This window comes from Mucilaginibacter sp. A5337 (genome assembly GCF_059690695.1).
Genome location: NZ_JCAWEC010000002.1, coordinates 1,038,086 through 1,095,756, shown reverse-complemented (window position 1 = coordinate 1,095,756; position 57,671 = coordinate 1,038,086). Strand labels below are relative to the sequence as shown.

At 42.0% G+C, this 57,671-nt stretch carries 33 protein-coding genes (2 of these 33 running past the window's edge); 26 read left to right on the top strand and 7 right to left on the bottom strand.

Annotated elements, in window-relative coordinates; genetic code table 11:
- The 3 genes from AC59JO_RS09285 to AC59JO_RS09275 form a co-directional block, all read right to left on the bottom strand.
- Positions 1-731: the 5' portion of a YeiH family protein gene (locus tag AC59JO_RS09285; protein WP_413667752.1), read on the bottom strand. It extends 244 nt beyond the left edge of the window; only the first 731 of its 975 coding nucleotides appear in the window; its start codon is at positions 729-731; its stop codon lies off the left edge, out of view.
- A 98-nt stretch (positions 732-829) separates the two neighbouring features.
- A complete protein-coding gene (locus AC59JO_RS09280) occupies positions 830-1,684 on the bottom strand; it encodes a pirin family protein (protein WP_413667753.1) in 855 nt (284 codons plus the stop codon).
- Positions 1,685-1,759: 75 nt separating this feature from the next.
- Complete coding sequence (locus AC59JO_RS09275) at positions 1,760-2,449, bottom strand: class I SAM-dependent methyltransferase (protein WP_413667754.1); 690 nt, start codon at positions 2,447-2,449, stop codon at positions 1,760-1,762.
- A 59-nt stretch (positions 2,450-2,508) separates the two neighbouring features.
- Here AC59JO_RS09275 and AC59JO_RS09270 point away from each other — a divergent pair, with 59 nt between their 5' ends.
- Together AC59JO_RS09270 and AC59JO_RS09265 are read left to right on the top strand one after the other, a co-directional pair.
- Entirely contained in the window at positions 2,509-3,216 is a 708-nt protein-coding gene (locus AC59JO_RS09270) for a DUF92 domain-containing protein (protein WP_413667755.1), read from the top strand.
- A gap of 16 nt (positions 3,217-3,232) precedes the next feature.
- Positions 3,233-4,015 carry a M90 family metallopeptidase gene (locus AC59JO_RS09265; RefSeq protein WP_413667756.1) on the top strand — a complete coding sequence of 261 codons (783 nt, stop codon included), beginning with the start codon at positions 3,233-3,235 and terminating at the stop codon, positions 4,013-4,015.
- Here AC59JO_RS09265 and AC59JO_RS09260 read toward each other — a convergent pair whose 3' ends face one another.
- Complete coding sequence (locus tag AC59JO_RS09260; RefSeq protein WP_413667757.1) at positions 4,016-4,825, bottom strand: MBL fold metallo-hydrolase; 810 nt, start codon at positions 4,823-4,825, stop codon at positions 4,016-4,018.
- Positions 4,826-4,937: 112 nt separating this feature from the next.
- Here AC59JO_RS09260 and AC59JO_RS09255 point away from each other — a divergent pair, with 112 nt between their 5' ends.
- Together AC59JO_RS09255 and AC59JO_RS09250 are read left to right on the top strand one after the other, a co-directional pair.
- Positions 4,938-5,597, top strand: a complete 660-nt coding sequence (locus AC59JO_RS09255) for a YceH family protein (RefSeq protein ID WP_091221770.1) — start codon at positions 4,938-4,940, stop codon at positions 5,595-5,597.
- Between the two features lie 5 nt (positions 5,598-5,602).
- A complete protein-coding gene (locus tag AC59JO_RS09250) occupies positions 5,603-6,016 on the top strand; it encodes a hypothetical protein (protein ID WP_497304874.1) in 414 nt (137 codons plus the stop codon).
- Between the two features lie 17 nt (positions 6,017-6,033).
- Here the strand turns inward: AC59JO_RS09250 and AC59JO_RS09245 are convergent, their stop codons facing one another.
- The 3 genes from AC59JO_RS09245 to AC59JO_RS09235 form a co-directional block, all read right to left on the bottom strand.
- Entirely contained in the window at positions 6,034-6,564 is a 531-nt protein-coding gene (locus AC59JO_RS09245) for an NADPH-dependent FMN reductase (protein ID WP_497304872.1), read from the bottom strand.
- Between the two features lie 107 nt (positions 6,565-6,671).
- Positions 6,672-8,018 carry a sensor histidine kinase gene (locus AC59JO_RS09240; protein WP_091205878.1) on the bottom strand — a complete coding sequence of 449 codons (1,347 nt, stop codon included), beginning with the start codon at positions 8,016-8,018 and terminating at the stop codon, positions 6,672-6,674.
- Positions 8,008-9,366 (bottom strand): sigma-54-dependent transcriptional regulator, encoded by a 1,359-nt coding sequence (locus AC59JO_RS09235; RefSeq protein WP_497304870.1) that lies wholly within the window; start codon positions 9,364-9,366, stop codon positions 8,008-8,010. Before AC59JO_RS09235 ends, AC59JO_RS09240 begins: the two co-directional genes overlap by 11 nt.
- 481 nt (positions 9,367-9,847) lie before the next feature.
- Between AC59JO_RS09235 and AC59JO_RS09230 the strand changes: the two genes are divergently transcribed.
- The 22 genes from AC59JO_RS09230 to AC59JO_RS09125 form a co-directional block, all read left to right on the top strand.
- A complete protein-coding gene (locus tag AC59JO_RS09230) occupies positions 9,848-11,104 on the top strand; it encodes an efflux RND transporter periplasmic adaptor subunit (protein WP_497304869.1) in 1,257 nt (418 codons plus the stop codon).
- A 130-nt stretch (positions 11,105-11,234) separates the two neighbouring features.
- Entirely contained in the window at positions 11,235-11,912 is a 678-nt protein-coding gene (locus tag AC59JO_RS09225; protein WP_090525339.1) for an ABC transporter ATP-binding protein, read from the top strand.
- Between the two features lie 298 nt (positions 11,913-12,210).
- Entirely contained in the window at positions 12,211-14,577 is a 2,367-nt protein-coding gene (locus tag AC59JO_RS09220) for an ABC transporter permease (RefSeq protein WP_497304866.1), read from the top strand.
- 81 nt (positions 14,578-14,658) lie between these two features.
- Positions 14,659-17,043, top strand: coding sequence for an ABC transporter permease (locus AC59JO_RS09215; protein WP_497304864.1), 2,385 nt, complete (start codon positions 14,659-14,661; stop codon positions 17,041-17,043).
- A 227-nt stretch (positions 17,044-17,270) separates the two neighbouring features.
- Positions 17,271-19,661: an ABC transporter permease gene (locus AC59JO_RS09210; RefSeq protein WP_497304862.1), complete on the top strand. Its 2,391-nt coding sequence runs from the start codon at positions 17,271-17,273 to the stop codon at positions 19,659-19,661.
- Between the two features lie 73 nt (positions 19,662-19,734).
- Positions 19,735-22,155, top strand: a complete 2,421-nt coding sequence (locus tag AC59JO_RS09205; protein WP_497304860.1) for an ABC transporter permease — start codon at positions 19,735-19,737, stop codon at positions 22,153-22,155.
- A 71-nt stretch (positions 22,156-22,226) separates the two neighbouring features.
- Complete coding sequence (locus AC59JO_RS09200) at positions 22,227-24,650, top strand: ABC transporter permease (protein ID WP_497304858.1); 2,424 nt, start codon at positions 22,227-22,229, stop codon at positions 24,648-24,650.
- 114 nt (positions 24,651-24,764) lie between these two features.
- Entirely contained in the window at positions 24,765-27,140 is a 2,376-nt protein-coding gene (locus AC59JO_RS09195; protein WP_497304856.1) for an ABC transporter permease, read from the top strand.
- A 173-nt stretch (positions 27,141-27,313) separates the two neighbouring features.
- Positions 27,314-28,348 carry a DUF4097 family beta strand repeat-containing protein gene (locus AC59JO_RS09190; protein WP_497304854.1) on the top strand — a complete coding sequence of 345 codons (1,035 nt, stop codon included), beginning with the start codon at positions 27,314-27,316 and terminating at the stop codon, positions 28,346-28,348.
- 203 nt (positions 28,349-28,551) lie between these two features.
- The gene (locus tag AC59JO_RS09185; RefSeq protein ID WP_497304852.1) at positions 28,552-30,972 is read left to right on the top strand and encodes an ABC transporter permease; all 2,421 of its coding nucleotides are present in this window, start codon (positions 28,552-28,554) and stop codon (positions 30,970-30,972) included.
- A 128-nt stretch (positions 30,973-31,100) separates the two neighbouring features.
- The gene (locus tag AC59JO_RS09180; RefSeq protein WP_497304850.1) at positions 31,101-33,518 is read left to right on the top strand and encodes an ABC transporter permease; all 2,418 of its coding nucleotides are present in this window, start codon (positions 31,101-31,103) and stop codon (positions 33,516-33,518) included.
- Positions 33,519-33,643: 125 nt separating this feature from the next.
- Entirely contained in the window at positions 33,644-36,112 is a 2,469-nt protein-coding gene (locus tag AC59JO_RS09175; RefSeq protein WP_497304848.1) for an ABC transporter permease, read from the top strand.
- A 104-nt stretch (positions 36,113-36,216) separates the two neighbouring features.
- Positions 36,217-38,613 (top strand): ABC transporter permease, encoded by a 2,397-nt coding sequence (locus AC59JO_RS09170; RefSeq protein WP_497304846.1) that lies wholly within the window; start codon positions 36,217-36,219, stop codon positions 38,611-38,613.
- Between the two features lie 387 nt (positions 38,614-39,000).
- Positions 39,001-41,454, top strand: coding sequence for an ABC transporter permease (locus AC59JO_RS09165; protein ID WP_497304844.1), 2,454 nt, complete (start codon positions 39,001-39,003; stop codon positions 41,452-41,454).
- Between the two features lie 83 nt (positions 41,455-41,537).
- A complete protein-coding gene (locus AC59JO_RS09160) occupies positions 41,538-43,898 on the top strand; it encodes an ABC transporter permease (protein WP_497304842.1) in 2,361 nt (786 codons plus the stop codon).
- A 124-nt stretch (positions 43,899-44,022) separates the two neighbouring features.
- Positions 44,023-46,410 carry an ABC transporter permease gene (locus AC59JO_RS09155; protein ID WP_413667775.1) on the top strand — a complete coding sequence of 796 codons (2,388 nt, stop codon included), beginning with the start codon at positions 44,023-44,025 and terminating at the stop codon, positions 46,408-46,410.
- A 119-nt stretch (positions 46,411-46,529) separates the two neighbouring features.
- On the top strand, positions 46,530-48,908 hold the full coding sequence (locus AC59JO_RS09150; RefSeq protein ID WP_413667776.1) for an ABC transporter permease: 2,379 nt from the start codon (positions 46,530-46,532) through the stop codon (positions 48,906-48,908).
- Positions 48,909-49,007: 99 nt separating this feature from the next.
- Entirely contained in the window at positions 49,008-51,377 is a 2,370-nt protein-coding gene (locus tag AC59JO_RS09145; RefSeq protein ID WP_497304839.1) for an ABC transporter permease, read from the top strand.
- 100 nt (positions 51,378-51,477) lie between these two features.
- Positions 51,478-53,874, top strand: a complete 2,397-nt coding sequence (locus tag AC59JO_RS09140) for an ABC transporter permease (RefSeq protein WP_497304837.1) — start codon at positions 51,478-51,480, stop codon at positions 53,872-53,874.
- Between the two features lie 136 nt (positions 53,875-54,010).
- Positions 54,011-56,413, top strand: a complete 2,403-nt coding sequence (locus AC59JO_RS09135; RefSeq protein ID WP_497304835.1) for an ABC transporter permease — start codon at positions 54,011-54,013, stop codon at positions 56,411-56,413.
- A 404-nt stretch (positions 56,414-56,817) separates the two neighbouring features.
- Entirely contained in the window at positions 56,818-57,495 is a 678-nt protein-coding gene (locus AC59JO_RS09130; protein ID WP_112569202.1) for an ABC transporter ATP-binding protein, read from the top strand.
- Positions 57,496-57,508: 13 nt separating this feature from the next.
- Positions 57,509-57,671, top strand: the beginning of a protein-coding gene (locus AC59JO_RS09125; RefSeq protein ID WP_413667780.1) for a TolC family protein. 1,163 nt of this gene lie beyond the right edge of the window; only the first 163 of its 1,326 coding nucleotides appear in the window; it begins with the start codon at positions 57,509-57,511; the stop codon falls past the right edge of the window.

Below are 57,671 nucleotides of genomic sequence, written 5' to 3'. Positions count from 1 at the left end.
GGGATGCTTACTTTTTTTGACTTGTTCTTGAACAAAAAGGTAGAAAAGAAAGCCACCGGGATGATCCATAAAGCCCGTGCCAGTTTCACAGTAGTTGCTACCTCAAGCGCATGGGCTCCGTATTTGCTCGCTGCGCCTACTACTGAACTGGTGTCATGTATGGCAATGGCGCACCATAATCCAAACTGTGTTTGCGATAAATTTAAATAATGACCAATTAGCGGGAAAATAAACAGTGCTATTGAGTTGAGGATAAATACACAGCCTAATGCAACTGAAATTTGCTTTTCTTCGGCTTTTATAACTGGTGATATGGCTGCTATCGCGCTTCCTCCGCAAATGGCTGTACCTGATGAAATCAGAAAAGAGGTTTTCTTTTCAATATTTAACCATCTGCCCATTAAAGTGCCAAATAATAGTGTTCCGGTTATGGAAGCGATGGTAAACAGGATGCCTTCTTTGCCGGCCTGCAACGCGCTATGCACGTTCATGCCGAACCCCAGGCCAACTACTGATACCTGTAATAAAATATGGGTAGCCTTATGGTTGAGGTGCAAATAAGGGTGACCGGAACATTGTGCTACAACTAAGCCCAATAATAAAGCCACTGCCGGACTCATAAAAGGCATCAGGCACAGTACTATACAAATTGCGAATATAACCTTGCGGGCATTTTCATTGATGTTTAATAACAGGCCGCCGGTGTTGTTTAACTGATGTGGGGTATTCATTTTTCCTTTGTTTTATATGACACAAAGGTGTATGAAATTAGCGGCGGTTTATCATCATAAAACGCAATCTGTGATAATCAAAAGTTATGGAGTTGTGCTTAGTAGTTCAACGTGCCGAATATGCCGTTTTGATAATCGTATATTGCCTGTTCTATTTCTTCAGGGGTGTTCATTACAAAGTTATCTTTGGCTGATACCGGTTCATCTATAGGTTCGGCTGAGAGGAATAATACCTGTGAATCTTCCTCTGCCAGTACAACAATGTCTTCGTTATCTTTTTCAAACACAATGAGGTTGTATTGGCTGATGGATTGCCCGTTTACATTGATGGTGCCATTTATAATATAAAGTAATGCCCAATAGCCGGGTATTGCTTTAAAATTTGCTTCTTTACTTGCAGCAATTTTACCAACAATTGAAATAACCGGAGTGAAGTTTTGGATAGGTCCGGTTTTACCCTCGTAGTCCCCACTTGCCAGATTAAAATCAAGCCCTTCATTTATAAGTACTTTGGGTAATTCCGCAGCTTTGGCTGATTGATAAAAGGGCTCATCCCACTTTTTACTTTTGGGAGCATTGATCCAAAGTTGAATAAGTTCCTGAACGCCGCCTTTTTGCAGTAATTCGGCGGTAGGGCCTTCACTGTGCATAATACCTTTGCCCGCAAACATCCATTGCACATCGCCTGCCTTAATAATCTCATCGTTACCTGCATTATCTTTATGATAGCCTTCGCCCTGCAGCATTATAGTATACGGACTAAAGCCACGATGTGGGTGAGGATGGATCCGTAAAGTTTGACCGGGTTGTATTATCTCCGGCCCCATGTGGTGTAAAACAATAAAAGGGTTTGCGAACCGAAAATCCTTGTGGGGCAGGGGCTGACGAACGGTTTCTTCGGCGGTAATTTTCTTTTCGCGACCGGCAAGAATATGGATGATAGCTTTTTTCATTGGGTGATGTTGAGGAAATAAAAATAGCTTATTCTGCACGGAATGCAGAACGGCAATCAGAAAATTACCATCGTTTTACTTGTTCAGCGTTAATCGCACCAAATACTGTTTAAACTCATCCTCCAACAAAACTTCCATATCAAAGCCGGCTCCTGTAACAATGGGTTCCAATGTTTTTTCATCGATATATAACCAATGGAACCAGTCAGTTTTTTGGCGGTTGTATTGATATTGATAAAGCAGTTCGCCGTAATAGCCTTTTTTGGGCAGGCCATCTTCATATAAATAAGCAATATCGGATGAGTCGAACAGGATTTGGCCTCCCGGATTAAGCAGCAGTTTAATATGTTGTAAAAATACTTTAAGGTTTTCAAGTGTTCCGGCAAGGCCAATACCGTTCATGAGCAGGAGCAGGGTATCGTATTTTTGCTCATTGTAAGCAAAAATATCACCTTTAACTACATTGTTTACGCCGCGCTCTTTCATCACCTCGCATGCTAAGGGTGATATATCAAGCGCAACGCAATCAAAACCACGTTCCTGTAATACCAATGCATGGCTTCCTGCGCCAGCGCCAATATCCAATACTGTTCCGCGACATTCGTTCATGGCCAACCATTCAATATCGGGCATGTCATCCTCATCCCTGAAATAAATATCAATTGGCATTTCCTCCTTCGGGCCATACTGATTATTGATCCAGAGTTTGTGATTGGCTAATTTATGGTAATGATCATGTATGGCCTGGCCCAGTATATCTTTCATGTGCCCAAAAGTATGAATTGAAAGTTTAATTTAGCGGCAATAAATCCCGTTGGTTAGCTATGTGGTTAAGTTATGGTTTGTTGACGCTCATTTTGGTAGCAGGTGTGGTGTATAGCATATCAGCCCGAAAACTGACCGTTATAGCTGCTTTAACAGGAGCAGCTGTTGCTATTTTAGTATTCGCCGGGGCAGGGTTTACAGGTTTAGCCATGATGACCACTTTTTTTATTTTGGGTTCGGCAGCTACCTCGGTGCAAGGAGAGACAAAGAAGGATTTAAACGCAGATCAAAAAGGAGGGCGTACTACCGGGCAGGTTTTAGCTAATGCAGGCACTGCTGCCTTATGCGGGGTTTTAATCCTTGCGCTGCCGGCACACGCCAATATTTTACAATTGATGATGGCTGCAAGTTTTGCTTCGGCCACAGCGGATACCCTTTCATCGGAGTTGGGGATGGTTTATGGCAAACGTTTTTTTAATATCATAACCCTAAAGCCGGAGGTGCGTGGACTGGACGGCGTAATTAGCGTTGAGGGCACTTTAATTGGTGTAATTGGTTCTGTTATAATAGCTATTGTTTGTGCAATAGGAATGGGTTGGACGACAAACTTTATCTGTATTATAGTTGCAGGTACACTTGGTAATTTAACTGATTCAGTTTTGGGTGCTGTATTCGAAAGAAAAGGTTTAATAAATAACAATTCAGTGAACTTTTTAAATACGCTGATAGCCGCTTTGTTTATGTTGTTGTTTTACATCGTTTTATAATTAAATCTATATACAAATGTTTCCCGTTATCGTCCTGATCGTAATTGCATTTGCTGTTTTCTTTTTCCTTAACAAAAAGAAAGTAATGAATGAAGTACCCGTAGCTGCGGTTAATTATAAGCTGCTTTTGGAACAGCACATACCTTATTATCAACACCTCGATAATGATCAAAAAAAGCTTTTTGAACAAAAAGTGGAGGAGTTTTTGGCAGATATTAGGATAGAGGGTGTTGGCACAACAGTGAGCGACGTGGATAAAACGATGATAGCCACAAGCGCCGTGATCCCGATATTTGGCTTTAGCGACTGGAAATACCGTAACCTCACTAACGTGATCCTGTATCCGGATACCTTCGACAATGAGTTTCAGTTTGAAGGCGAAAACCGGAGCATCTTAGGGATGGTAGGCTCAGGATATATGAACGGGCAAATGATCCTTTCAAGAGCGGCGTTGACCAAAGGTTTCAGCAAGTCGGCGGGTAAAGAGAACACTGCTATTCATGAGTTTGTACATCTGCTTGATAAATCGGACGGGGCCACAGATGGTGTGCCCGAAAATCTGCTGGCTCACGAATATGTAATGCCATGGCTTAAGATGATCCACCAGGAAATTCTCAAAATAGAAGCCGGGCGTTCCGATATTAATCCTTATGCTATCACAAATGAGGCGGAATTTTTAGCAGTCGTTTCCGAATACTTTTTTCAGAAGCCTACCGAACTAAAACACAAACATCCGGAGCTTTATGAGATGCTGAGCACCATTTTCTCGCAGGATCTGGCCGATAACGACGTTGCCTGATTAAAAGCCCAGACCAAGCTGCCCTAAAGGTTCGTGCTGAACAACAGTGTTGCTGATATAATAAACGGGTGTCTCCTCATGCCTTGAAGCTACAATAATATTGATGCCGTCGGCACAATTGGTAAATAAGTCCTCTACCAGTTTAGGATCATTGTTGTTTTTAGATAAATGTGAAAGCAACAAGTGGGTCATGTGCGGTGGGCGGTGCGTTGTAAATAAACCCAAAGCCTGCTTGTTTGACAAATGCCCTTTACCACCGCGGATCCGTTGTTTTAGATAATAAGGGTAACCGCCTTTATCCAGCATTTCGTCATCATAATTGGCCTCTAAAAAAGCCGCGTGGCATTGGCTGAAGTACCGGATCAATTGGTCGCAAACTATGCCCAGATCGGTAAAAACGCCAACTTTTACATCGTGGCAGCTTACCATAAAGCTATGCGGCTCGGATGCATCATGTATTTTGGGGAAAGAGGTTACCTCCAGGTCGCCAATGAGTACGGTTTGAAATGCACTCAAATGGTGAACTTTAAAATGATCTACGCCGCTAAGATGCATTAATGTTCCGGGTGTAATATAAACCGGCAATTGGTATTTTTTCGCTAACACAGGGATGCCACGGATATGATCTGAATGTTCATGTGATACAAAAATGGCCTTTACCTTCTGCATGGAAAGCCCGAGCCGGGCCATACGTTTTTCAGTTTCGCGGCATGAAATGCCTACATCAACCAATATAGCCTCCTGATCGTTCCCCACGTAATAGCAATTGCCATTACTTCCCGAATTTAATGATGTAATGAATAAAGACATTGAATTGCAAAGTAAACCATTTTGGTGCTATTATTTTAATCCTAACGATTTTAGCATTCAGAAAATTAGCAATTTTTTTTGACGCTATAAAAACCTGCTTATATTTAGCCCTATGGATTCACCGCAAACTTTACCCGTACTTGATGCAGAAGAACTACGCGTACTTGGTACTTTAATGGAAAAGGCCAAAACCACACCCGATTATTATCCCATGACCCTTAACGGCCTGGTGGCTGCCTGTAACCAGAAAACATCGCGCAAGCCGGTTGTTAATTATGATGATGACACAGTTATCAATGCCCTAAACTCCTTGAAAAGGCGCGGGTTGATGTCAACTGCTACCGGAGGTTCTATTCGTAACATTAAATACAAACACAATTTTGCGATAGTATTCCCGGTGATACCGTCGGAAGTGGCGCTGATTTGTCTGCTGATCCTCCGCGGGCCTCAAACGCCTGGTGAGTTAAATACCAACAGCGGTCGTATGTACGAATTTGATTCGATAGAGGAAGTACAGGAGATCCTGGATAAATTGGCTGGCGGCGAAATGCCTTATATTGTACAGCTCCCTAAACGTCCGGGCCAAAAAGAAGTTAGATATGCCCATTTATTAGGCGGTACCCCTGAATTTAATGATGATGATTTTGCTGATGAACCAACTGGCCGTTCGTCTTCGTCGGCACTGGAAGCTCGTTTGGTTAAAGCCGAACAGGAGATTGCTGAATTGAAGGAAACGGTGGGTAGGTTGATGAAGGAATTAGGAGTGGAATAGGTTGTATGATCCAATCAAAATCAAATCTGCGCATTCTTGACGAAACTGACGATTTGTTGCTTGCTTATGAGTATGAAGATGTTCTTCTGGTAGATAAAAAGAAAAGTGAAAGTTTGTATATCGGTTATCTTCCCGGTGACCCTTCTTTTGGATTGATAAGCAAGGCTGGAGATTGGTGTTTAGCAGGAGGAATCTGGTGCGTTTTATGGAAAAAGGATACTGGGGCACTTGAAATAAATGGGCCCGAACTGTGTTGGGTGGAGAAAGTTAGACAGGTGTCCGATACCAAGGTGGAGCTTTTGATCGATCCTTGGTCAGAGAGCGGAGCTGTTTGGCAATTGGATATCGATACCTTAAAAAAACAGAAGCTTAGAGATTATAGATTGGATGGTGAATATACTGAGGCCTATAAGTGGTAGTTTATTGTCGTGAGTTCCTATACTTTTCTCAAAAACACATCTATCACATCCCGTAATGCCATTTCAGTTTCGTGATCTGTAATATTCCCATTTCCATCAATTTTACTCCTGATGAATGGAATTAGTAAGGTTGCTCCGTCAATTACTTTTGCAGAGAGCGCTCCGAGTGTCAGAAGTAATGCAGCATGCGCATGACTGCCAACTGACGACGCGGTAACCAAAGCCACCGGCTTATCAACCAGCGAACCGCTCGAAACCATCCAATCCAGCATGTTTTTGAGCTGACCGGGAACTCCAAACGCATACTCAGGTGTGCAAATGATAATGCCTGATACATCTTTCATCAATTCGCGCAATTCCAAAACTGCTGTTGGCGGGTGTTCATGATCCAGCCCCGGATCGAATGGAGGGATATCTGCTAATCTTTCGTATATGGTATAGTGAACCTCAGATGAAACTAATCCACCTAAAAACCTCAAAATATTATGGTTAGATGAGCCTGTTCTTAAACTGCCGGAAATGGCGAGGATGTTGCCTTTATAGTTCATGAAATAGATGTTGCTGAACCAAACTTACGAAGTTTCCAAAACTTCGTAAGTTTTTGTAAAGTCATAAAAGACAGCATGCTCGGCCGCCCCCTTCAAGGGGCCGGGGGCTAAACGAAAGAGAGGATAAACGCCGAACCTTTACCTTCGGTTGATTGTACCTGGATATTGCCCTTGTGCAGCAGCATGATCTGTTTACATAAGCTTAAGCCAATACCACTGCCGGTTTTTCGGGTACTGAAGAAAGGGATAAAGATTTTATCAAGCAGTTCAGGCGGCATGCCCAAGCCATTATCAATAACTTTTACGAAAGTTTTGCCACCCTGAATTTCAGCTGTGAGCGTAATACGCGGTTCCTCGCGGTCTTTCACCGCTTCAATGGCGTTAACCAGCAAGTTGATCATCACTTGTTCAATGAGGTTGATGTCCGCTTCGATAGAAAGTGTCGGATCGCGAAGGATGATCTCCAGTTCGATCTTCTTTTTCTCAAGGGTAGGCGTCATCAAGCTGTTGAGGTTTTCAAATATATTGCGCACCATGATCTTGTTCAGATCAAGTTTGGTGATTTTATTAAGGCTACGGTAGCTTTCGGTAAACTTAAGCAAGCCTTCGCTACGGCGTTTGATGGTATCGATACCAAGCTCAATATCTTCCAGATCGCTGTGTGGGAGGCTTTCCGCAATATCGGGGCTTTGCAGACGGTTTTTGAGCGTATCGGCGAGGGAGGAAATAGGCGCGACAGAATTCATGATCTCGTGCGTCATTACATTAAGCAGTTTTGACCATGCTTTTGATTCCGTTTCGTCAAGCGCTTCGTTTACGTTTTGAAAAGCGATGAGTTTGTATAATTTATCATCGCTACGCATCAGGCTGGCATTTACCAGGATCTTAACCTGCTGCTGGTTACGGGTAACAGTAATGATCTTACTATCACCAGGCTTAAGTTTTATAAGCTCTGCATATAATAATGGTTCGCGTTTTTCAAGCGAATGAATTGTTTTTAAGTAAGGTACACCTATGATGCTTTTAAAAGCCTCGTTGATCCAGCCGGTTTCGCCGGTTTCTTCTTCGTAGGATAAAATGCCGGTATCAACCAGTTCGAGGATCTTTTGAAGGTAATGATATTGGGTTTCGCGTTCGCGGCTGATGAGTTTAAATGTGGTATTGATGTCGTTAAAACCTTTACGCAGGGGCTTAAGTTCGTTAGGTGCTTTACGTACATCAAAATGACGGGAAAAGTCGCGGTAATGGATCGACTCAACGAATTGGTTTACTTCATCCTGCGCTTTTTTCTGAAAACGGATCATATCCACAACCGAATAGGCAACCAATGGCAACAGGATCACAAGATACAAAAGCTGACCAAGGCTTACGATAACAAAAGCCGTCACGATAAGTACAAGCAGCAATAAAAATACACGCAGCAGCAGCCGCCATTCGTAACGGTTAAATATCATATTTGCTCAATCTTCGGTATAAGGCGGTTCGGGTAAGGCCAAGCTCTTTTGCGGCACGGGTAATATTGCCGTTGTGCTTTTCAATAACCCTCAGAATCGCGTTTTTCTCCAGGGCGCTTAACGGTATATTATCGGCATCAGCCACGCTTTCTGTTGACGTTTCCAGTATTGAAAAGATCAGGTCGTCAGGCCTCAACGTACTATCATCGGCCATGATCACGGCACGCTCAATGGTATATTGTAATTCACGCACATTGCCCGGGAAATTGTATGATTTAAGCTTATTAATAGCTGCCGTATCAAAGTCCATAGATGGTTTAAGGTATTTGCTTGCGTAAAGTTTGGCGAAATGGCGCGCCAGGATCACAATATCTTCATTACGACGACGAAGCGGCGGCATATTAATCTCAACGGTATTGATACGATAGATCAAATCCTTACGGAATTTGTTTTCATTAGCCAGCTCGCTCAAAGGCACGTTGGTAGCGCAAATTAGCCTGATATCCACATCAACAGGTTTGTTGGTTCCTAAACGGGTTACCTGGCGGTTTTGTAAAATGGTAAGTAATTTGGCCTGCTGTTGTAGACTGATGTTGCCAATCTCATCCAAAAACAAAGTGCCACCCTGGGCTTCCTCAAAACGCCCCATACGGTCTTCCCGTGCATCTGTAAAAGCTCCTTTTTTATGACCAAAGAGCTCGCTTTCAAACAAAGTATCGGTCAAAGCGCCCACATCTACTTTAACAAAAGGCTTATCCGCACGTAGCGAACGCTCATGGATAGCTTTCGCCATAAGGTCTTTACCGGTACCGTTTTCACCAAGTATCAGGATATTGGCATCGGTAGGGGCTATCTTATTAACTTTATAAAAAATATCCTGCATCACATCCGATTCGCCGAGTATCGAGGTATCGCCCGCAGTGCTTTTAACCGGTGTTTTGGTGGTTTTTGCTCCGCCTTCTTTTTTGTCGAGCAAGTCCTTTATGGTGTTTATTAGCTTTTCATTGTGCCATGGTTTTACCACGAAGTCGTTAGCCCCTTCTTTAAGTGACCGCACGGCAAGGTCAATATCGCCATATGCTGTTATCATGATCACGCAAACGTCTGGTTTCCACTCTTTTACTTTGCGCAGCCAGTACAAGCCTTCGTTGCCGGTATTTATTGCGCTGTTAAAGTTCATATCAAGCAAAATCAAGTCAACCTCGTTGCGCTGCAGCAGCCAGTTCAGGTTTTCCGGGTTCTTTTCGGTAATGATTTCCCGGGCTTCGGGTTTTAGCAAAAGTTTAACCGCGGTAAGTACGTCCGGATCGTCGTCAACAATTAAAACGGTAGCTTTTTTAAGTATCATTTATTTGGGGTTAATAGTTCGTAGATGTTTGTTTATAGTACCTCAAAATAATAACGTATGATTATTAAGGTTGTCAATTTAATAAAAGTTATAAATTTAAATTAAATTGTATCTCATTATCGAAGCTACCTAAATAAACTTTTAGCATTGTTGCCATGAACCATAAACTATGCGCTAATAAACCATCTAACATGAACAATAAATTAAAGACTCGCTAATAGTATCATCTGTTACAATTTTTATGCTAAATACCCGCATTTTATGCAGTAAATCATATAAATGCTTCACAATGAAGTGCTAACCTGCATTTGTATATAACAGGCTATTTATATGTGAAAAAACACTGTATCAATACCGTACACCTGATGTAACAGAAGCGTACGCTTAAATACTATGTTTTGTGTTTAAATGATTGAAAAACAGTAATTTAATTTGTGGCATATCTTTTTGTTATAACATTTCAAAATATTATAAAAATACAGTGGACAGAAAAATTGAGAAAAAGACCTGGAACAACAAGAAGATACTTACCATTGCAGGTATTACAGGCATTATTTTACTAATTGGCGGCAGTATTTATCTTACATCGGGTAAAAGTAAGCTTGATGTTGATACTGAACGCTTAACTATAAGTACTATTACTAAAGGCCCTTTCCAGGAGTTTATACCGGTTAACGGCGTAGTTATGCCGCTGACTACCATATTTCTTGATGCATCTGAAGGTGGTGTTGTTGAAGAAAAATACGTAGAGGACGGCGCTAATCTTAAAAAAGGCGACCGGATCCTGAGAATGTCTAATACCGATCTTGAGCTTACCTTGGCTAACCAGGAAACTGCGGTTTATGCCGAACAAACTCAAATGCAGATTTCGCACAATAACGCGCAGCAAAATACCATCAGCAAGCTAAACACGATGGCCGATGTGGAGAATGCTTTTAAAGAAGCCGAAAGGATCTACAAACTGGATAAACATCTTTACGATCAAAAAGCTATTGGTCAACAGGAATATCAATCAGCAAAAAACACTTATGATTACCAGTTGAACCGTTATAAACTGGCCAAGCAAATTCTTTCGCAGGATACGGCATTGGTTAAGCAACAGGCTTCACAATCGCAGGAGCAATATGCCCACATGAAAACCACACTTGAGCTTATGCGTAAAAAAGTGGCCGGTTTAGTATTGGTAGCACCTACCGATGGTCAGCTAACTTCAATGGATGCTGAAGTTGGCCAGAGCAAAAATAAAGGTGAGCACCTGGGCCAGATAGACGTACAATCGGGCTTTAAAGTTAGGGTTGATATTGATGAGCACTACCTGTCACGTATTTATACCGGCCTGAAAGGTGATTTCCAATTTGCCGATCAAACATATAACCTGGTTATTAAAAAGGTTTATACCCAGGTAAAAACTACAGGTAGTTTCCAGGTTGATATGCAATTTGTAGGCGAAGTACCAACTGGCATCCGTAAGGGGCAAACGCTGCAGGTGAGGCTGGCATTGAGTGATCAGATGCAGGCTGTATTGGTTCCTAAAGGTGGTTTCTTCCAGCAAACAGGCGGTAACTGGATTTTTAAGGTAAGTGAAGACGGCACAAAGGCCTATAAAGTAAATATCCAGCTTGGACGCCAGAGCCCCGATTATTTCGTGGTAACAGAGGGTTTAAATCCCGGCGATAAGGTTATTACCTCAAGTTATGAAACCTATGGTGATATTCAGGAACTTGTGCTGAAAAAATAACTTAACCCGGCTGCAACGCCGGGCTCTGTTCAAGCGTCATTATAATATAAACCGAACTAATTAATAAATTAAGATAAACAAAAAATAAGATCATGCCGCCATACAGGCGGCATGAATAACGGAGGCACCAATGATAAAAATTTCCAATCTTGAGAAATTCTACCGTACCGAAGAGGTAGAGACCATCGCGTTAAACAAGCTATCGATGGAAGTAGCAACAGGCGAGTTTGTGGCCATCATGGGCCCGTCGGGCTGTGGCAAATCAACTTTGCTAAATATCCTGGGTATGCTTGACGATCCGGATGCGGGCAGCTATGTTTTCAACGAAATTGAAGTAGCTCACTTTAACGAGCGTAAACGTGCCGATCTGCGTAAGCACAACATCGGTTTCGTGTTCCAGAGCTTTAACCTTATTGATGAGCTTACTGTGTTTGAAAATGTTGAGTTGCCATTGATTTACACTGGTGTAGCCGCTTCAGAACGTGTTAAAAGGGTAGAAGAGGTGTTAGACAAAATGCAGATCATGCACCGTCGCAACCACTATCCGCAACAGCTATCAGGTGGTCAGCAACAGCGTGTGGCTATTGCCCGTGCGGTTGTTAACAAGCCAAAACTGATCCTTGCGGATGAGCCTACTGGTAACCTTGACAGCAGCAACGGTAACGATGTAATGGAACTGCTTACCGATTTGAACGAACAGGGAACTACCATTATCATGGTTACCCACTCTGAGCATGACGCCCGTTACAGTCACCGTATTATACGCCTGCTCGACGGACAAACCGTTATGGAAAACATCATGGTGTAGTTTGTTGAGTTAATAGTTGATGGTTTATAGTTCATAGTAAGAAAGGGCTTTTGGCTTAAAACTAACGACTCCAGACTTAGACCAACGCCCCCGAAATCAGTTTATAATAAGTTAATAATTGCCTCTGTTGCCCTTCTCCTGCATTTTGGAGAAGGGCATTTGGAGTTTTTGTTATTAAACCGCTATTCCTATGCTTAAAAGTTACCTTGAAACTGCATTTTGCTTTGCGTCATCGGGGCAAAAAAATGCAGCAAAATGGTCTAATGATATCGAGCCAATGATTTAATCAAATAAACATATGTTTAAGAACTATTTAAAAATTGCGTGGCGGAGTTTGATTAACAACAAGCTCTATTCGGCCATTAATATTGGTGGTTTGGGTGTTGGTATGGCAGTTAGCTTTATGCTGCTGTTATATGTTTATAATGAATTTACTTTTGATGGTTTTCAGGAAAATAAAGACCGTCTTTACAAGGTAATGCGCAACCAGCCATCAAACGGGGAAATAAACACGGGCGATGCAACACCTGTGCAGGTAGCCGGAGCTCTCCAAAAGGACTACCCGGAGGTTGAGGCTGCTACACGTGTAAACTGGCCTTACGATCAGTTGTTTAATCACAACAACAAACCGCTGAAAATTAATACCATGGCGGCTGACGAGTCTTTTCTGGACATGTTTACGCTTGATTTTGTAAAAGGCAGCAAAAAAGATGCATTTAAAGATCTGTCGTCAATCATCATGTCCGAGTCGGCGGTTAAGGCAGTTTTTGGAGATACAGATCCTATTGGTCAAACTGTAAAGTTAAATGGTTCGCGTTTGGTGAAAGTGAGCGCTGTGTATAAAGATTTGCCAAGGAATTCTACCTTCAGGTTTAAAGCGCTGATGTCGTGGAAGCTTTATGAGGCCGATGACCAATGGGTGAAAACATCTGGTTGGGGAAATTATTCGTTTCTCACTTTTGTACTGCTTAAGCCCGGTGCTGATGTAAATAAGCTTAATCCCGAAATAAAAAAACTTATCGGTCGTTATGACGATCATAATAAAGAAAATCAGCTGTTCCTGTTCCCTTTTACCAAATGGCACCTGCATAGTGAATTCAAAAATGGCGTTAACACAGGCGGTGCCATCGAATATGTACGTTTGTTCCTGTTCCTGGCTATAGGAATTTTACTTATTGCCTGCATCAACTTTATGAACCTTTCCACCGCCCGTTCTGAGCGCCGCTCGCGCGAGGTTGGGATCCGTAAAGTTGTTGGGGCACGGCGGGTAGCCATTATCCAGCAATTTTTAGGCGAATCAATCCTTACCGCCATACTTTCGCTTATTGTTGCTTTGTTAATAATGGTGTCAACGCTTGGTTATTTTAACGAAATTATACACAAGCAGCTAACAATACCTTACAACAACGCATGGGCATGGGGTGCAGCTATATTGGTAACCCTGGTAACGGGCTTACTGGCAGGTAGTTATCCTGCTTTGTTTTTATCATCATTTAAGCCTGTAAAAGTTTTAAAAGGCACCAATAAAGCCGGTAAAAGAACACTGCATTCAAGGCAGGTATTGGTTGTTGTGCAATTTGTTTTTGCAACATGCCTTATACTTTCAAGTATTTTGATTTATAAACAGATAAATTACATAAAAGACCGCCCAGTGGGCTATTCACAAAACGGACTTGTGGAGATTTCATTAGACGGAAATTTGTATAAGGAGTTTGAAAATTTCAGGAGGGATATTATCAATTCGGGAGCGGCCGTTGATGCTGCCGAAACATCTGGCAGCATAGCCAGCAATGGCAGCAGCAGTTGGGGCATTACCTGGCCCGGACAATTGCCTGGTGAGGATAAAATACCTATCGACCAGATCGTTACATCATTCCATTTTATTTCAACCTATAAGCTCGAATTAATAAAAGGCCGCGACTACATACCGGGCCGTATGGCAGATTCGCTGTCACTCATCATGAACGAATCGGCTGTTAAACTGATGCGCTTAAAGGATCCGCTTGGGCAGATAGTAAAATGGCAGGGCCGCAATTGTACAGTTGTGGGTATTGTTAAGGATTTTGTTTGGGGCTCTCCTTACGAACCTGTAAAGCCGGCCATCATAGGTTTTGATAAGGGATGGGCAGGCCAGGTTGGGATTCGTTTAAACCCTAAAGCTTCGATATCAAAAAGCCTTGCAACAATTGGCGATATCTATAAAAAGTATAATCCCGAATATCCGTTTGAATACAGGTTTGTTGATGAAAATTTCAGCGGCAAATTCGAGAATGAAAAATTGTTGGGGACGCTGTCGAGTTCATTCACAGTGCTGGCCATTATTATTTCTTGTTTAGGTCTGTTTGGCCTGGCTTCCTTCTCGGCTGAGCAGCGTAAGAAAGAGATCAGTATCCGTAAAGTATTGGGTGCAAGCATCAGCAGTTTGTGGTTCAACCTGTCTAAGGAGTTTTTGATATTGGTGATTATCTCTTTTATCATAGGCTCGGCCTTAAGCTGGTACAACATGAGCAAATGGCTGCAGCATTATACTTATCGTACAGATATGAGCGCCTGGGTATTTATTGCCACTATAACCATCAGCATGGTTGTTTGCCTGCTCACAGTAAGCTGGCAGGCCATTAAAGCGGCACTGAGTAACCCGGTTAAAAGTTTGAAGAACGAGTAGCACGTCAACAGGTCACTGGGCCATTAAGTCATTGAAAGCTGACTAATGACTTAATGACCCGTTGACCTAATGATAAACAACATGCTTAGAAATTATCTGAAAACCGCCTGGCGTAATATTGTAAGCAATAAGTTTTACACTGCCATTAATGTAATAGGTCTAACTTTTGGCCTGGTGATCGGGCTTTTTATGCTGCTTTGGGTGCAGGATGAATTGAGCTTTGACGCTTTTAATAAAAAAGGGAAAGACATTTATCGTATAGGTATTGTTGGCGGTACCGAGGCCAGTAAGCAGATCTTTACCTATATCATAGCACCTGTAGCAACTTTTGCAAAAAACGAAGTACCCGAGGTAATGGACGGCGTGCGGATTATGAATATCGGCAATCCATCGTTCAGGTATAAAGACAAGATCTTTAATGAGGACCGTATAGCTTTTACTGATGCTTCATACTTTTCGGTCTTTGATTTTCCGATTATACAGGGTGATCGTAAAAATCCTTTCCCGGATAATAACTCGGTAGTAATTACTAAAAAAATTGCAGAAAAATATTTTGGCAAAGAAAATCCGATAGGCAAAACCATCACCTTAGGTAAAAGCGATAATTTTAAAGTTACAGGTGTTGTTGCCGATTACCCTGCAAACTCAAGTGTTACCTGTAATGTATTATTGCCAATAAGCAAATTTAATTACGAAGCTTACATAAAATCTGGCCGGAGCTATAACGGTACTTCCCGCATCTCATCTATGGATGCCGACTGGATCAATTTTAGTTTTGAAACTTACCTTTTGCTGAAACCAGGTACCGATATTCACAAACTTGAAAAGAAATTACAGGCCATCCACGAACATAATAAGCCCGATGATGCTCCTGTGCCATACCTGGCACAGCCGCTGTTAAATATGCATCTGTATAAAGCAGATGGGGGCGACGCTGGTATTTCTACGGTACGTACATTTGCGATAGTAGCTATTTTGATATTGGTGATAGCATGCATCAACTATGTAAACCTATCAACAGCGCGGTCGATGCTGAGAGCTAAGGAGGTGAGTATGCGAAAGATCATCGGAGCAGGTAGGCTGCAGCTATTTTTGCAGTTTATGATCGAAACCACGGTATTGTTCCTGATTGCTACCGTGTTGGCTGTTGGTTTAATGTACGTGCTGATGCCTGTTTATAACGATTTTTCGGGCAAGCAATTGCAAATTTCTCTTGGCAATTACCAGGTTTGGGGATATATCGCCTTGACGTTAGTGGCTACGTTGACTGCATCAAGTATTTACCCGGCATTATTGCTTTCATCATTTGAGCCTTTGAAGGCACTTAAAGGGCGGATCACAGCTGGCATTGGCAATGCGGCTTTCAGGCGCGTATTAGTGGTTTTGCAGTTTACAGTATCAATTGTGCTTATCATCGGCACATTGATCATTGGCAAGCAGTTAAGCTTTATCCACCATCGTGATTTGGGATACGACAAGGAAAATGTGCTTACCTTTATGATGCAAGGCATGCAGGCACATTATGACGCTGCTAAAGCCGAGTTGTTAAAGCAACCGGGCATAATGGCTGTAACCCGTGGCAGCAGTAATATAGTAGATTTTAATGGCTGGACAGGGGATAATGATTGGGATGGCAAGCCGGCTAAAGCGAATTTATTTTTCCATCCGATGGATGTTGATAAGGACTTTACCAGTTTCTTTAAAATCAAACTCAAAGAAGGAGCGTTGTTTACCGGGGCTGTTGCCGACTCAAATCACTTTATTGTTAATGAGGCAGCTATAGCCGCTATGGGGATGAAGGACCCGATTGGTAAAAGTCTGAGGATCCAAAAAACCAAAGGAACCATCATCGGTGTAGTGAAAGATTTTAATTACACCACGGTTCGAAAGAAGATAGAACCAGCAGTGCTGACCTATCATACCCCGGGTGCCTATCGTATCTTCATTAAAACCACCGGCGGTGATGCGCAAAAAGCTATTACTGCAGCTCAAAACGTTTGGAAACAATATAATAATGATACGCCGCTGGATTATTCGTTTTTAGACGAAAACTTTAGCCAGCTTTACAAAACCGACGAGCGTACAGGTTCATTATTCAATGTGTTTTCGGCGTTGGCCATTGTCATATCGTGTCTCGGCTTATTCGGGTTGGCAACCTATTCGGCACAGGTTAAAACCCGTGAGATAGGCATCCGTAAAGTGTTAGGTTCAAGCGTTGGCGGTATTATCCGTTTATTAGCAAGCGAGTTTGTGCTGCTCATCATCATTTCTATCCTGATAGCAACACCTATAGCTTGGTACTCCATGAGTAAATGGCTGCAGGATTTTGCCTATAAAATCGATATGACAGTTTGGATCTTCCTGCTTGCCGGCGGCGGCGCAACGCTGATTGCCCTGGCTACCATCAGTATTCAATCTATAAAAGCAGCATTGGCAAACCCGGTTAAAAGTTTGAGAGCGGAATAAGTGTTTAGAGGTTGGAGATCAGAGATTAGTTTAAAAACTCATTGGCAATCACAGTCCTAATCTCTAATCTCCAACCTCTAAACACTTTGGGATATCGTTCACATTCGCACTGTAAGTGTTCTATTACCGAACGGTTTTGTTTTGGTGTTTGTTTTTAATGTGTTGATAATTAATTGGTTGGATAATTGGTATGCGTTTTAATATTTTAGTAGTATAAACCATTTACCATGTTACGTAATTACATTAAAATAGCCTGGAGAAACCTCATTAAGCATAAGGTTTTTTCGTTTATCAATATCTTTGGTTTGGCCACAGGTATTGCAGCTTTCTGGCTCATCAGCCTCTACGTGGTTGATGAATGGAGTTACGACCGTTACAACCTTAAAGCCGACCGTATTTTTCGCGTTGTTCAGCATGGCACATGGAATGGCGGCAAATTCAACCTCGCAGTTACCTCGCCACCGTACGCGCCCGCTTTAAAAAATGACTATGCCGAAGTGGAAGATGCTATCCGAATTGATGCTGAAGGAGGGGGCAAGATCACCTATGGCGAAAAGCAGATTAACGAGGGAGCGATGTTGTTTACAGATAAGGGTTTCTTTGACCTTTTCACCCATCACTTTTTGTCGGGCGATCCCAACACCGCTTTAACCAAGCCCCAAAGCATTGTGCTTACTAAAACCCTTGCCGAAAAACTATTTGGCAATACTGCCGATGCTCTGGATAAAACAATACTCATCGAAAACAACCCGAGCACCGTTACCGGGGTAATTGACGATGTACCTGCAAATTCGCAATTCACTTTTAGTGCCCTTCGCTCATTGCCTGATGGGTATACTGATGGCTGGGCTAATTCGCACATCTACACTTATGTGCTGCTGAAAAACCATGATGATTTTAAAAAGATCCAGGCTGGTTCTGACGCATTTTTTAACAAATACTTAAAGGGGCCGCTCGGGGCCATGCAGTATCGCATGGAACTACAGCCACTTACGTCAATTCACCTTAACTCTAATCTTGATTACGAACTGGGCAGCAATGGCAATATAACCTATGTATATATATTCGGTATTGTAGCGCTGTTGATACTTGCTATCGCCGTTATTAATTATGTAAACCTAACTACAGCACGTTCTTCAATACGGATCAAAGAGATTGGTGTGCGTAAAGTAATTGGCTCCAGCAAAAAACAACTGATCATGATGTTTTTTGCCGAATCAGTTTTGTTTACTGTTATCGCTGCCCTGATAGCGTCTGTGATGGTGCAGTTTTTATTGCCATATTTCAACCAGCTCTCAGGAAAAAGTTTGGTGTTGTTACAGTTTGGTCTCAGCAAAACGGTTATCATATTCGGCTTATTTGCTTTGCTAACCGGTATTTTAAGCGGTTTGTATCCTGCACTATTCTTATCCGGATTCCGTACCATCGCCGCTATGAAAGGGCAGATTGGTTGTCAGGCGGCTACCATTATGTTCAGGAAATCATTGGTAGTATTTCAGTTTGTTATCACCATTGTCATGATAGCCGGATCATGTATCATTTACAGGCAGCTGCATTATGTCATGAACAAGGACCTTGGCTTTAATAAAGCCCAAACACTTACCTTTCATATCAGCGATAAATCTGCACGGGCAAAGATTGCCGCTATCAAAAGTCAGTTATTGCAAAATCCGGCTGTTGAGGCTGTTGGTATTGCAGGTAATCCAATTGGCAATAACGATATCGGTTCAAGTAATTTCAATATCGGTGCTGATGGAAAAGCTAATTCTGAATCAAAAATGGTTGAGAACCTCATTATTGATGAGGATTTCATACCAACCCTGCAGGTGAAGCTGGCCAAAGGGCGCAATTTTTCATCGGATATGAGTACCGACCGGCTTGAATCAATTATTGTAAACCAAACGCTGGTTAATGAAATGGGCTGGAAGGATGCCATCGGCCGCTCTGTCAGGGTTGGCGTAGATGATAAAGGCAATGTGATCAGCCGGAAAATAATTGGTGTAGTTAAGGATTTTAACACTTATTCGTTACAGCATAAAGTTGCACCAATGATGTTGTACCTGCCGTTTACCGCAAACGACGAGGACAATATGTACATCCGGGTTGGTAAAAACAACATTCCTGCAACACTCGATTATATCAGCAAAGTTTACGGCCGTTTTGATATCGAAAACAAGGTTGAGTTCCATTTCCTCGATCAGAATTTTGCCAAACAATACCAATCCGAACAGAAGCAGGGCAATATCCTGCTCATATTCACCATACTGGCTATTAGTATAGCTTGCCTTGGCCTGTTTGGCTTGGTGACCTTTACAGCCGAGCAAAGGGTAAAAGAAATTGGTATCAGGAAAGTTTTGGGCGCAAGTGTAACCTCAATAGTTACACTGTTGTCAAAAGATTTGATGAAGCTCGTACTTATAGCCACGTTGATTGCATCGCCGCTGGCCTGGTATGGCATGAGCAAATGGTTACAAAGCTTTGCTTATCGCGTAGATATTAACTGGTGGATTTTCGCTGTAGCGGGCATTCTGGCGGTGATCATCGCGTTTGTAACGGTAAGCGTACAATCAATAAGAGCGGCAAATGCTAACCCGGCTAAGAGCTTGAAAAGTGAGTAGGCAATTTGCAGTGGCAGTTAGCAGTTTTGCGGTGTGATACCAATGAACTAATAAACAATTGAACCAATGAACTATGTTTAGAAATTACTTAAAAACAGCATTCCGTACCCTGCGTAAAAACGTGGGGTTTACGGTTATAAATATATTGGGGCTGGCCCTTGGCCTGGCTACCTGCCTTATGATTGTGCTTTACGTAGCCGACGAGTTGAGTTACGACCGTTTTAACGATAAAGCTAATCGCACATACCGTGTTAACGAAGACCTGAAATTTGGTAACAACAACGTATTATATGCGGTTGCAATGCCGCCACTGGCTCAGGCGCTAAAAACAGACCTACCGGAGGTGGAAGAAGCAACAAGGCTTAAAGCAGCAGGAGGTTTTCACGTAAAAAAAGGTAATGAAAGCATCCTCGAGTATGGTACCGTTTATGCCGATCCATCGGTTTTTAATGTGTTTACATTGTCCATGGTTAATGGTAATCCGGCTACGGCTTTGAAGGAACCTAACACTGTAGTGATCACCGAAAGCACAGCAAAAAAGTACTTTAACAGCACCAATGCTGTAGGGAAAACACTCGCTATTGATAACAACCAGTTATTAAAAGTTACCGGAGTGATAAAGGACTTGCCAAAGCAATCACACTTTCATTTTGATTTTTTTATGTCGATGGTGAGCTGGCCCGACAGCCGTTCAGGGGAATGGTTAAGGAGCGATTACAATACTTACGTTGTATTAAAACCGGGTACAGATTACAAGCTATTTGAGAAAAAGTTAGCTGCTTTGCTGAAAAAATACAGCGAGGGGCAAATGCAAACGGCCTTACACGTAAATATTGCTGATTTTGAAAAAAGCGGCAGTTATTTCAGGCTTAACCTTACCCCGTTAACTGATATTCATCTGCACTCAAACCGTACCGGTGAGTTAGGCAGCAATAGCTCGGCACAGTATGTTTATATATTTTCGGCCATCGCTATATTTATATTACTTATAGCAGGCATCAACTTCATGAACCTGTCAACGGCACGTTCGGCTAACAGGGCTCGTGAGGTTGGTGTACGTAAGGTTTTAGGTTCCCCGCGCAAATATTTAATAGCGCAATTTTTAACCGAATCAGTACTGGTGACTTTGGCAGCGGCAGTTATTGCTTTTTTTGCCGTATTACTTTTATTGCCGCTGTTTAATCAGGTATCAGGAAAGGAATTGATTGTTGGTTCGCAAACCTTAGCCTGGTTGTTGCCGGCGTTACTATTAATTGTTTTGGTAGTAGGTTTCGCCGCAGGCTCATATCCCGCTTTTTTCCTCTCGGCATTTCAACCCATTAATGTGTTAAGTGGTAAACTGGCCGGTGGCTTCAAAGGTAGCTGGCTCAGGAGTGTATTGGTTGTGTTCCAGTTTTCTATTTCGATATTCCTCATCATTGGTACCATTGTTATCTATAATCAGCTCAACTATATTCAAACCAAAAACCTGGGATATAACCGTAACCAGGTACTTGTTGTCAACAATGCATTTGAGTTGGGTAGCCATACCAAAACCTTTAAAAACGAGGTAAAGCAATTACAAGGCGTGGTTAACGCAACTTTAACAGGTTATTTACCAACCGGTAAAAACAGGGGAACATCTATTTTTTACAAAGAAGCGGCAGCTGATCAAAAAACTGCCTTGTTTCCGCAAAGCTGGCGGGTAGATGCAGATTACATCAATACTCTTGGTATGAAGATCTCTGCCGGGCGCGATTTTTCGGCAAATATGCCAACTGATTCTACCGGATTAGTGATCAACGAAACAGCTGCCAAATTTTTAGGCTTTACCAATCCGGTTAATAAAATCCTGTATCGCAATATGGACGGCAACCGCGATCATATAAAAGCTTATCATATTATAGGCGTAGTTAAAGATTTTAATTTCAACTCGCTCAGGGAAAACATCAGTCCGATGATTTTTTTAATGGACGAAGACAGCGGAAACCTTAGCGTCAGGGTAAATACGGCTAATTTACCGGCCCTTATCGATCAGATAAAAAACAAATGGCAGGGCATGACCCAAAGCCAGTTCAACTACTCATTTATGGATCAGGATTTTGACGCAAACTACCGGGCCGAGCAACGAACCGGTACCATATCCATCATATTTACTGTGTTGGCCATATCAATTGCCTGCCTTGGTTTGTTTGGCTTAGCCGCTTATGCTGCCGAGCAACGCACCAAAGAAATCGGGATCCGCAAAGTGCTGGGCGCAAGTGTATCGGCCATTGTAAACACATTATCTAAAGATTTTATAAAACTGGTGCTGATTTCCATTGCCATAACCACACCAGTAGCATGGTACCTGATGAACAAATGGCTGCAGGATTTTGCATATCGCATCAGCATACAATGGTGGGTATTGGTAATGGCCGGCGCTGGGGCCATGTTAATAGCTATAATAACAGTAAGTTTTCAATCTGTAAAAGCAGCCCTGGCAAATCCGGTAAACAGCCTTAAAAACGAGTAGCAGTTTGCAGTGACTGCAGTTAGGTAACTGCGAGATACCAATGAACTAATGAACAATTGAACCAATGAACCATGTTTAGAAATTACCTTAAAACCGCTTTCCGCACATTGAAAAAAAATGTGGGCTTTACCGCGATAAATGTTTTTGGTTTAGCCCTTGGGTTAGCTACCTGTTTGCTTATTGTATTTTACGTGGCAGATGAACTGAGCTATGATAAGTTCAATGTTAAGGCCGACAGGATCTATCGCGCCAATATGCAGATCAAGTTTGGCGGTATTGACCAAAGTTATGCTTGTGCGCCTGCTCCGTTAGGTGCGGTATTTCAAAACGACTATCCGGAGGTTGAACGCGCCTGCCGTTTTTTGATGCGCGGAGGTTATAACGTAAAAAAAGGCAATCAAACAATTCATGAAGATAAGATGGTGCTTGCCGATTCGACCTTATTTGACGTATTTACCTTGCCCATGATAGCCGGTGACGCTAAACACGCCCTGGTTGAACCCAATACAGTAGTGATAACCGAAAGTGTGGCCAGGCGCTATTTCAATACGGTGCAGGCTGTGGGTAAAACCTTTACGTTTGACGACAAACTGCTGTACAAGATTACAGGTGTTATCAAAGATCTGCCCAAACAATCGCATTTTCATTTCGACTTTTTCCTTTCGATGGCATCTAAAGATGAGAGCAGGGAGAATGCCTGGTTCAGCAATAATTTTAACACTTACGTGTTGCTGAAGCCAGGGGCTGATGTTAAGCAATTTGAAGCTAAATTTCCGGAGTTGATGCGCAAAAATGCCGGTCCGCAGTTACAGGATATCCTTCATTTAACTTTTGATAGTTTTGAACGCGCAGGCAACAGGTACCAGTTAAGCCTGATACCGTTACTGGATATCCACCTGAAATCGAACCTGATGTCGGAGCTTGACCATAATGGAAATATCCAATATGTATACATTTTTGGCGCAGTAGCTATTTTTATATTACTGATAGCCTGTGTAAATTTCATGAACTTATCGACAGCCCGCTCGGCCAACCGCGCGAGAGAGGTTGGTGTACGTAAGGTACTTGGTTCGGCGCGTAAGTATTTGATAGCTCAATTCCTGTCCGAATCGATGATGGTAACCCTGGTGGCTACCCTTATAGCTGTCGCCGCGGCTTATTTATTGCTGCCGGTATTTAACGACATATCGGGTAAAAGCATTGAATTAAACGCCGCCTCGCTCATCTGGCTTGTTCCATCTTTGTTGACAACCGTATTACTTATCGGATTACTGGCCGGCTCTTATCCCGCTTTTTTCCTTTCGGGCTTTCAGCCGATTGATGTTTTAAAAGGCAAGCTATCTGCCGGGTTTAAGGGCGGAATGCTCAGAAGCTCGCTGGTGGTATTTCAGTTTTTTATATCGATAGTGTTGATCATTGGTACACTGGTTATTTATAACCAGCTTAAATATATCCAGAATAAAGACCTGGGCTATAACCGCAGCCAGGTATTGGTAGTGCACGGCGTATATAATTTGGGCGGGCAGGCAAGGGTTTTTAAAGAAGAAGTGAGGCAACTGACAGGCGTGAGCGGCGTAACGATGACAGGCTTTTTACCTACATCTGACTATCGAAACAGTAGCAGTGTTTTCCAGGAACGTGCGCTTGATCCTAAAAAGGCTGTTCTTGCACAAACCTGGACTGTGGACGACAAATACCTGCCCACCCTCGATATTAAACTCATTAAAGGCCGCAATTTCTCTGATCAGATGCCTACCGATTCGGCAGCAATGATCGTGAACGAGACAGCCGCCAGGCTGATGGGAGTTCCTAACCCGCTTAATAAACCAATGTACCTGCCGATGGATAACATGGCTAAGACGTTTAAGGAGTACCATATTATCGGAGTTATCAAGGATTTTAATTTTGCTTCGTTACGTAATAATATCAGCCCGGTAGTATTAATGTACGGACAGGATAATGGTTCATTAAGCGTGAAGATGAATACGGCAAATATTACGGGGCTGATGGCACAGATCAAAGACAAGTGGAAATCCATCCAACCCGGAAAAGAATTTGCATATTCATTTATGGATGATGATTTTGATGCTTCATACCGGGCTGAGCAACGTATGGGTACCATATTCATCATTTTTACCAGTTTAACGATCATAATAGCCTGTTTAGGATTATTTGGCCTTGCCGCTTACGCCGCCGAGCAGCGCACAAAGGAAATAGGCATTCGTAAGGTGCTGGGTGCTAACGTGGCTAATATTGTAAGTATGTTATCTAAAGATTTTATCAAGCTGGTATTAATAGCCATTATCATTGCTATCCCATTTGCATGGTTTTTTATGCACCAGTGGTTGCAAGGTTTTGCTTATCGCCAAAATATACAATGGTGGGTGATAGTGTTGGCTGCAGTTTTAGCTGTATTGATTGCATTTGTAACTATCAGCTTTCAATCTATCAAAGCAGCACTGGCTAATCCAGTTAGGAGTTTGAAGAACGAATAATTTAGTCATTAAGTCATTTTGCTTTGCGTCATTAGGTCATGGAATGACAGTGGCCTAATGACCAATGACTTAATGACTATGCAGTAATGACATAATGACATAATGATATAAAATATGCTTAGAAACTATATAAAAACAGCATGGCGAAACCTTTATCGTAATAAAGCATTTTCGCTGATCCATATTTTGGGGTTAACCATGGGGATAACCGTTTGCCTTATGATATTTCTATATATCATGAATGAATTTAGCGTGGATAATTTTCATAAGCAGGGCAAGAATATTTATAGGGTAATGCGCGGTTTTGATAAATCGAAGTCGCCCACACCATACCTTTCCGGCCCTTATGCTCCGGCTATGCTGAATGACTATCCGCAGGATATTAAAATGGCTGTACGTGTTTCGCCGCAAAATAACCTGGTCTCTTTTGGGGAAAAATCATTCAATGAAAAAAAGGTTTACGCGGTCGATTCTAATTTCTTCAGCCTGTTTACCTTTCCGCTGCTTAGAGGGGGCGCCATAACAGCATTGAAAAATCCGGGTAGTGTTGTACTTACCGAAACTACAGCTAAAAAGTATTTCGGCAATATTGATAATGCTATGGGCAAGGTGGTACAGATGGATAAACGCCTGCAATTAAAGGTAACCGGTATTACCAGTGACGTGCCTTCCAACTCGCACCTTGATTTTGATTTGGTAATGCCCATTGCAAATTACACCCACGATCCTAATTTTAATGTATGGATCAATAACAGCCTGTTTGTTTACCTGCTATTGAATGAACATAGCGGCCCTGCCAGGCTGGAAGGTCGTTTTCCGCAGTTTATGGATAAATATATGGGCAAAGACATGCAGCGTTTCGGTACCAGATTTAACCTGGGTTTGCGGCCATTCAGGGATATCTATTTTGAAAATGCATCATCGTTTGATAATGTAAAACATGGCGATAAAACGGTGGTGTTCATCTTTATTTCGATAGCCGTACTCATCATGATCATTGCCTGCATTAATTTTATGAACCTGGCCACCATCCGCGCGGTTGAACGTTCAAAAGAGGTTGGTATGCGTAAAGTATTAGGCGCTTTAAGAAATCATTTGGTATGGCAGTTTATTGGTGAGTCATTATTGCTGGCATTTATTTCATGCGCACTTTCTATCGGTTTGTTATTTCTGCTGATGCCTGCATACAATAGCCTTTTGGGTTATCAGCTTACCGTTTCCTGGAACAGCGCACCGATTTACTTGTTCCTCCTGGGTGTTATCTTATTTGTGGGTTTCCTTGCAGGAAGCTATCCTGCGATATTTATGTCGGCATTTTCACCTATTGAAGCTTTGAAGGGTAAGTTGAAGCTGGGTAAAGGCGGATCGTTTTTCAGGCAAACGTTGGTGGTGTTCCAGTTCAGTATTTCGGTATTGCTGATCATTGGCACTATCGTGATTGTTAACCAAATGCGGTATGTGAAAAATAAATCGTTAGGCTATGACAAGGAACAAACGGTTATTGTGAAGATTGACAATAACGATATCTATGATCACAGGCAAACGTTTAAGCACCAACTGCAAAATTCTGATTATGTAAAATCAGTATCACTGATGTCGGGTGAGCCGGGCGGTTTTTTTGATATGCAGGGTTTTGAAGTCGAAGGTCAGCATGAAGCGTTTAAATCCAGGTCGGAATTTGCTGATTTTGAATATGTAAAAACATTTGGGCTAAAGGTCATTGCAGGCAGGGATTTTTCATCGCAATTTGCTACCGATACAACCAACTCCGTACTCATTAATCGTACGGCGGCAAAAGAGCTTGGCTTTACACCCCAACAGGCTATCGGTAAATGGATTAAGAATACTGTGCGCGATAATAACCGCCGAACCATCATTGGCGTGGTGGAGGATTTTAATTTCCTTTCACTCAAAGAAAATATGGATGCCCTGGTTATATCGCCAAGTGAAGACAGGCGCGTAGCAGTGATCAAATTAAAACCAGGAAATATTCAGGCCGGGTTGGCAGCTATCAAAAATACTTATGCCGAAGTGGCACCCATTTATCCGTTTGAATACAGCTTTCTTGATCAACAATTTGATACAACTTACCGCAATGATATCAGGCAGCAAACCATGTTAAGTATATTTTCGGGTTTGGCCATCTTCATCGCCTGTTTAGGATTGTTTGGCCTGGCCTCGTTTACCGCGGCTAAACGTACCAAAGAGATAGGGGTTCGCAAAGTGCTGGGCTCATCTGTGCAAAATATTCTTATCCTCATATCAAAAGACCTGCTGAAGCCGGTGTTATTAGCTACCGTGATCGCGATTCCGTTAGGTTACTACTGCATGGATAAATGGCTGCAAAGCTTTGCTTATAAAACACCTTTATATTGGTGGATCTTCGCTTTGGCAGCCTTGCTTACATTTGTTATAGCTGTGGTTACTATCAGCTTTCAATCATTAAAAGCTGCATTGGCAAATCCTATCAGAAGTTTACGGAGTGAATAACTTTGGTCATTGAGTTATTTGCTTCGCGCCATTAGGTCATTGAATCACAGTGGCCTAATGGCCAATGACTTAATGACTGCGTAGTAATGATCTGGTGACAAAATTATTTTCAGGATAATGCAACGTATCTGCTAAACACTTGGTCTTGTATATATAAACCAAAGATCATTATTATGAAAAAGTATTTACTTGTGTTATTAGTTGCCTGCGCCGGCAGCAGCGCTTTTGCACAAAATAACGGGAAAACACCATATCTAACCAAATCATTATCCGGTCAGTCAATTAAAGATGTGTTTGTGAATACATCTGGTGGCAGTATCACGGTAAGCGGCGCGTCTGACGAGCAGCCAAGGGTTGAAGTTTTTATCCAGGGCAACAATGGTAACGGAGATTTACCTAAAGAAGAGATCCAAAAGCGCCTCGATGAAAATTATGATCTTAAAGTAGATGTAAGCGGCGGCGAACTGCACGCATCGGCAAAAAATAAAAAAAATAACATGGATTGGAAAAAGTCATTGAGCATTTCTTTCCGTATTTATGTTCCTGGCAATGTGGCCACAAACCTCAATACCAGCGGTGGCAGTATCCACCTCGATAATTTAACCGGTGCTCAACAGTTTGAAACCAGTGGCGGCAGCTTACATCTTGATAAAATTACAGGTACTATAAAAGGACGTACATCAGGCGGAAGTATCCATGTAAGCAACTCAAAAGAAGACATCGATTTGCAAACATCAGGAGGTAGCGTAGAAGCAAATAATTGTACAGGCCGTATCAGGCTGGAAACATCAGGAGGTTCATTACATCTTGATGGTTTAAAAGGTGATATCAAAGCTACTACCAGTGGCGGCAGTATAAGTGGCAACAAAATCGACGGGGATTTCATTACGGGTACATCAGGCGGCAGCATTAATCTTACTGATCTTTCCTGCAGCCTTGATGCTTCAACAAGTGCCGGTAGTATTCATGCACAATTTATAAGTGTAGGTAAATCAGTTAAAATTGATGCAAGCTCGGGCCGCGTTGATCTGCAGTTGCCATCAAAACAAGGTCTTAATCTTGATTTGCGTGCCGATAGGATAGAAACAAATCTTGCCGACAATTTTTCGGGCAGCAAGGATAAGGAAAGGGTGGAAGGTAAACTTAACGGAGGGGGCTCTTTGGTTGAAGTTAGAGGTAGTAACAGGGTTAGTCTTACTGTAAACTAATACCAATAATAAATAATATTAAAAAGGCCTGTTGCTCAAATAGCAACAGGCCTTTTGCGTTGCTTATAGTGTATCATAACCGAACACATGGTGTTACGTCTTCGTACAGTTTGTATTGTAAATTAAATATAAATAGTTGATGGTCAGTATTTTGATTTATTGGTATGCATTTTAAAACTACTAAACAGGTTAATCAGATACTCATGTTCAAAAACTACATCAAAACCGCCTGGCGAAACTTAAGGCGCAACAAAATATTTTCGTTTATTAATGTGTTTGGCCTGTCTGTGGGCTTAGCTTGCTGCATGCTTATTTGTGCTTACGTGTATAGTGAATTAAATTATGATCAATATCCGGCGCAAGCCAAACAAATGTACCGCGTTGGCTTACGCTCTATCGAAAATAATGGCGTAAGCGAATACCCGATGGTTGACATTGCGGTAGGACAGGGGATTAAAAATATGTTTCCCGAAGTGCTTGAAACCACAAGGCTTGCCGGTCGGGGCCCGGTTTTTATAAAATATAATGACAGGCAGTTTAAGGAAGAACATGTACAGATGATTGATGCCAATTTCTTTCGCCTGTTTTCGATACCATTGATTGATGGTGATGATAAAACCTGTTTTAATGAACTTAACAGCATGGTGATCACCAGGGCTATGGCTACCAAATATTTTGGAAACCAGGAAGCTGTGGGAAAAGCTGTTACCATTGATGGCAAACCCTACAAAGTGACGGGTGTAATTGATAAAATACCTGACGATTCACACTTTCATGGCGATGCATTTTTGAACATGGCCCCCTTTGTTGAAAATGCAAAGCAAACATGGAGCAATATCGGCTATTTTACTTATGTGGTATTAGATAAAAATGCCGATCCTAAAAAACTCGAAGCTGCTTTTCCTGAAATGGTACGGAAATTTGTTGTGCCCGAAATTGCCCATGATATGGGTACGAGTTTGGCACAGGCAATCAAATCTGTGAATACCTTCCTGTTTTTCCTACAGCCTTTAAGCGATATTCACCTGCACTCTGCAACCAAATACGAACTGGAGCCTAATGGCGATATTCATTACGTTTACATCTTTGGTGCACTGGCCGCTTTTATATTGATATTGGCCTGCATCAATTTTACTAACCTTTCAACAGCAAGTTCGGCCAAACGATCGAAAGAAGTGGGAATCCGTAAGGTGCTTGGCTCTGAAAAAAGCGGGCTCGTTTCACAGTTTCTCACCGAATCGGTTATGCTAACCTTTGGGGCTTTGTTATTAGCCTTGGGTGTAGTGTATCTGCTGTTACCGCTGTTCAATAACCTGGCAGGAAAACATATCGAACTTGTGTTTTTCCTAAGTGCTAAGGCATTGATTACAGAATTGTTCACCGCTTTTTTAGTTGGTATCCTTGCTGGTATCTATCCGGCGTTCTTCCTGTCCTCATTTCAGATTATTGCTGTTTTAAAGGGTAATAGCACAACAAAAGCCGAAGGGAAAGGTTTGTTACGCAACGGATTAATCATTTTTCAGTTTGCAGTATCTACTGCGCTTATTATATCAACTTTTGTCGTATACCAGCAGTTGCATTATATGCAAAACAAAAAGTTGGGTTATGATAAAGATCAGGTATTGGTAATTAATGATGCTTATACCCTGGGTCATAATATTGATGCTTTTAAAAATCAGCTTCTGCGTAATCCACAGGTAGTAAATGCCACCATATCAAGCAGTGTGCCGGGCAAATTAACAGGTGTTGACGGTACCCAGATAGATGCTAAAGAATTTGATGACAAGGGCGGCCACGCAGAGATCCACACCAATATTTACCATGTGGATGAAAGTTATATACCTACTTTAGGTTTACAGGTCATCAACGGGCGTAATTTCTACCAATCATTTCCCGGCGATTCGATGTCGGTTGTGGTTAACGAAGCTTTAGTTAAAGGTTTGGGATGGAGTAATACTAATCCGATAGGTAAAACCATAGTGCGCTCGGCCCGTACACAATACAAAGTTGTAGGTGTAGTTAAGGATTTTCATTATGCTTCGGCCAGGCAAAAGATAGCGCCTTTAATGCTGTTATCGGGTCATAGTACAGGTACATTAATTCTGAAGGTTAAAACTGCCGATGTAAAATCGGTTATTGCCGGTATCAAAGCTGAATGGGATAATTTCAGACCAGAAGCGCCTTTCAGCTATTCGTTCCTTGATGAGCAATATGCCTCACTTTACACTTCCGAGCAGCAAACCGGGAAAATATTTACGGTGTTCTCCTGCGTAGCTTTAATTATTGCCAGTTTAGGCTTATTCGGCCTTGCGGCGTTTATGATCAGGCTTAGGGTTAAAGAGATCGGAATTCGCAAAGTGCTTGGCGCGTCAACAGGCAGTATCACAATTATGCTATCGAAGGAGTTTTTGAGGCTGATCGTCATCGCTTCGATCATTTCATTCCCGGTAACATGGTTTGCCATGAACAAATGGCTGCAGGATTTTGCGTATCGTATAAGTATACAATGGTGGGTGTTTTTACTGGCGGGTGCTATAGCGTTGCTGGTGGCTGCCATAACTATAAGCTTTCAATCGGTTAAAGCGGCTTTAGCTAATCCGGTTAAAAGCCTACGATCAGAATAGGTCATTGGGGCATTTGCTTCGCGTCATTAAGTCATTGAAAAGTTCAAAATGATTTAACGACCTAATGCCCCGATGAGCAGAAGAAAATGACTTAATGACTTAATGACTCAATGACAAAATGAAATAACATGATAAAGAACTATTTACGCAGTGCCTTTCGCAATATTGCCCGGCACAAATTTATCTCGTTCATCAATATATTTGGTTTAACCATAGGTTTAACCTGCTGCCTGCTTATTTTAACTTATATAGTTAAAGAGCTCAGTTATGATAAGTTTAACCATAATGCACCTAATATTTACAGGGTAAGCCGGAGCTTTAATACAGCCGACGGTATTGTTAACCTGCATTTGGGTGCAGTAGCGCCGCCGTTTGGCCCGCTGTTAAAAAATGAATTTCCGGATATAAAAAAGGTAACGCGCCTGTTCCCTAATGGAGATGTGGTTTTGCGTTATAAGGATAAACTGCTCACCGAAAAAGGATCGTATTTTGCCGACGAAAACTTCCTCAGCTTCTTTGATCTGAAAACGATAGCGGGCGATCCTAAAACCGCCCTCAGTGAGCCGTATACGGTAATGATGACCGAGGATATGGCCCACAAATACTTCGGTAACGAAGATCCGATAAATAAGGAGATCAGGCTTGATAACCAGTTTAACTTTAAAGTTACGGGTATTTTCAAACCTTTTCCACCCAACTCGCAAATGCACCCGCAAATGCTGATGTCGTTCAATACATTAAACGATGACAAAGTTTATGGCAGAAATGCATTGAGGACAAATTGGGGTAATAACTCATTTTTTACCTATCTTTTACTGCCTGATAATTATAATATTGATCGTATCAGTTCGCAGTTTCCAGCCTTTATAGATAAGTACATGAATTCTCCCGGGCAGCCGCGACAGTCAAAATTCACCCAGCTGCATATTCAAAGGTTCCTGGATATTCACTTACATTCCCACCTTGATGATGAGGTGGAGCAAAACGGGGATATCAAAAGGGTTTATATATTTTCGGCCATCGCCTTGTTTATTTTGCTTATAGCTTGTATCAATTACATGAACCTTTCTACTGCACGCTCTACTTTACGTGCCAAGGAAATAGGGATCCGTAAAGTGATTGGTGCACAACAAAAAGAGATCATCACCCAATTTTTAAGCGAATCGGTACTGATTACCTATTTTTCACTTGTGTTGGCATTGATCTTAACCTGGGCATTGTTGCCTCTTATTAATCAGCTTTCGGAACTTGGTTTATCTATTGACAGTTTATTTAAACCTTCAATTTTAGTGTCGGTATTGTTGTTACCGTTGATTATCGGTCTCATAAGCGGGATTTATCCGGCTATTTTTATGTCCTCATTTAAGCCGATAAAAGTTTTAAAGGGCATATTGAAAGTTGGATCAGGAAATATTTCGTTCCGCAAAGTACTGGTGGTTGTTCAGTTCTCTATCTCCATAATCCTGATTGTTGCTACTACTATAGTTTTTCAGCAGTTAAGATACATCCAAAATAAATCACTTGGTTTTAATAAGGACCACCTGGTAACATTAGGTGGTATTCCGGCTAATCAGTTTGAAGCTTTCAGAGCTGATGTATTACGAGACCCCTCTGTAAAGGATATAGGCCGCTCATCGCGCATCCCATCCGGGCGTTTACTGGACGATCAGGGCGCTTCTGTTTTCGACGGTGATAAACCACTGCCTGTTAAGGCCGATATTAAATGCATTAATACTGATTATGGCTTTATTCCAACCTATGGTATAAAAATGATGGCAGGCAGGAATTTTAGTCGCGATTTTGCTACCGATAGCAATAATTTTGTAATCAATGAATCGACAGTAAGTGTATTAGGGTGGAAATCGCCGGAGAATGCCATAGGGAAAGATATGAGCTACGGTGGCGTTAAAGGAAAAGTTATTGGGGTAGTTAAGGATTTTCATTTTGAGTCATTACATCAAAATATCATCCCGCTTTTGATGGAGATGCCCTCATTTGCCAATAACAGTTACAGAAGGGTAACCGTTAAGATCGATGGCAATCATGTTAATGCGGCATTGGCTACGCTTGAACAAACCTGGAAAAAATATCAGCCCGAAACACCATTTGAATACAGCTTTTTAGATGAAAGGTTTCAAAAACTATACAATAGCGAGCAGGAGCAAGGTAATTTGTTCACTATATTTTCGTGCCTGGCCATATTCATTGCTTGTTTAGGCTTATTTGGGCTTTCAGCCTTCACTATTTCGCAAAGGGTAAAGGAAATAGGCGTACGCAAGGTACTTGGCGCCAGCATCCCGCAAATTGTTACCGAACTATCAAAGGACTTTTTAAAGCTGGTGATCGTGGCAGCAGTGATTGCCCTGCCAATTGCCTGGTATGCAATGAGTAAATGGTTACTTGACTTTGCCTTTAGGGTGAGCATTCAATGGTGGGTATTTTTAATGGCGGGGGTGATAGCGTTGATCATAGCTTTTGCAACTATCAGCTATCAATCAATAAAAGCTGCAATGGCAAATCCGGTTAAAAGCCTTAGAAGTGAATGATCATTGAGTCATTTGCTTCGCGTCATTAAGTCATTTTGATTAATGCAAAGCAAAAACGGCTTATTGATATAATGATTCAATGAAAGAAATGACTTAATGATCCAATGATCTAATGACCAATAAAGATGTTTAAAAACTATTTTAAAATCGCGTTACGTAATTTTTGGAGGCACAAATTTTTTACCTTCATCAATATTATCGGTTTATCTATCGGCATCAGTTCGGCACTGGTGATTTACCTGATTGTACATTTTGATTTTACGTTTAATCAAAATTTTGATAATGGCGACCGGATTTACAGGGTAGTTTCAAACTATACCTTTTCGGGCGAAGAAGCGCATAACCGCGGTGTTTCAGGCCCAGTGCCCGAAGCGGTAAGAAACGGTGTGAGTGGGGTGGAACTTACTGCACCATTCTTCTGTTTGAATCAACCCAATGTGTTTATCCCCGGAAAAGGGGGCACTCCTGTTAAGTTTAAATTACAGGATAATGTGATCCTTGCGGATGGCCGGTATTTTAACATGTTTAAATACAATTGGCTTGCAGGCTCAGCTAAAACCGCTTTGAATGCTCCCAATCAAACAGTGCTCACTTCTGATCAGGCAAAAAAATATTTCCCTCAACTTTCATACAGTCAGATGATAGGCCGGGTAATCACTTATGATACCCTTAGCGCAGCCGTTACCGGTATTGTTGAACCATTAAAGGGCAACAACGATTTTACTTTTCACGATTTTATCTCCTATTCAACCGCTAAGAATAATAAAGCGCTCGCTGATGAGTTGAACGTTACCAACTGGGGGGGAACCACTTCCTCATCTATACTTTTTGTTAAGTTAGCTCCCAACACCACTGTAGCCAATTTTGAAAAGCAACTAAATATTATCCTTAAAAAGAATGATCCGCCAAAACCCGAAAATAAGGGTAATACACGTAATTTTGCCTTGCAGCCTTTGAGCGATCTGCATTTTAATAGCATATACGGAACGTTTGATTCCGGTAATCCGGCTAATAAAACAACACTTTACGGTTTACTGATTATCGCTGCGTTCCTGTTATTATTAGGTTGTATCAATTTTGTCAATTTAACCACGGCGCAAGCTACCCAGCGGGCCAGGGAAATCGGTGTACGTAAAACAATGGGAAGCAGTCGTGCCCAGCTGATCACCCAGTTTTTAAGCGAAACATTCATCATAACCCTTTTGGCTGTCATTATCTCGGTGGCATTGGCGCCCGCTATATTAAAACTGTTTAAAGATTTTATAGCCACAGGTATTAAGCTTGATCTGCTGCATCAGCCTCATCTTTTTGTGTTCCTGTTTTTATTGATAATAGTGGTAAGCTTATTGTCGGGCTTTTACCCCGCAGCTTTGTTATCGGGTTACAAACCTGTTTTAGTGCTTAAAAATCAGGCCTCATCAAACACCGGTAAAACGCGTAATGCCTGGCTGCGTAAATCATTAACTGTAACACAGTTTGTTATTGCCCAGTTTTTTATCATGGCTACCGTGCTGGTAAGCAAACAGATTCATTATGCGCTTACAAAAGACCTGGGTTTTAAAAAGGATGCCATCCTGATCGTAAACTCTCCCTGGAAAAACCGCACGCTAAGTAAGAACCAGGTATTCATGAACAAGCTGAAGGCAATACCACAGGTTGAGCTGGTAAGTGCAGGTAAGGCCGCACCATCGTCAACCAGCACCAACTCAACAGAAGCTACTTACATAGACGGCAAAAAGGAAATCAAAATTGAGTTATATGAAAAATATGGTGATCCTAATTATATCAATGTGTATAAGCTTAAACTTTTGGCCGGGCGTAATATACAATACGCCGACAGCACCAGGGCATTTTTGATCAATAATACTTATGCAAAACTGATTGGGTTTAAAAAACCGGCAGACGCTGTAGGTAAGTATATTGATAAGTTTAATGGCGATAAAAGAATGCAGATCATAGGCGTAGTGGCCGATTTTTATTCCGAATCATTGCATTCGCCAATTAAACCTACCTGCATTCACATCAGCAATAGTTACTATAACAATGGTACCTTCCATATCGCGCTTAAACCGCAAACTGCCGGAGGTAATGAATGGAAAAAAGCTATCGCATCGATGGAAGTAGCGTGGAAGGAAATTTATCCTGAGGATGATTTTGAATATAGTTTTTTTGACGAAAGCATTGCTAAATTTTATGATTCTGAGCAGCATACATCAACGCTGTTAGCCTGGGCTACCGGTTTATCTATATTTATCAGTTGTCTCGGCTTATTAGGCTTAGCAATTTATAACACTAACCAGCGTACCAAAGAGATTGGCGTGCGTAAAGTGCTTGGTGCTACCGTAACGCAGATAGTCACCCTGCTTTCAACCGAGCTGGTCATGCTTATTGTACTGGCTTTTGTATTGGTAACGCCACTGGCCTGGTATGCCATGAACAAATGGATGGAAACCTTTGCCGACCGCACAACCATAAGCTGGTGGATATTTGTAGTAAGCGGCGGCGGAATGTTATTGACCGCATTGATCACCTCAAGTTTTCAAACCGTCAAGGCGGCGTTAGCTAATCCAACAAAGAGTTTGCGCTCCGAATAATTGGTCATTAAGTCATTGGCTTCGCTCGTTAGGTCATTTATTTATGATTGAGAAGAGCAAAATGACTTAATGACTATGTAATAATGACTCAATGACTAATTAATATGCTCAGGAATTATTTTAAAGTAGCTTTCCGTAATTTAGGTAAGCACCGTATTATCAGTGTCATCAATATTGCCGGGCTTGCCATTGGTATTACCGCGGCCGTATTTATTATGCTGTGGGTGCAAAACGAATTTAGCTTTGACAATTACCATAAGGACCCGGATAACATTTACCGGGTAAAAGTAAAGCTTTCCATTACAAAAAATGAGACCTGGCTTTGGGAGTCGTCGCCCTATTTGTTGGGTAGTGTTGCTAAAAAGGAGATTCCCGGTATTCAGGGCTATACTTTTCTGTGGCCCGGATATATGATAACTATCCACAATAATGGGCAACTGGTCTCCGAAAAGAAATATGCCTATGTGGACGCTAATTGGTTCGATTTTTTTCACTATGATTTTGTTGGTGGTAGCGCCGAAAGTTTTTCAAAAAATCCGTTTAGTTTAATACTTACCCAATCAACAGCCAAAAAATATTTTGGTAGCGCCGAACCTGTAGGCAAGGTGCTTAGAATTGATAGCGCAAATTACCAGGTGCAGGCAGTTGTTAAGGATAACCCGGCCAATTCAAGTTTCCAGTACGATATATTAATCCCTGTTGCTGCTAAGCTGAGCAGCCCGCATGAAAAACAGCAGGCCATGCAATGGGGAAATTACAACGGACTTACCTTTCTTAAACTACAGCCCGGCATAAAAACCGACGAAGCGGCAAAGAAGCTTACCGATATAGTGCGGAAAAACAATAAGGACAGCGAAAATACAACAATAAGTGTGGTAAAATTGAAGGATATGCATTTTGAAAGCGATTTGCAAAGCTCTTCGTTTGAACATGGCAACGGTAAGCTGGTAAATATATTTGTGGTGTTAGCGATATTGCTTTTATCCACGGCCTGTATTAATTATGTAAATCTTACTACAGCACGGGCCAATGTGCGTGCAAAAGAGGTAAGCGTACGCAAAATAGTAGGAGCTGGCCGACTTCAGTTATTTGGTCAGTTTATGTCCGAATCGTTGGTGGTAAGTGCACTGGCGTTAGTTTTCTCTATTATTTGTATCCAGTTGTGTATACCATGGTTTAACAGCATAACCGAAAGGCATTTCGTTCAGCCATTGACCTCGGCAGCAACCTGGCTTATATTACTCGGCACGTTAATGGTAAGCTTTGTGTTTAACGGTCTTTACCCAGCTATTTTGTTGTCATCGTTTAAACCGCTAAGTGTTTTTAAAGGCCGCAACGCGCTAAACATTAAGGACGGCAGCATTCGTAAAGTATTGGTAGTGCTGCAGTTTGGTATTTCCGTAATGCTGATCATCTGTACCATGGTTATCTATCGCCAGCTTAATTTTATGCAGAAAGCTGATTTGGGCTATAACCGTGAGCATGTATTTGCATTTAACATTCCATGGAGTGTGATGGGCTTTGACGACAAAAAGAGAATTTTAATGCTGAACAGCGTAGCTAACGAATTAAGAGAACAAAGCGCTATAAGCGCGGTAGCACAGTCGGGCAGTAATGATTTTTACGATAACGGCAGCAAAACTTCCGGGTCAATGGATTGGGATGGCAGGGCAAAAGACTACAATCCATCTGTAGCCACGCTATCTGCCGACGAGAATTTTCAACAGCTGTTGAGCTTGAAAATGAAAGATGGCCACTGGTTTAGCAAAGCCAAAGCCGATCAACATAACGTGATCTTAAACGAAACCGCTGTAAAGGAACTTGGAGTTCACAGTCCGGTTATCGGTCAGCGTTTTAAATTTAATGGCGATTCGGGAATAGTGGCAGGGGTTGTGAAAGATTTTAATTTCAGGAGCCTGCATGAAAAGATTGGGCCGATGGTAATTAACAATCATACCGATTGGGCCGGAGGTTTCTATATTAAAACCTCAACTGGCAATACTTCTGCTGCTATCAAGGCGGCTCAAAAAGTATGGGATCAATTTGTACCCGACCAGCCGTTTGACTATAACTTTTTAGATGAAGGCTACAATAAACTTTATCATGCCGAACAACGTTCGTCAAGCCTGATAGCCGTATTTGCAGTGATAGCCATTTTAATATCAGCAATGGGCTTGCTTGGCCTGGCCGCTTTTGCCGCTGAACAGCGGGTAAAGGAGATCGGGATCCGCAAGGTACTTGGTGCCAGTGTTCAAAATATTATAGGATTATTATCGACAGATTTTCTGAAAACGGTAATAGTTGCCAACTTATTCGCTTTCCCGGTTGCATGGTATATGATGAATAAATGGTTGCAGGATTTTGCTTATCGCGTTGATATTTCCTGGTGGATATTCGCCGCCGCTGCTTGTATTGCGTTGCTTATTGCGCTGCTAACAGTTAGTATCCAGTCTATTAAAGCCGCTTTGGCTAATCCGGTGAATAGTTTAAGGAGCGAGTAGGGAGCTGAAAGCCGAAGGCTTAAAGCAAAAGCAAGATAAGGGTGAGCTAAATGAGGTTAAACATCATTTGGCTCTTTTCGTAAAAAGCCTTAAGCTTTCAGCTTTCCCCTTTGACACTTTTTAACTATTCATTTAAAGCGTTTTGAGTATTATCGTATAAAGTATTGAAAAGGCACAAGTAAGCCCCGCTCCGGCAAACACACAATACCTGCACCAGGCACCAGTAAACGGGGCTCAAGGAATACTGCTAAATCGGAAATCGAACGCCCGAAATCCGAAATCAAAACCACTGTATCAATATCGTACACAAGGTGTTACGCTTACGAACAGTTGGTGATTTTTATTTGTCTTAAGTATTTGATATTCAGTTGATTTTGATTTTGGTATATGTTTTACATTGTAATCAAAAAATTGCTGTACGGTATGCTTAAAAATTACTTCAAGATAGCCTGGCGCAATATCGTGCGTCATAGGGGCTATTCTGCCATAAACGTTGCGGGTTTAACTGTTGGCCTGGCTGCCTGCCTGCTCATTTTTGTGATTATTCAGTTCGAACTTAGCTTTGATACTTTCAATCCCAATTATAAAAGCATCTACCGTATAGTTACCCAGGAAAAGCACGAGTCGGAAACCACTACCAATCCCGGTATTGCCGTTCCCGCTACTGACGCTTTAAGGCTGGATATCCCGCAGGCTAAAGTGGCAGCTTTGAACAGTAGCTATGGTAGTCAAATCACCGTTCCACAGGCTGCCGGAAGCAATATTGGCGATAAGAAATTTACCGAAAATATTGGCGTACTGTTTATCCAACCCCAGTTTTTTGATATTTTTAGCTATAAATGGCTGGCAGGAAGCCCGTCGGTGCTGGCCAGCCCAGACATGGTTGTGCTGGATAAAAGCTCGGCCATTAAATATTTTGGCGACTGGACAAATGCAGTAGGCAAGATCCTTAAAATGGATAATGTTTTAACGCTGAAAGTTTCCGGAATTGTAGAAGACGCCCCGGTTAACAGCGACTTTCCGTTTAAAGTAATGGTATCATTTGATACCTGGAAACAGCACCCTAAAGATTACAATTACAGCGCCGAATGGGGATCAACCAGCAGCAGCCATGAGGTGTTTATGCTGTTCCCGGCCAGCATGTCAAAAAGCAGTATCGACGCCCAGTTAAAAGCATTTTCAACCAAACATTTTAAAAAAGGATCAGCACAAACTACGCTGCTGCCACAGCCACTTGCCGATATGCATTTTGATACGCAAATAGGTAATCCCCTGGGTGATCATAGTACCAGCAGGGCTACCTTGCGCACTTTGTCATTCATTGCATTGCTGATCATTATTATGGCGTCCATTAACTTTATCAACCTGTCAACGGCGCAATCCGTTGGGCGGTCAAAAGAAGTAGGGATCCGTAAGGTGTTGGGCAGCACCCGCCCGCAACTGATTTTCCAGGTAATTGGCGAAACGACAATCATTGTTATTGCATCGGCTTTAATTGCTTTGGCAGTCGCCCGGCTGGCCATGCCTCAATTGAAAAACATTGCTAATGTGCCTGATACTATCAGCTTGTTTACCACAGGCAGCTTGTTGTTTTTAGTAGCAAGTACAATCACCATAGTTTTATTATCGGGTATTTATCCGGCATTGGTAGTGTCGGGTTTTAAACCGGTGCTTGCACTTAAAAATAAAATCACAGCCGCGTCAATCGGAGGAATCCCGCTTCGTCGTGCGCTTGTTATCGCTCAGTTTGCCATATCACAATTGCTTATAATCGGCACCATAGTGGCCGTAAACCAAATGGACTATGTTAACAAGGCCGATCTTGGTTTTAATAAAAACGCTTTACTGATCATTCCGGGTTACACAGATAGCTTGAGCCTTCATAAAATGGAATCATTTAAGCTGCAAGTTTTGCAAAACCCAAATGTTAAAGCCATTAGCTTTTCTTCGGATGTGCCATCGTCAGAAAACAATTGGGGCACAAATTTTGATTTTAACAACTCAACCAAAGATGTTGGTTTTAATACCTATCTCAAATTTGGAGATGTTGATTACTTTAAAACTTATGGGTTAAAGTTTGCCGCCGGCAAAGAATATGATGTAAGCGACACTGCAAGACAATATGTAGTTAACGAAACCTTCATCCATAAATTGGGCATCCAAAATGCTAATGACGCCATTGGTAAAACCTTACGTTTAGGCGGCGGCAAATGGCTGCCGATAGTAGGGGTAGTTAAAGATTTTAAAACCAACTCTCTTCGCGAGGCCATTAAGCCGATAGTAATATCACCGGCTAAGAAATTTGAAGGCCAGATAGGTATCAAAATCCAAACCTCCGATTTAAACAAAACCGTATCCCAACTACAAAAATTGTGGGAGGATACTTATCCCGAATATGCTTACAACGGTTATTTCCTGGATGATAATATTGCCAAATTTTACGAACAGGAAAATAAAATGGCATTAGTATACAAGGTTTTTGCAGGGATAGCCATATTTATATCGTGCCTTGGTTTATACGGCCTGGTATCATTCATGGCAGTTCAGCGCACCAAAGAGGTTGGCATTCGCAAGGTGTTAGGAGCGTCTGTAGGCAGCATCGTATTCCTGTTTTCAAAAGAGTTTATGGTACTTATCGGTATCTCGTTCCTGATAGCGATGCCTGCTGCTTGGTACATCATGAACGGCTGGCTGCAAAACTTTGTATACCGCATTTCAATGAGCGCATGGATCTTTTTACTGGCAATAATATCATCACTGATAATAGCATGGGTAACAGTAGGGTATAAGGCTGTTAAAGCTGCGCTTGTTAACCCGGTTAAAAGCCTGAGAAGTGAGTAGCAGCTGGCAGTGGCAGTTTACAGTTAACGTGCTATACAAGTACCAATAAACTAATGAACAAGTGAACCAATGAACAACTAACCATGGTAGGAAATTACATTAAAACCACTGTGCGTGGCCTGATGAAAAACCGGGCTTACAGCTTTTTGAATATAGCCGGTTTGGCCATTGGAGTAGCTTGTGCATCTATGATATTTTTATGGGTGCAGGACGAGCTTACTTTTAATCATAATTTTGTGAAGCGGGATAATCTGTACACGGTTCGTGAAAATCAAACCTATGATGGTAAAACATCTACATTTAGGGCCACTCCGGGGCCAATGGCTGCGTCGCTTAAGGCCGATATTCCGGGCGTAAAAAATGCTGCCCGTATGGCAGGTTCTGATAATATTGTATTTGCGCTCGGTGATAAAGCAATCAACGAAAATGGTTCCTATACCGACGCGGAGATCTTCCCGATGCTGAAACTCTCATTTGTACAGGGCGATGAAGCAAATGTTTTTCACGAACTGCATTCGGTAGTGATCAGCACTACCATGGCTAAAAAGTTTTTTGGTGAAGCCAACCCGGTGGGCAAGGCTTTGAAGATGAACAATGAGCAGGATTTTACGGTTACTGGGGTGTTTACAGATCTTCCTAAAAACTCTACCTTCCAGATGCAATGGTTCGCACCCCTGAAAAATATCGATCATATGCAGCCATGGATGCAGGACTGGGGAGCTAACTGGGCCCGAACTTATGTGGAGCTGGAACCATCGGCAGATGTTAATTCCGTTAACAAAAAGCTTGCTAACTACATCGGTACTAAGAAAAACGGTAATAAAACAGTGTCATTCCTTTTCGCGATGAACGACTGGAACCTGCGCGATAAATTTACCGATGGTAAAATGGATGGCGGAAGGATTGAATATGTTCGCCTGTTTTCGGCGATTGCCTTTATCATTCTTATCATAGCCTGTATTAATTTCATGAACCTCTCAACGGCCCGTTCCGAAAAACGGGCCAAAGAGGTTGGCGTTCGTAAAGTAATGGGCGCCGGTAGGGGTAAGCTTGTAGCCCAGTTTATAGGTGAGGCTTTGATCATGGCATTCATTGCCGTTATTATAGCGGTGCTTTTAGTTTACGCTGCGCTGCCATCGTTCAATAACATGGTTCAAAAGGAACTTAATATAGATTTATTGCAGCCCCTGCATTTAACTTATCTACTGTCGATAGGTTTTGTTACCGGTTTACTGGCTGGCAGCTATCCCGCGTTTTACCTGTCATCGTTTAACCCTATTGCGGTATTAAAAAATATCAAATTACCATCGGCGGCGGGCGCAGGTTTCATCAGGCAAAGTTTGGTGGTGATCCAGTTTTCGGTATCGATTATACTTATCATCGGTACAGTAATCATATATCAACAAATTCAGCACGTAAAAAACAGGGAACTGGGTTATGAAAAAGACAACCTTGTTTACATTGATACCAAAGGCAAAATAACCGACCATTTTACCGCGATAAATAATGAGCTGAAGCAAACCGGTGTTGTAGCCGATGCGTCATTAAGCGAATATCCTATTTTGCAGATCTGGAGTAATACCGATAATTTTTCATGGGATGGTAAGGTCGCATCAAAAAATCCGCTGATCACTATTGAAAGTGTAAGCCCCCAGTTTGTATCAACCATGAATATGAAGCTGCTTGCAGGCAGGGATTTTTATGCCAATGCCACGCTTGATAGTAGCAACGTGATCATTAACGAAGCCTTTGCCAAACAAATGGGTAAGGCCGGTCATGTGGGTGGTATTATCAGGGATGGTGGCAGTAAGCCTTACCAAATAGCCGGGATTATTAAAGATTTCCTTTATAATGATATGTATGTTTCTGGCGCACCGCTGATGTTGTTTAACCGCCCGCAAAACAATAACATCTTAACTATCCGCTTTAAACAGGGCGTCAATTTAACCGCTGCCCTTGCAAAAGCCGGCGAAGTTTATAAACGTGCCAACCCGGGTTATCCTTTCGAATACAAGTTTGTTGATAGTGATTTTGATGATCTATTTAAAACAGAAGCCCTTACGGGTAAGCTGGCTGGCGTGTTTGCATCGTTGGCTATTGTAATATCCTGCCTGGGCTTATTTGGTTTAGCTGCTTACACCGCCGAAAGAAGAATTAAGGAAATAGGTATCCGCAAAGTGCTTGGGGCATCTGTGGCGGGTTTAACCGGCCTGCTATCGCGTGATTTTTTAAAACTGGTTGCAGTTTCCTGCCTGATAGCCTTTCCGGTTGCATGGTACGCTACCAATAACTGGCTGCAAAGTTACCAATACCGGGTAACTGTACAATGGTGGGTATTTGCCGTTGCCGGGATAGCCGCGATTTTTATAGCGCTGGCTACTGTAAGTTTTCAGGCTGTTAACGCCGCGCTGAGTAACCCGGTAAAAAGCCTCCGTTCGGAATAAGTTAGTCATTGAATCATTTGCTTTGCGTCATTAAGTCATTGATACGGCGTAAAGCAAAGAATGACTTAATGATCAAATGACGCAAAGCAAATGACATATTATAAATGACCTAATGATATAAGAGATGCTGAGGAATTATATAACAATCGCCTGGCGCAATATCCTTAACAATAAGGTTTACAGCGCAATTAATATACTGGGGCTTGCCGCGGGGATGGCGGTTGCGTTGATGATTGGCCTTTGGGTAGCTAACGAGTACTCATACGACAGGTTTTTGCCCAATTATGAGCAGCTGTACCAGGTTGAGCAGCATTTTACTACCCAGCATGATGGCGAGCATACACAAACTGCGGTTTCATTACCATTGGCTGAAGTGTTGCGTAAAGAGATCCCCGGGATAAAACGGGTTGCCGAAACCGATTGGATAGGGATGCAATGGCATGATTTGCTGGTGGGTGATAAAAAGCTTTATGTTGCCGGGGGCGCAGCCAACCCCGATTTTTTACAGATCTTTAAATATACCTTTGTAAAGGGCAACGCCAAAGATGTGTTTAGCCAACCAAATTCTATCATCCTGAACGAATCGACCGCGATAGCCCTTTTTGGTGATGCCGACCCGATCAATAAAGTAGTGCGTTACGATAACAGCCAGAACTTAAAGGTAACCGGCATTATAAAAGATATTCCCAAAAACGCCACACTGCAGTTTAGTTTTTTAACACCTTTCAGCTTTAAAGAAGCAACCGAAGGCTGGATGAAAGGTGCCCGCACCATGTGGACAAACAACTCGTTCAACATGTACCTGGAGCTGCAGCCAGGCGTAACTATGGAGCAGATAGCGCCTAAAATTAAAAACGTCGTATATGATCATAGTGAACAAATGCGCCCGGGTAAGCCTGAAGTGATCATCCACCCCTTAAAAAAATGGCACCTGTATAATGACTTCAAAAATGGGAAGGCTGTAGGCGGTTTTATTGATTATGTGCGCATGTTCAGTGTGATAGGTATTTTGGTGTTGCTCATTGCCTGCATCAATTTCATGAACCTTTCCACTGCCCGGTCTGAAAAGCGAGCCCGTGAGGTAGGCGTACGCAAAGCCATCGGATCCCAACGAAGCGATCTGATAGCCCAGTTCCTGGCCGAATCTGTAATGATCACTTTCATTTCATTTTTGTTGTCGATAGTGATGGTACAGCTGGCCATTCCGTCGTTTAATGCAATTGTGGGCAGTGCTATCAGCATCCCGTATACTAATATTTTGTTTTGGGCTGTGATGATAGCCTATGTGCTGTTTACTGGTTTATTGGCAGGTAGTCGCCCAGCATTTTACTTATCGTCATTTAATCCTGTGCAGGTATTAAAGGGCACTATCAAGGTTGGTAAATCGGCTTCATTGCCGCGTAAGGTTTTGGTGGTAATGCAGTTTAGCTGTTCGGTTGCTTTGATTATCAGTACTATCATTGTTTATCAACAAATTCAATATGCTAAAAACAGGCCTACCGGTTACAGCTCAGCCCGGTTAATGATGACCGACATGAGCGGCGATCTTGAAAAAAACTACAGTGCCCTTAAAAATGATTTGCTGGCAAGTGGTATGGTGGAAAGTGTTGCTTCAGCATCAAGCCCAATTACAAATATTTATAGTCATACAGGTATCGATAACTGGCCGGGAAAAGCCGGTGGAGAAACAGGCATAAATGTTGGTTCGATATCAGTATCTCCCAATTATTTTAAAACATTGGGTATGAACCTGAAGGAAGGCCGGGATTTTTCGGCAGAGTGGGCCGCCGATACAACCAATGTTATCATCAATGAAGCTGCAGTAAAACGCATGGGATTGAAAGATCCGATTAACAAAGTGATAAATTACAGCTTTATGGGGCGGGTCCACATTATAGGGGTGGTTAAAGATGCCTTGATGGAATCACCGTTTACTCCTGTGCAGCCGGCTGTATTTAACCATGGACGCGGCGGCAATAACATCATGTACCGCCTGGCGCCGAACGTAAATATGCAGGATGCTATTAAACGGATAGGAAAGATCTTCGATACCTACAACCCTGCATATCCATACATTTACCAGTTTGTTGATGAGGAGTATAACCGCAAGTTTAGTCTTGAAGCATTAGTTGGCAAACTGGCCGGTGTGTTTGCCGGATTAGCTATTTTCATATCATGTCTTGGTTTGTTTGGGTTAGCCGCTTACGTGGCCGAACAACGTACTAAAGAGATAGGTATCCGCAAAGTATTGGGTGCTTCAATAGCGCAGGTGTGGCTGCTGCTGTCAAAAGAATTTATTTTACTGGTGATGTTAAGTTGCTTAATAGCAACGCCCGTGGCCTTTTATTTTTTGAAAGATTGGCTGCAAAAATATGATTACAGAATAATCATAGGTCCGGGAGTATTCATGCTTTCGGCAGTTGCTGCCATAATTATCACCCTGATCACCATAAGTTTCCAGGCTATAAAAGCAGCGCTGACAAATCCGGTGAAGAGTTTGCGCTCAGAATAGTCATTGGTTCACTTGTTCATTAGTTTCATTAGTGAACGCGGGCAAGTATAAACAATGGCTTATATGCGAGGGTGGTACCCAATAAACTAATGAACAAGTGAACTAATGAACATCATACTATGATCAAAAACTATATAAAAATTGCGTGGCGAAATTTGGTGCGTAACAAGGCTTATGCTACCATCAGTGTTATTGGTTTGGCTTTGGGGATAGCCTGCGGCGTATTAATTTTTACGCTTATTACCTACCACCTGAGCTTTGATACCTTTCATAAGGATAAAGACAGGATTTATCGTTTCTATACCGAGTGGCATGACCAGGGTGTAGAACGGGCCGGAGCCATACCGCAACCAATGGCGAAAGGATATCGTAATGACTTTGCATTTAGCGAAAAAACAGCAAGATATATTAGTTTTAACAAAACGCTGATCACTATTACTAAAGGAAGCGAAGTTAAAAAGTTTGGTGAGGATAACGGCGTTGCCTTCGTTGAGCCGGAGTATTTTGATATCCTGAATTTTCCACTGCTTAAAGGCGACAGGAAAACTATTCTTGCTAACCCGATGGAGGCCCTTATTACAGAAAAAATGGCCCAAAAATATTTCGGTAATGAGAATCCGATAGGCAAAGTTTTTAAGCTGGATAACAATATCAGCGTTACCGTAACAGGTGTGTTGCAGGATTTACCAAATAACACCGACCAAAAGCAGCAGATCTTTATTTCGTATGCAAGCATGGATGCTTATGCAGGTAAAGATCGCGAAAATAACTGGGGAGGCGTTTACAGTGGCTGTCAGGGCTTTACCAGGTTAAAGCCAGGGGTTACCAAAGCACAGGTTGAAACGGCTATGCTGCAATTGGTAAAGAAAAACTATACAGGTCGTGATTTACAGGTTTGGCGCTTTAAATTACAACCTATAGCCGAAATGCACTTTGACCGCGAGTTGGGTGGCTATGCCGATAAAAGCTATTTGTGGGCGCTGTTCTTTATCGGGGTGTTTCTGATTATCACTGCCTCCGTTAACTTTATAAACCTGGCTACAGCACAGGCATTAAACCGATCAAAAGAGGTAGGGATCCGTAAGGTGCTGGGCAGCCAGCCTTTTCAATTGTTCTGGCAGTTTATCGCAGAGACAGCAATTATCAGCGTTATAGCCGTTGGCGTAGCCATTGGTTTATCTGAAATCGCCCTGCCTGCATTGAATAAACTGTTTCACGCAAACATGGCCTTTAACTGGCCGCAGTTAAGCTTGTTTACAGTTTTTATTACAGTTATTGTAGTTTTTCTTTCCGGCTCATATCCGGGACTGGTGCTGGCAAGGTTTCAGCCTATTAAAGCGCTCAAAAGCAAACTTTCGCAAAAAGATGTTGGCGGGTTTTCACTGCGGAGGGTACTGGTGGTTACCCAATTTACCATCTCGCAGGTGCTGATCATTGGTACCATCATCGTGGTATCGCAATTGCATTATTCGCAAAATGCAGATCTTGGGTTCAATAAAAATGCCGTAGTGCTGGTGCCGCTTCCTCAAAACGATAAAATAAAGATGAGTACGATGCGCAACCGCATAACCGAAATCAAGGGGGTTGAAAATGTAACCTACTGTTATAGTGCGCCGGCAGCCCGTTCCAATAGCAATACGGGTATTCAATATGATAACCGCGCCGAGGATGAGCACTGGAGCATCAATACCAAACAAGCTGATGAAAATTACATTTCTACTTTCGGCATCAAACTGGTTGCCGGCAGAAATTTTTTCAAGGGCGATTCAGTAAAAGAACTTTTGGTGAATGAAACCTTTGTTAAAAAATTGCGCCTCAAACCGCAGGATGTACTTGGAAAGCAGATGGCTATTAATGGTCGGGATTATAAAGGAACCATTGTTGGCGTAATGAAGGATTTTTACAATTACTCCTTTCATACTGAAATTTCACCCCTTTGTGTAATGCCTAATTATCAGTCTCTTTCTAACGTAGCAATAAAAATAGATATGCGCAATGCTAAAGCTACCTTAGCTGCCATTGATAAGATCTGGAACGAAACCTTCCCTGAAGAATTATATTCATACCAATTTCTGGATGATACCATAGCTCATTTTTACGAAATGGATAATATCCTGTTAACGCTTGTTGAAGCGTTTGCCGGTATCGCTATTATCATAGGTTGTCTTGGTTTATATGGCCTGGTATCGTTTATGGCGGTACGTAAAACTAAAGAGATTGGGGTACGCAAGGTACTGGGTGCAAATATCAGCAGTATTTTATGGTTGTTTGGTAAGGAGTTTAGCATACTGTTGTTAATTGCGTTTATAATAGCTGCTCCGCTGGCCTGGTGGGCAATGCATAATTATTTAAAGGATTTTCAATACCGGATCAGTATCGGCCCGCAAATATTTGTTATATCGATACTATCGAGCCTTATAATAGCCTGGATCACGGTGGGTTATAGGGCCACCATGGCCGCGTTGGCCAACCCGGTTAAGAGTCTGCGCTCTGAATAGTTGGTCATTGAGTCATTTTGCTTCGCGTCATTAAGTTATTGCAAAGACGTAAAGCAAAAATGACTTAATGACCATTAGAATGACCTAATGATATAAAATATGCTTAGAAATTACATCAAAATAGCCTGGCGAAACATCGCCAATAACAAGGCTTATACAGCTATCAATGTTTTGGGATTGGCAGCCGGGATGGCTGTTGCCCTGATGATAGCACTTTGGGTTGCCAATGAATATTCATATGACAGGTTTTTGCCCGATGCAGACCGGGTATACCAGGTACGCCGTAATTTTAACAGTAATGGCGAAACACTTACGTTTAGTTCAACTTCGCTGAAGCTATCCGATGTGTTACACACCATTCCTGAAATTGAATCTGTAGCACCTACCGACTGGACAGGTACGCATGGCCTGATAGTTGGTGATAAAAAATTATCGATTACCGGATTACAAGCAGGAAGCGATTTTCTGAAAATCTTTTCTTATTCTATGTTGCAGGGCAGCCGTTCATCAGCTTTGAAGGATGCCTATTCAATTGTTTTAACAAAGGCCACCGCCATTGCTTTGTTCGGTACGGAGAATGTGATTAATAAAGTTGTACGGATAGATAACGCGTATAATCTGAAGGTTACCGGTGTAATTCAGGATGTTCCCTCAAACTCGTCGATGCAATTCAGGTTCGTGATACCTTTTAGCCTTTTGGAGCAGACACAGCCCTACATGAAAGGTGCTCATGACAGTTTTGGCAACAATAGTTTTCAGATTTTTGTGAAACTTAAGCCTGGTGTAAGCTATCCCAAACTTGCTGCCAAGATCAGGAATATCGAAAAAGGAGAGGATAACATCAACGCTAAAAACTCCGAAGTGATCATGCAGCCAATGCTTGACTGGCACCTGTATTCTGACTATAAGAATGGTGTTGCCAGTGCTGGCTTTATTGATTATGTGCACATCTTTAGTGTGATCGGTGTACTGGTATTATTGATAGCATGCGTTAATTTCATCAACCTAACAACGGCGCGTTCCGAAAAGCGCGCCCGCGAAGTAGGGATCCGCAAGGCTATTGGCTCGCAGCGTCAACACCTCATCTTTCAGTTTCTGACCGAATCGGCCTTGATCACCTTTATATCTTTTATTTGCTCGATACTTTTTGTACAGATTGCGCTTGCCCCGTTTAACGCGCTTACAGGTACTACAATCACCATACCTTTTAATAATATCACTTTCTGGCTTGTAGCTATTGGCTGTATGTTGCTTACTGCCTTAATCGCCGGTAGCAGGCCTGCATTTTATCTTTCTTCATTTAATCCGGTTAAAGTTTTAAAAGGCACTATCCAGGTTGGCCGCTCTGCATCTTACTCCCGTAAAATATTGGTGGTAATGCAGTTTAGTTGTTCTATTGCGCTGATCATTAGTACGGTAGTGATCTATAAACAAATCCAGTATGCCAAAAACAGACCTAATGGGTACGATCTCAACAGATTGATGGCGACAAATGCCAACGATGACCTCGGTAAACACTTTGATGCTTTCAAAAATGAATTGATTCAAAGCGGAATGGTGCAAAGCGTTTCATCGGCATCAAGTGCTGTTACCGATATTGATATGCACAACGATATTGACCAATGGCCAGGGAAATTTGCCGGTGAAACCGTTGAAATGGGCGTAATAGCTGTAGCCAATGATTATTTCAAGACTGTGGGTATGAAAATGCTTGCGGGAAGAGATTTTAACAATGCAATTTCAGATTCATTAAACATTATTTTTAATGAAGCAGCGATTAAGCGCCTGCGACTTAAAGGTGACCCGATAAGCCAGGTAATAACTTATGGTGGTAAGAAATGTAAGATAATTGGCGTAGTAAAAAACGCGCTGATGCTATCGCCATTTGCACAGGCCGACCCAACTATGTTTTTATACAATAACGATCCGCATGGGAATATGATTTACCGCCTTTCGCCAAAGACAAACCCTCATGATGCAATTGATAAAATAGGGCAGGTGTTTTCAAAATACAGCCCGGCTTATCCTTATACATATCGCTTTGTTGATGATGATTACAACCGCAAATTTGGTCAGGAAGTATTGGTAGGTAAGCTGTCGGGCATATTTGCCGGTCTGGCCATTTTTATCTCATGCCTTGGACTGTTTGGCTTAGCGGCATACATCGCAGAGCAGCGCACTAAAGAAATTGGAGTACGCAAGGTATTAGGTGCAACAGTAAGCCAGCTATGGTTTTTACTATCGAAGGATTTTGTATTGCTGGTACTTATCAGTTGCGTAATAGCATCACCGGTGGCATTTTACTTTTTGCAGGGCTGGTTACAAAAATATGATTACAGAATAACCGTAGGGCCCGGTGTGTTTATCTTATCAGCGATAGCGGCTATAGTGATTACACTGGCAACAATTAGTTTCCAGGCTATTAAAGCGGCGATTGCCAACCCTGTTAAAAGTTTACGCTCTGAATAATTGATTGGTCATTGAATCATTTGCTCCGCGTCATTAAGTCATTGATAAAGTAGCAAAGCAAAAATGACTTAATGACCCAATGACATAATGAAATAAAGAGATGATAAAAAATTACTTCAAAACCGCCTGGCGGAATATCTGGAAAAGCAAGGTTTTTTCGGCTATTAACATTTTTGGATTGGCCGTAGGCATGGCAGCTTGTATAGTAATCACACTGTTTGTGTATTACGAAAAAAGCTTCGATAGCCTGCACACCAAAAATATCTACCGCTTAAACGAGGTGCAAAAGTTTGAGGGCATGGGAGCCACGCAAAAAGTTGCCTTATCTATGTTTCCGATGGGGCCGACGCTTAAGGCCGATTTTCCGGAAATAAAAAACTTTACCCGTGTGCGCTGGCAGCAAAAATTTCCGCTCAACAACGGACTTAAACGTGTATACATGCCACAGGTGTTCTTTGTGGACTCGGTTTTTTTGAAGATGTTTGATTTTAAACTACTGAGAGGTGACCGGGCAACTGCTTTGTTAAAACCACGCAGCGTTTTGTTAACCGAAGATGCTGCAAAACGCATATTTGGTAATGACGACCCGGTAGGTAAAACCGTTACCAATTACGGGCAGGATACCATAACTTATTCGGTTACAGGTATATTAGCTAACGTTCCCAAAAATTCACAATTGCAGTTTGATTGCCTGTTTTCGTTCAGCAGTATTTATAAACCCTGGATGTTTACCAATTGGGGCGGAAACTGGCTAAACACTTATCTTGAACTGGCTCCCGGCACCAACGTGGCAGCACTTGAAAAGAAATTTCCGGCTTATCTTGAAAAATACAGGGGCAAAGGAGGTTCTAAAAGTTATGAGCTTTTCTTGTTATCCCTTAAGGATGTGCATTCTAATTCGGCCGATATAGGGTTGGATTATATCAACTATCAAAAATTTGATAAGCATATCACTAACTTATTTACGGTGATTGGCATTATTGTTCTGATCATTGCATGTATCAATTTTATTAACCTTTCAACCGCACGTTCATCAGAGCGGGCTAAAGAAGTTGGCGTGCGCAAGTCTATCGGTGCCGGCCGTTTTCAATTGGCAATGCAGTTTCTTGGCGAAACGGTGTTGCTTTCCCTGATAGCTTTGGTTTTTGCCTGTATTTTGGTAAGCATTGCAATCCCTTTTGTAAATAGTTTAAGTCAGCGCGATATCAGTTTGTCATTGCACGATAACAAGATGCTTATAGGAGTGGTGCTTATAAGTACAGTACTTGTTGGTATTATTTCGGGCATATACCCGGCACTTTTCCTATCGTCGTTTCAGCCCGTTAAGGTATTGAAGGGAGCTATAGCATCGGTAGGAGGTAATAGGGTGCCGTTGCGAAATATTTTGGTTGTGGGCCAGTTTACAAGCGCTGTGATTTTGATGATTGCAACCGTGCTGGTTATCAAACAGCTTAAGTTTATGCAAAAAAAGGATCCCGGTTTTAACCGAGATCAGATTGTAAATGTTCCTTTAGGCTTGATCCCGCAAAATAAATATGATGTGTTTAAACAGGAACTGCTCTCCAATTCAATGGTGCAGGGAGTCACTGCATCACAGGATATTTTAGGCAGCCACCTTGATCAAACCGGGATCTCATTTAAACTGGGCGATTCGCCTTTGCGCCAGCTTACATCAACCTTGCTGGTAGTTGATAATAATTACCTTGATCTGTATAAGATCAAACTGCTGATGGGTAAAAACTTTTCTACCGATACATCGGCAGTCTGGAAGCAGTATATCATTAATGAAGCGCTGGCTAAAGAGCTGCTGAAAGATCATAAAGGGAAAAACATGGAATCCTTATTGGGGCAAAGGTTTGGTTTTGATTCGCTGGGCGTAATCACCGGTATAGCTAAAGATTTCAATTTCAATTCCCTGCATTATAAAATTGAAACGTTGTTTTTGGTAAATGGTAAAGGGTTCAACCAAATGTCTGTTAAGATCAACGGTGGCAGGGCTAAGGAAGCTGTAGCATTTATTCAATCAACCTGGATGAAAGAATTTCCGGGAATACCTTTTGAATACCAGTTTCTTGATGATCATTTTAAAGAAGTTTACAGCGTTGACAACCAGGTAAGCACCGTAGTGAGTATTTTAGCTGGGTTGATCATCGTTGTATCCTGTTTGGGACTGTTTGGTCTGGCATCGTATTCGGCCGAGAAACGGGTTAAAGAAATTGGTGTGCGCAAAGTGCTTGGTGCATCGGTACAAAATATAGTGATGCTGCTTTCGGGCCATTTTGTAAAACTGGTATTGATTGCCAACGTTATAGCCTGGCCAATCGCCTTTTACGCCATGAGTAAATGGCTGCAGGATTTTGCCTACCGCATTGATATCAGCTGGTGGGTATTTGGTATTGCGGGGTTCACCTCGCTCATCATTGCATTTGCGACGGTGAGTTTTCAGGCCATTAAAGCGGCGGTGGCTAATCCGGTTAAAAGCCTTAGATCCGAATAAGTCATTAGATCATTTGCTTCGCATCATTAAGTCATTGAACAGTTCAAAAAAAAGTGACTTAATGACCTAATGGTTCAATGACTTTTCAAAAAAAATGACCTAATGACCTAATGACACAAGGTAAATGATATAAAGAATGATTAAAAACTATATAAAAACAGCATGGCGTAACCTGGTTATAAACAAAGTTACTTCATTAATAAGTATTGCAGGTTTGGCAGTTGGAATAGGTTGCTTTATATTATTGGCTACCTATTTATTAAATGAACTGCGGTATGATAGGTTTCATGTTAACGCCAGTCGCATAGTGCGTGTGGCTTATAATTACAAGTCGTCGGATGATGCAGAGGCAAAATCAACGTCGGTAACGCCAACCGCGCCGGTACCTGTATTTAAGCAGCAATTACAGGAGATTGAGGATGGCGTACGAATTTACTGGTACAATAACCCGGTACAATACCAGAATAAATTATTTAATGAGAAACGGTTCCTGTTAGCTGATGAGCCATTTTTCAAAATCTTCAGCTTTAAGTTTTTGCGGGGTAGCGCTGCAACCGCACTTAAAGACCCGTCGGCTGTGGTGATTACTGCATCTACCGCAAAAAAATACTTTGGTAGTGAGGATGCTATGGGCAAGGTTTTGAAGGTTAATAACAAACAAAACATGATGGTTAGCGGCGTGGTAGAGGATGTGCCCGAGTATTCGCAGATCAAGTTTGACATGGTAGGCTCGTATGCTATTACCGAACACTCTAAAACGCGCAGATGGGATTCGGCTAACGATTATTCATACCTGCTGTTAAAGCCGGGAAGTAACATTGCTTCGGTTGAGCAAAAAATGAATATCTACGTAGCTGAGATGTTTAAAGATGATTTCAGACAAGGGCATAAAATATGGTTCACGCTTGAGCTATTAACTGATGTCCACCTTAAATCGGAAGCTACCTACCCGCTAACGCCATCCGGCAATATCAAATATATTTACATTTTAGGCGCAGTAGCGGTTATTTTGTTGCTGCTGGCTTGTGTAAACTTCTTAAACCTGGTAACAGCCAAAGCCATAGAACGCGGTCACGAAATAGGGGTAAGAAAGGTAATGGGCGCGGCACGTACGCAACTTTTTACACAGTTTATCATCGAATCTGCTATGATCACCCTTGTGTCACTGTTAGGGGGCTTGTTTTTGGCTGATGTAAGTTTCAAGTGGTTTAGTGATTTTTCGGGCCAGCATTTAGGGTTTCAAACCTGGAATACATCGTGGTTGATCATGGCATTGCTGGGTTTGTTTATAACAGTGACATTTTTAGCCGGGACTTATCCGTCATTGTATCTGTCGGCTTTTAATCCTATTGTTACTTTGAAGGGGAAACTCACAAATGCCTCTGGCGGCCGGGCTTTACGCAGATCGTTGGTTATATTTCAGTTTGTGGTATCTGTGTTTTTCATGATTTGTACGGTTATAGCCGGCAGCCAACTGCGGTACATTCAGCATTTGAATATCGGCATCGATAGGTCGCAGGTAATGGTGATAGATATCGGCGGCAAATCATTAAAAGATATTAAATCATTTAATAACGAGGTAACACGATTGCCCGGCGTACTAAGTGCAAGTGCTTCTTATGATTCACCGGTAGATGTTCACGGAGGGTATAGCATCAACAAAGCCGATGGCAAAAACAGTGATTATAACCTTTCGGTAACTGCTTTGCCGGTAGAACGCAGTTTCTTGAAAACACTCGGTATTAAATTGGTTCAAGGCAATGATTTTACCGATGCCGATGAGCAACGCTCTACCTTAACCGATGAAAATCAGCGCAGTTATGGCTTTATCATTAATGAAAAAGCCGCACAGGCATTGGGTTGGAAAGCTGAAGAAGCAGTAGGCAAACACATTGGCCTTAACGGACGTACCGGCGAAGTAAGAGGAGTTGTACAAAATTTTAACTTTGCTTCGCTTCATCAGGAAATTACGCCAATTGTAATGTTCACTGAGGATTATTTTGGTAAGATCCTTATCAAAACTTCGGGAAATAATACTGCCCAAACCATATCGGCAGTAAAAGAAAAATGGGCTGCCTTTAACCCGGCCACGCCTTTTGAATATCACTTTCTTGATCAGGAGTTTGATGATATGTACAAAGCCGAGCAACGCACCGGTTCAATACTAACCGCGTTTACTTTTGTTACTGTATTTATTTCCTGCCTCGGCCTATTCGGACTGGCGGTATTCTCCACCAGGCAAAGGGTAAAAGAAGTCGGAGTGCGCAAAGTATTGGGAGCAAGCGTTTTAAGTATAGTGAAACTTGTTTCGGGCGATTTTCTGAAACTGGTGATTATATCGGTTATCATAGCCTCGCCGATAGCCTGGTACGCCATGCACCGCTGGCTGCAGGATTTTGCATATAAGATCAGTATCCAAATATGGGTATTCATAGCTGCAGGTGCTGTAGCTATACTTATCGCTTTTATTACGGTTAGTGTACAATCTCTTAAAGCTGCACTTGCTAATCCGGTTAAGAGTCTGAGGTCCAGTGATTAGAGGTTGGTGGTTAGAGATTAGTTGAAAACATAGGAGGCCGGCTGTAAGAAAATATTTTTTACAGCCGGCCTTTTTGATTAAGTCAATTTTCGCAGCGGGTACGAGTAAGCTATCCTTAACTCCCAACTACATACTTGTTTCAGGAGAAGTAAAATTCAATATCTCAATCCGAAATCAAACTTAATCTAATCTCTAACCACCAACCTCTAATCACTAAACCCCACTGTATCATAACCGTACGCACCTTGTTACATAAGCGTACAGTAATGTTTTGATAAGATGATTTAATTTGTTGATAATTAGTTAGATATAACTTTGGTATGTTATTGATATGTTAATCGCAAAATGATGAGTATTATTGTTTAACTCATTTATTTACTAACAAACTAATTCAATAATTAAAAATGTTATCACTGCAGCATATTTCAAAGTATTTCCAGGTAGGGGGCAACAGAAACATCATCCTGAATGATCTCAGTCTTGAAGTTGACGAGGGCGAATTTATTTCTATCATGGGCCCTTCAGGTTCGGGTAAATCAACGTTGCTTAATATCATTGGTATGCTCGACGAACCATCGGATGGTTATCATTATTTTGAAGGTCATGCAGTGCATCAGCTTAAAGAAAAACAGCGCTCGGCCTTGTATAAGCAATACATTGGTTTCGTTTTCCAGGCTTATCACTTAATTGACGAATTGACTGTTTACGAAAACATTGAAACTCCGCTTATTTACCAGGATTTTAAAAGCGCAGAGCGTAAGGCTATGGTTGCTGATATGCTTGATCGCTTTAGCATCGTAGGTAAAAAGGATCTTTTTCCTGCACAGCTATCCGGGGGGCAGCAGCAGTTGGTGGGTATAGCCCGCGCACTTATCGCTAAACCCAAATTGTTATTAGCTGATGAACCAACCGGTAACCTCAATTCAAAACAAGGAGAGGAGATCATGGAGCTGTTCCGCAAGCTGAATAAGGAAGATGGCGTAACTATTATCCAGGTTACCCACTCCGAAAAAAATGCCGAATACGGTTCGCGCATTATCGACCTGCTGGACGGCCGGATCGATTCATCAAGAAAACTCTGAACTCAATAATAAAATGCGATACTATAAATTACTATTTTTCGGTCTTGTTGTATTTGGAAACTTAAAGGCTTACAGCCAGGCCCCGGCAGATTCTGTGCTTACTTTACAGCAGTGTATTGATCTTGCAATTAAAAATAACCTCAGTGTTAAAACAAGCGAATTGCAGATGCAGACAC

What these genes read in the sequence shown, in the direction of transcription:
- AC59JO_RS09180 (WP_497304850.1), top strand. Translation starts at nt 31,101, where the DNA reads ATGATAAAGAACTATTTACGCAGTGCCTTTCGCAATATTGCCCGGCAC.
- AC59JO_RS09140 (WP_497304837.1), top strand. Translation starts at nt 51,478, where the DNA reads ATGATAAAAAATTACTTCAAAACCGCCTGGCGGAATATCTGGAAAAGC.
- AC59JO_RS09190 (WP_497304854.1), top strand. Translation starts at nt 27,314, where the DNA reads ATGAAAAAGTATTTACTTGTGTTATTAGTTGCCTGCGCCGGCAGCAGC.
- AC59JO_RS09155 (WP_413667775.1), top strand. Translation starts at nt 44,023, where the DNA reads ATGCTGAGGAATTATATAACAATCGCCTGGCGCAATATCCTTAACAAT.
- AC59JO_RS09225 (WP_090525339.1), top strand. Translation starts at nt 11,235, where the DNA reads ATGATAAAAATTTCCAATCTTGAGAAATTCTACCGTACCGAAGAGGTA.
- AC59JO_RS09280 (WP_413667753.1), bottom strand. Translation starts at nt 1,684, where the DNA reads ATGAAAAAAGCTATCATCCATATTCTTGCCGGTCGCGAAAAGAAAATT.
- AC59JO_RS09185 (WP_497304852.1), top strand. Translation starts at nt 28,552, where the DNA reads ATGTTCAAAAACTACATCAAAACCGCCTGGCGAAACTTAAGGCGCAAC.
- AC59JO_RS09260 (WP_413667757.1), bottom strand. Translation starts at nt 4,825, where the DNA reads ATGTCTTTATTCATTACATCATTAAATTCGGGAAGTAATGGCAATTGC.
- AC59JO_RS09255 (WP_091221770.1), top strand. Translation starts at nt 4,938, where the DNA reads ATGGATTCACCGCAAACTTTACCCGTACTTGATGCAGAAGAACTACGC.
- AC59JO_RS09220 (WP_497304866.1), top strand. Translation starts at nt 12,211, where the DNA reads ATGTTTAAGAACTATTTAAAAATTGCGTGGCGGAGTTTGATTAACAAC.
- AC59JO_RS09210 (WP_497304862.1), top strand. Translation starts at nt 17,271, where the DNA reads ATGTTACGTAATTACATTAAAATAGCCTGGAGAAACCTCATTAAGCAT.
- AC59JO_RS09270 (WP_413667755.1), top strand. Translation starts at nt 2,509, where the DNA reads ATGTGGTTAAGTTATGGTTTGTTGACGCTCATTTTGGTAGCAGGTGTG.
- AC59JO_RS09265 (WP_413667756.1), top strand. Translation starts at nt 3,233, where the DNA reads ATGTTTCCCGTTATCGTCCTGATCGTAATTGCATTTGCTGTTTTCTTT.
- AC59JO_RS09240 (WP_091205878.1), bottom strand. Translation starts at nt 8,018, where the DNA reads ATGATATTTAACCGTTACGAATGGCGGCTGCTGCTGCGTGTATTTTTA.
- AC59JO_RS09175 (WP_497304848.1), top strand. Translation starts at nt 33,644, where the DNA reads ATGTTTAAAAACTATTTTAAAATCGCGTTACGTAATTTTTGGAGGCAC.
- AC59JO_RS09165 (WP_497304844.1), top strand. Translation starts at nt 39,001, where the DNA reads ATGTTTTACATTGTAATCAAAAAATTGCTGTACGGTATGCTTAAAAAT.
- AC59JO_RS09150 (WP_413667776.1), top strand. Translation starts at nt 46,530, where the DNA reads ATGATCAAAAACTATATAAAAATTGCGTGGCGAAATTTGGTGCGTAAC.
- AC59JO_RS09200 (WP_497304858.1), top strand. Translation starts at nt 22,227, where the DNA reads ATGTTTAGAAATTACCTTAAAACCGCTTTCCGCACATTGAAAAAAAAT.
- AC59JO_RS09145 (WP_497304839.1), top strand. Translation starts at nt 49,008, where the DNA reads ATGCTTAGAAATTACATCAAAATAGCCTGGCGAAACATCGCCAATAAC.
- AC59JO_RS09130 (WP_112569202.1), top strand. Translation starts at nt 56,818, where the DNA reads ATGTTATCACTGCAGCATATTTCAAAGTATTTCCAGGTAGGGGGCAAC.
- AC59JO_RS09215 (WP_497304864.1), top strand. Translation starts at nt 14,659, where the DNA reads ATGCTTAGAAATTATCTGAAAACCGCCTGGCGTAATATTGTAAGCAAT.
- AC59JO_RS09160 (WP_497304842.1), top strand. Translation starts at nt 41,538, where the DNA reads ATGGTAGGAAATTACATTAAAACCACTGTGCGTGGCCTGATGAAAAAC.
- AC59JO_RS09205 (WP_497304860.1), top strand. Translation starts at nt 19,735, where the DNA reads ATGTTTAGAAATTACTTAAAAACAGCATTCCGTACCCTGCGTAAAAAC.
- AC59JO_RS09195 (WP_497304856.1), top strand. Translation starts at nt 24,765, where the DNA reads ATGCTTAGAAACTATATAAAAACAGCATGGCGAAACCTTTATCGTAAT.
- AC59JO_RS09170 (WP_497304846.1), top strand. Translation starts at nt 36,217, where the DNA reads ATGCTCAGGAATTATTTTAAAGTAGCTTTCCGTAATTTAGGTAAGCAC.
- AC59JO_RS09135 (WP_497304835.1), top strand. Translation starts at nt 54,011, where the DNA reads ATGATTAAAAACTATATAAAAACAGCATGGCGTAACCTGGTTATAAAC.
- AC59JO_RS09235 (WP_497304870.1), bottom strand. Translation starts at nt 9,366, where the DNA reads ATGATACTTAAAAAAGCTACCGTTTTAATTGTTGACGACGATCCGGAC.
- AC59JO_RS09275 (WP_413667754.1), bottom strand. Translation starts at nt 2,449, where the DNA reads ATGAAAGATATACTGGGCCAGGCCATACATGATCATTACCATAAATTA.
- AC59JO_RS09245 (WP_497304872.1), bottom strand. Translation starts at nt 6,564, where the DNA reads ATGAACTATAAAGGCAACATCCTCGCCATTTCCGGCAGTTTAAGAACA.
- AC59JO_RS09250 (WP_497304874.1), top strand. Translation starts at nt 5,603, where the DNA reads ATGATCCAATCAAAATCAAATCTGCGCATTCTTGACGAAACTGACGAT.